This is a genomic window from Duganella vulcania, assembly GCF_009857655.1.
Classification (GTDB): Bacteria; Pseudomonadota; Gammaproteobacteria; order Burkholderiales; family Burkholderiaceae_D; genus Rugamonas; species Rugamonas vulcania.
In genome coordinates, this window is record NZ_WWCX01000010.1 from 54,818 (window position 1) to 111,791 (window position 56,974).

Sequence of the window (56,974 nt, forward strand, 5' to 3'; positions counted from 1 at the left end):
CGGCCGACCGGCGGCACCATACGCTTCGACCGCCATGACGTGCTCCGCACGCCCATCTACCGGCGCGCGCGGCTGGGCATAGGCCGCACCTTCCAGATACCGCAGCCCATGCACGAACTGACGGTGCGCGAAAACCTGGTCGTCGCCCAGCGCTTCGGCGCCGGCCACGTCGACGAAGGCAAGATCGACGAGATCCTGGACTTCACCAGCCTGGCCGACAAGGCGAACCGCAACGCCGCCACCGAACTCGCGCTGACCGAACTCAAAGCGCTGGAAGTGGCGAAGGCGCTGGCGACCACACCCAAGCTGCTGCTGCTGGACGAAGTGCTGGCCGGGCTGGAGACCAACGGCAAGCGGCGCTTCATGGGCATGCTGAAGGAGATGCACGCGCGCTTCGGCGTCGGCATCATCATCATCGAGCACGATATCGAAACCATCCACGCGCTGTGCCAGCGGGTGGTGGTGCTCAACTTCGGACAGTTGATCGCGGACGGCACGCCGGAGGCGGTGTTCAACGATCCCGAGGTAATCCGCAGCTACACAGGAGCGGCGCATGCTTGAACTGGACCAGGTACGCGCGGGCTATGGCGCGATCAACGTGTTGTGGGACGTGTCGATGCAGGTGGCGGCCGGTAAGCTCACCACCATCATCGGCCCCAATGGCGCCGGCAAGACCACGCTTCTGCGTGCGATCATGGGGTTGGTGCCGGTGGGCGGCGGCGAGATACGGCTGGACGGCGCGCGCCTGAACGGCACGCCGACGTGGGATATGGCGGACCGCAGCGTCGCCATGATCCCCGAAGGCCGCATGGTCTTCCGCGACATGAGCGTGGAGGAGAACCTGATCATGGGCGCCTTCCACAAATCGCATCGGGCGCATGTGAAGCAAAGGCTAGAAGAGGCTTACGAGATGTTCCCGCGCCTGCGCGAACGGCGCACGCAGATGGCCGGATCGATGTCCGGCGGCGAAGCGCAAATGCTGGCGATGGCGCGCGGCCTGATGTCCGATCCCAAGCTGCTGCTGATCGACGAACCCTCACTGGGCCTGGCGCCGCTGGTCGTCAACGAATTGTTCGAGATACTGGAACGGCTCAAGGCCGGCGGCCGCACCATCATACTGGTCGAGCAGAATACCGAGCGTGCGGTGGGCGTGGCCGATCACGTCTACCTGATGCAAAGCGGACGCGTGGCCCTGTCCCAGCCGGCATCCGAAGTCCAGCTGCAGCACCTGCACGACCTCTACTTCGCACGTTGAAGTGTAGTAAATCAGAAATTAGGTTACCATCTGATAGTAAGTCACCATTTACTTCCCAATATGAAATTCAAGACTTTCCTTATCGCCAGTGCATTATCTGTGGGGTTCTCCGCAAGTGCCGCGACAAAGGATGAGCAGTCCGGCATTAAACAAATCGAAGACATCCGACGTAGCTTCTTCATGCCGGTAGCGACAAATTCTCTTTGTCCAGAGGAATATCGTGTCAGCGCCGAGAAATTTGCGGCCTTTCGCAGTAACGCGCTGATGTATCTCGATTACCTGCAAGCTTCGGTCGACCTTTCAGCGAAACCGCAGTTCGAGAGTGCGCGGACAGAAATTACAGGCAATGATATCCCGGCTACCTTTTTAGCCAAAGCTACAAAAATCTACCGCAAATACCCGCCAGCAGAGGCTCAGAGCCTATTCTGTGCAAGCCTCAACCGTATGTTTGATGGGGAAATTATTGAGCTGCTGATGCGCGGGGAGCAAAAGCGTCGCGGTGAGTGAAGTCTGATTTTAATTACGGCCTATTCATAGAGCTCGGACCAAGCCATCCGTTCTTCCAGCCATTCATCTAGCTCGGATTCATCCAGCCCGGCAAGTGCGGCACCGAGTTTGAGCTCGCCCTTTGCGAGAGCGAGTACACCGAGAATTGCTGCCGTAGTTGGGCTGTCGTTTTTTGCTTTCATGTCGGCCAACGCTAAGGCGAAGACCCGCACCCAAGCGCTGTCGTAATCTGCTTTCAACCAAGCGGGTACTTCGGGATTACCTTTGCGATGGCGCGCCACCTCAATAGTTGCCAGCAGTCCGTAAAAATTCCAACCGCGTTCTGCCCCATTGCTCGCAGTGAGCACCAGTTGAGGAACGGCCGCATAAGAAGCCGTATCGACGTCACCTTGATGGTGGAGCTCTTCCCATAGCTCATCCCATACATCGATTCCGGCTTGCATCGACCGCAAGGCCACCGAAACATCATATGGAACTCTATAACCACCGCAGAGCTCCTTCCACTTTTCATCTTCAAGGCTCAGCATGCATCCATGTACTTTCGTTTTGGCTAGCTACTTCTGGCCGAGGTCAGCCCGTCCCGTGGTCATAAGGCGAATAATGATAACGCACTCAGCCAGCAGCTTAGAACGAAGGCGTTCTTCTACTGGGGCCAGCTTTAAATCCGTACGCAACACGGCCTCTGAATTCAGGCGACCGTCATTAATAGATCTCGCCTTCATCGCCAAGAACCTGAGCCCCGAACCGTGACGCGAGTTCCTTCATTTTCTTGATCGCGTTCTCACTTGGATTTCTAACGGAAATTTCACCACGACGGTAGGAGAAGTAATGTTTTTCATTCGTCTCTGGATCGGTCCAAGACGCCATCAATGGATTACTGACTTGGATAATCTCATGTGTTCGAGGATTAATCGCCGTGGCAGTTGTATCCATTTCCAGTAGTCCATCAGCAGCAACGGCATTCTTCCATTCCAGTTCAGAAATCGGTTTTTGCGAACCCCGCGACGACTCGGTAGCCTTTGTAATGTGTAGATCGTAACCCATAGCTGTAGATTCGATTCATCCTAAGTGTTTATGCAAAAACGGCAGCCTCCGGGCCTCCATCACCAGAACTTCCACCACGCTTTCGCGACTGGTGGCGCGGGCATTTTCGCGGCCGGTTGTCTGCTGTAGCAATTGAACCTGGTCCTGTAGTCCCACTCATCCCAAGGAACGACACCAAAGAAAGCATCCATCACCTGAACCAGCAGATGCGCCGTGACGTAAGGCTCAGATGTCACGTCGCCAGTTTCCAGATTCCGGTAAGCAGGGGGCTCGCCTTCTTCCTCGATGAACGGCTCCGCCGTCAGCCACGGCATCTCGAACGCATTGGGCGTTCCTTCATCCACCGTCTTTTCCTGGGTATGCATTCGTGATCGAACCGTGATGCCGTCTTTAATGATGGCATAGCCGAACGAGCCACCCGAATCATAATGGCAGAACACCACAACCAGTTCTGGTGCACCCAGTGCCGCAAATACCGCAGGCTCCAGCGATCGCCGTTCGAAGAGAATTTTTGCCGCAATCTCGCCGTTGTAAATGAAGGTTGCTCCGTTCCTTGATTCGATCGCCACATTCCCCGGTACGCGGATGTCATGCACCTGCTCCGCTGCTGCCGGATCGAGAGAACTTCCAACGGCCATCCGCACCAGCGCCTGTTCGTCCAGCGTTGACGCGTTAGGCCTAAATGCCAACCCTGCTGTAGACAATCCCAAATTCAATTCCTTCCATCTCAGTTATCGGCCGAGCTCATCCAAAGGCCCAGATAGTAGCACCTCAGCAAGTTAAAAAAGGCGCACATTATCACGCTAGCCAGGACCATATTTCCGGGATTATCTGGGAAGTCTGATGCGGTCGGAAAAATCCATCGCCTTGTCGGCCGCCCGCGCCTTGGCGGTGATGTGGGCTTGCTGCCGCAGCGAGTCGAAGCCGCCCTGCCCGGCCAGCGCGCCGATGTCGTACAGGTAGCGGTCCAGATAGCCCGACGCCAGCAGCCGCCAATCCACCGGCAGGCCGGTATCGATGCGACGCGCCATTTCAAAGATGATGGTGGTGCAATTGGCTGTCAGCGTGTTGTAGAAGCGCGGCTCACGCTTGAGCAAGGCCCCTTCATCCAGATAGGACAAGAACAGCGAGCGCATGACTTCCGGCGGCATCTTCAGCCGGTACAGATACATATCCTCATCGCGCACATTGGTGCGCACGCGCAGGATGTCGCGCTCGTCGGCGGCGATCAGCACCGTCTCGAAGCGCTTGAAAAAGCCGGCGATGGCGTCGAAACTCTCGCCGCGCTCCTTGCGGATCTCGATGGAGAACGTCAGGTAGCGGCCGTCCGCAAAGCCGAACGACACCAGCGTGTGCGCGATGGCAGGCCCCATCCAATACGACAACGCCACATCGACCGACCGCAACTGGTTCAGGTCATACTGCCGCTGCTCCCAGCGCTGCGTGTAATCGGCATCGCTGCGCCATTCAAAGTTGCGCACCTGGTCCAGCGTGACCACACTGCCCTGCACGCGGCCGGTGACCATGCGCGCCACGTCGTCGGCCCACACGCGGTCGTGGCTAGGTTTGATGGTGCTCCACCAACCCATCATCAGCGCCACCGCGATCAGCCAGGGCAGCAGCACGCGCGCACTGCCGCGCCACCACCACACCAGCGAGGCCGAACTGGCCACGCCCCAGGCCACCGCCAGGAAAGGCGCGGCCTGGAACCACAGCGCGCCGCCGCCCCACAGCGACACGCACAACATCAACAAGGAAGCGAACAGCTTGCCAGCGAGGAGCAGGTATTTTTTAATCATGCCCGATTATAGGGGCATTAATCCTCTTTATCGTCGACGCTGCTCGCGCAGCCGATCTGGACGCATATTACTTTTACTGCAATACTGACGACCACGCCGATAATTCCGATGAGTTCCAACATGGCGGTTCCCGTAATCAAAGAAAGACGCTTCACTTTAACGGCGCCGCGCTGAGCAATCCAATATCAAATTCGGCGGTCAACTATCTCGAAACGGCATAGCGGTGATTTCACTTAAACAGTTTAAATATTTTGTAGAGATCGTGGAGGCCGGCAGCTACTCGCGCGCGGCGGAGAAGCTGTACGTCGCGCAGTCTGCGCTGAGCCGGCAGGTCAAGGAGCTGGAGGACGAGCTGCAAACCCAGCTGCTCACGCGCGACTCGCGCCATATCCAGCTGACGCCGGCCGGCCAGCTGTTCTTCGAACGCAGCAAGCGCATCCTCGACGACATTGACCGCACGGTGGTGCAGGCGCGCCAGGTGGGCCAAGGCGCGCAGGGTCTGATCCGCCTGCAGCATTCCAGCTCGGTGATCCTGACGCCCGCGCTGACCGGCGCCCTGGGCCGCCTGCTGGAACAATTCCCCGGCGTGACGCTGGACATCTCGATGGCGCCATCGGAAGACCAGACGATGGACATCGAGGAAGGCCGCGCCGACATCGGCCTGATCCGCATGCCCACGCTGCGCAAGTTCCCGCACATCCAGGCGCGCGAGCTGATCACGGAGCGGCTGGTGGTGGCGGTGTCGCGGCACTCGCCGCTGGCGGCGCTGGACAATATCGAACTGTCCAGCCTGAGCCAGGAACCCTTCATCTCGATCCCGCACAAGGACCGTGGCGGCCTGAGCTACCTGGTGGCCAACCTGTGCCTGGACCAGGGCTTCTTTCCCAGGCCGGCGCGGGTACTGTCGCGCAAGTCGTCGCAGCTGAGCCTGATTGAGGCCAACCTCGGCATCGCCATCGTGCCTGAATGCATGCAGCTGATGGCGCCGGCCGGCGTACGCTTCATTCCGCTGTCGCGCGGCACCCTGTTCACCAAGGTCGGCCTGGCCAGCCGGCGCGAAGCCGAACCGCTGGTGACGGCCTTCGCCGACGCGCTGCTGCGCGAACTGACGCAGAGCCACTAGTCGGCGGCGCGGAAAAAAAATGGCGGCCCGAGGCCGCCATGATTGAAGCTTAAACCAGATTAACGGTCATTCTTGTGGCTTTGACGGCCAGCTTCAGCATGTTGCTCAGGCGTGCCACCGCGGGTGCCGCCAGAGGAACCAGAACTGCCCGAGCTGCCCGAGCTGCCTTGGTTGCCTTGGCCGCCGCTGCGCGAATTGGCGTTGGACGAACCGCTCTGCTGATTGCCATCGTTCTTGTGGCTCTGGCTACCAGCCTGGCGTGCCTCTTCGGACGTGAACTCATGCGCATTGCCCGATGCATGTGCTGCACGACCGCCTTCGGCCGCGATTTCGCGCTGCTTATCGGGATCCATCGAAGCGAAACCACGATTGCTGGTATCGCTCTGCTGGCTCTGTCCCTTGCTGCCCTGATTGCCTTGGCTGCCTTGATTGCCGTGGCTGCCTTGATTGCCTTGATTGCCTTGATTACCTTGGTTGCCTTGATTCGAGTTTGCCATGATATAGCCTCCGGTTGATGTAATAAAAAAACCCAGCTCATCAGTGCTGTCACCGCCGATGTGTCAAGGAGGATTCATCGTAAGGCCAGTTCAACAGGCAGCATATAAGCTATCCCGCTGTGCGCGTGTAGGACATCGCTGTCGAATTGGTACCTCAGGTTTTAACGCGAGATTGTCAATTGCTCGTTTCAGTTTTTTCAAGCGACGTAGCGGGCGACTGATGGCATCGGCATGTGGCACACTGGAATCCTGTAGATAGCGGACGAGGCAAGGCATGAGCGGGGAAGCGGACAACAAGGATCAGGCACAGCAACCGCAGCACCGGCGCAGCGGCGACCGCGACCGGCGCGCGCGGCCGGACACCGGCACGCCCAGCTATCTGGACCCCGGCGACACCGTCTTCAGCCTGTGGGGCCGCGTGATCATGGCGCGCTACCGGCGCTTCGCTGCGGCCGCCACGCGCCACATCATCCAGCGGCCGCTGCACATCGGCGTGTCGGCCCGCATCTTCCATCCCGAGCCCGGCGCCACCGGCCTGCGCAGCAAGAATCTGCAATATCTGGAGGAGTCCATCGCGCAATGGGTGATGTCGCGCGACGTGCTGGTGTTCATGATCCCGACCGTCAACACCGACGGCCTGCTGCACCCATCCAACATCCGCCTGCGCGACTACGCCAAGCATCTGGACGGCCTGGTGCTGCAGGGCGGCGCCGACGTCTCGCCGCAAAGTTATTCGGAAACGCCGACCCGGCCCGAATGGAGCGGCGACCGCGCGCGCGACATGTACGAGCTGGAACTGCTGCATGAATTCGTCGAAGCGGGCAAGCCGGTGCTGGGCATCTGCCGTGGCTGCCAGCTGATCAACGTGGCCTTCGGCGGCACGCTGTACCAGGACATCGCCTCCGACGTGCCCGATTCGCTGGCCCACGTCAACGACGAGTACGACCGCAACCGGCACGAGGTGAGCTTCCCGGCCGGCTCGTCGCTGGCCAAGCTATTCAAGGGCAAGGGTGTTGGGCTGGTGAACTCCATCCACCACCAGGCCGTCAAGACGCTGGGGCGCGATATGGCGGTGGAGGCGCTGTCGGTGCCGGACAAGATGGTCGAGGCGATCCGCTACCGCAAGGCGCCGTTCGTGATGGGCCTGCAATGGCACCCGGAATTCCACCAGGCCGGCGGCGTCGAACTGCTCGACTGCACCGCCATCCTGGACAACTTCCTGCGCGTGGCGCGCGAGACGCGGTTTTAGGACACGCCCGTCCACATCGAACACCAAGCCGCCATTGCCATCCCGGCTAGAGCGCGCTAAAGACTTTGACGATAAGGCCGATCGTACCGAAAGCCGTCGTCATGCAAATACCAAGCAGGATGCGGAAATCCGTCGTGCGCGCTTGTGTGATCTGTCCGTTCATACGAACCAGTTCGTCCTGAAGCCGATCAAATTGCTGGTCGATGCGGGCGAAGCCGCGTTGCATCGCTTCATGTATCAGCGACTGCGCCTTGTCCTGATAGTCAATCGCGGTCTCGACGCGTGCAATGCGCTCGACGACGCGATGTTGTTCTTGCTGGGGCTGGTTATCGCCATTCATGGTGAACTCCTCAATATCATCCACCACTTTACGCCGACATTCATGCGCGGCATAGCGTGCACGATTGAGATAGGTCCGCACGGCACGCCACTGGCGAGCCCCTGCGCGTTGACGTTGCCGACCACGATATAGTCGAAGGCGGCGATGATTACGCTGCTACGGGTGTGCAGAAAATTGATCCTGCTATTGACAACCTACTCGCGCCCCCGGAACCGCTGGATCGCCGCATCGACCATGCCTTCGGCGCTGCCGCTGCGCTCAAACTGCTGACGCAGGTAGTGGGCGTCGCTGCCCTCGTGCGTGACCTGCATCAGATGCTGCAGGCCCGCCGTGCCGCCCAGCGCGGCGCCGTGCGGTTCCATCTTGCGCAGCGTGGTCAGGATATCCTCGCGCAGCGACAGGCTCTCGTACGTCTTCGGATGCACCAGCGTGCCATCCAGCCCGAAGCGGCAAGCCTGGAAACGGTTATAGTTGTAGACCAGGTAATCGTCCTCCGCCGGCGGCGCCTCGCGCCGCTCCAGCAGATAGCGGCACAGCGCCTGCAGATAGCAGGCCAGCGCCGCCGCCCGCTCCACCGTCAGCGGCGTGTCGCACACGCGCAGCTCGATGGTGCCGTATTCCGGCTTGGGCCGGATATCCCAGTAGAAGTCCTTCATGCTCTTGATCACGCCGGTGTGCTCCATCTTGGCGAAATACTCGTGCTCGAAGGTGGACCAGTGCTGCATGAACGGCGCCCGGCCGCTCATCGGAAACGCGAACACGGAGTTCAGCCGCGCGGAATTGAACAGCGTGTCATTCCCCTGCACATACGGCGACGAGGACGACAGCGCGATGAAGTGCGGCACGTAGCGGCTCAGCGAATGCAGCAGGAACAGCGCGTCGTCGCCCGAGGCGCAGCCGATGTGCACGTGCTGGCCGAAAATCGTAAACTGTTTAGCCAGATAGCCGTACAGCTCCGACACTTCCTTGAAGCGCGGCTTGGCGAAGATGCGCCGGTCCGACCACTTCTGGAACGGATGCGTGCCCCCGCCGCAGATGCCGATGTTGAGCTGCTCGCCCGCCTGCACCAGCGTGTCGCGGATCACCTGCAGCTGCGACACCAGCTCGCTGTGATGCGTGTGCACGTCGCTGTTAATCTCGATCATGCTCTCGGTGATCTCCGGCGTGACGTTGCCGGGAAACGGCTTGCGGCTCAACAGGTGCAGCAGGTCCGGGCTGGACGCGGTCAGGTCGAAGTCCGACAGGCTGACCAGTTGCAGCTCCAGCTCCACGCCCATGGTGAGCGGCTGCGATGATTTGAAGGGTTCCAATGGCATGTCAATGCTCCTCTTTAGCCGGGGTTTCGTTGGCCCAGATCAGGGCGCGCTGCGTGACGACAGGGCCGACCACTTCCAGCAGCAGCGTCATCGCCGCCAGCGCGGCCAGCTCGTCGACCAGCACGATGCCCATGTATTTAGTCTGCTCCAGCAGCAGCGTAACGAACACCGACATCGGCGACAACGCGATACCGGTCAGCAAACCCTTGCGCCACGAGATGCCACCAACGTGCGCGAACGCCGCCACCGCCGCCGCCTTCACAATGAAGCGCGCCAGCAGCAGCACCACGCCCAGCCCCGCGCCTTCGACCACGCGCTCCCACTCCAGCGTGGACACGGCGAACACAAACAGCAGCACCGTCAGCAGCTCGCCGATGCCACCGAAGTTGCGCTCGGTGCGGCTGAAGGCCACGCGGCTGTGGCGCGCGGCCAGGCCGAAGGTCAACGTGGCCAGCACCGGCGAGACGTCGAACGCGTGCGCCATCGCCACCAGCAGGATTACGCCAAGCGCGAAGGCAATCGTGCCGTCCTGCGCCATCGCGCCCAGGCGGCGCAGCACGGCCGGCACCAGGAAGCCCATCACCGCGCCCATCACGGCCGATATCAGCAGTTCGATCAGGCTGTGCGAAATGGCCTGCGTCAGGCTGCCCGACGTCTGGAACACCCAGAAGCCGACCACCACCTTGAACACGAACACCGCCAGCACGCAGTTGATTGCGACCAGGTGCAGCACGCGCTCGGTCACCTGCCCCGAGCTGTCCTCCTCGTTGATCACGCGCAGCACGCCGGCGGGCGACGTGGACATGGCCAGCGACGCCAGCAGCAGCGAAGTCAGCGGCGGCATGCCGGTCAGGTGCGAGATCAGATAGACAATGCCGAACGTGGCGGCCGATTCCACCAGCCCGCTGACCGCGATCCACGGATTGATGCGCAGCCAATGCAGGTTGATGCGATAACCGAATTCAAACAGTATCAGTCCGAAAGCCAGATTGGCCAACAGGGTCACGGTACTGGAAGCGCCGCTGCTCAACGCGGCGGGAAAGATCTGCACCATCAGGAAGCCCACCACGCCGTAGACGCTGATGCGCGGCAGGCGTGTCCAGCGATGGATGAATTCTCCCGCCAGCCAAGCCAAGGCAATCGCCAGGGGCCAGCCTAGTTCGGTCATGACGACCTGAATATCCGGCATGTATTTCTCCTTCTTTAAGATACTTGTACAATTCTGGACGACAACGGGCGTGCTCACTGTGCGCTAAGGAACATAAAGGAACAACATGCTTGAACTAATCAGTGAACATGCCTGCTTCGGCGGCGTACAGCGCTTCTACCGGCACGCATCTCGCGAGATCGGCCTGCCGATGCGCTTCTCCGTTTTCGTTCCGCCCCAGGCTGCGCGAGGCCCAGTACCGGCGTTGTTCTACCTGGCGGGACTGACTTGTAATGAAGAGACTTTCATGATCAAGGCCGGCGCCCAGCGCGCCGCGGCGGCGGCCGGCCTGATGCTGATCGCGCCGGATACCAGCCCGCGCGGCGCCGGCATCGACGGCGAATCGGACAGCTGGGATTTCGGCGTCGGCGCCGGCTTCTATGTGGACGCGACGCAAGCGCCGTGGTCCACGCACTACCGCATGTACAGCTACATCCACGAGCTGCGCGAACTGCTGGTGCGCGAGCTGCCGGTGGACGGCGAACGCATCGGCATCTTCGGCCACTCGATGGGCGGCCATGGCGCGTTGACGATGGCCTTGAAGCGGCCGGACGTGTTCCGCTCCGTATCCGCGTTCGCGCCAATCGCGGCGCCGTCGATGTGCCCGTGGGGGAAGAAAGCCTTCAGCGGCTACCTGGGCGACGACACCGCGGCATGGGAGCAGCACGACGCCAGCCTGCTGATGGCGCGCCTGCAAACGCCCTTCCCGTCCGGCATCCTGATCGACCAGGGACTGGGCGACAAGTTCCTGAAAGAGCAGCTGTATCCGGAAGTATTCGAGGCGGCCTGCCGCACCGCCGCGCAGCCGCTGGAACTGCGGCGGCACGACGGATACGACCACGGCTACTACTTCATCGCCACCTTCATGGAAGACCACATCCGCTTCCACGCCCGCTGCCTGGGTGCGGCCCCAACTTGATCTAGAGCTTGATTTCCGTGCCCAGCCGCTGCAGGAACTGGCCCAGCCACGCCGGGTGCGCGGGCCAGGCCGGCGCGGTGACGAAGTTGCCATCGGTGACGGCCTGGTCGACCGGGATGTCGGCGTAGTTGCCGCCGGCCAGCTTGACCTCGGGCGAGCATGCCGGATAGGCCGAGATGGTCTTGCCGCGAATAACGTCGGCGGCCGCCAGCAGCTGCGCGCCATGGCACACGGCGGCGATCGGCTTGGACGCGGCCGCGAACTGCTGCACGATCTCGATCACGCGCGGGTTGAGCCGCAGGTATTCCGGCGCGCGGCCGCCGGCGATCATCAGCGCGTCATACTTGCCCACGTCGACGTCGTCGAAGTTGGCGTTCAGCGCGAACAGATGGCCCGGCTTTTCCGTGTAGGTCTGGTCGCCCTCGAAATCGTGGATGGCGGTCTTGACGGTCTCGCCCGCCCGCTTGTCGGGGCACACCGCGTGCACCGTGTGGCCCACCATCTGCAGCGCCTGGAACGGCACCATGGTCTCGTAATCCTCCGCAAAGTCGCCGGTCAGAAACAGAATTTTCTTAGCTGCCACGGTATTTCCTTTCGAGAAATGGAATGCAAAAAAGGGCCGCGACGTCGCCGTCACGGCCCTTCGATACTACCCTTGTTTGCAGCAGCGTGCTTACGTCGCCGCTTTGTTCAACACGGTGCGCAGCGTGTCCGCCAGGTCCTCGGCCGAGAACTTGGCCACGTAGGCATCCGCGCCCACGCCCTTGACGTGATCCTCGTTGGTCTTGCCCGACAACGAGGAGTGGATCACGACCGGAATCTTGGCGAAGCGGGCGTCCTGCTTGACCAGGCGGGTCAGCGTGAAGCCGTCCATCTCCGGCATTTCCAGGTCGGTCAGCACCAGCGCGACGCGGTCGCTGACCGGCACGCCTTCGGCCTTGGCGCCGTCGGCGATGTGCTGCAGGCGGTCCCAGGCTTCCTTGCCGGACTTGGTCATGATGAAGTGGGCGCCCATCGCTTCCAGGCCCTTCTCGATCAGGTTGCGCGCGACCACGGAGTCGTCCGCCGCCAGGATCACGGCGCCCGGCTTGAGCATGACTTTCGGGCCGATGGTTTCCGGATCGACGTCCTTGCCTTCCGGCGGCACCAGCTCGCGCAGGATGGTTTCCACGTCCAGCACCTGCGCCAGGCGGGTATTCTGCACATCGCCGTCGACGCGCGCGATACTGGTGACCTTGCCGCCGGCGGTGCCTTCGGCGGTCAGCACCTGGCTCCAGTCCAGGCGCACGATCTCATCGACCGACTCCACCGCGAACGCCTGCGTGGTGCGGGCGAACTCGGTGACCAACATGATGTTCAGACCGGTTTTTGGGGTCACACCGACGATGCCTGGCAAATCCAGCACCGTGATGATTTGTCCGCGCAGATTGACGACGCCCAGCATGTGTGGCGGGGATCCGGCCACGGCAGTCACTTCCGGCATCGCGACAATCTCGCGGATTTTGAAGACGTTAATACCGAACAACTCGGAATGTTCGCCGTTGGCGTCGGCGCCAAGGCGGAACAGCAGCAGTTCGAATTTATTGGAGTTGGTCAGGTTACTGCGCTCATCAACTTCCTGTTGAACTGATTTCATAGATTTCGTCTCCGTCGGTGGTAGCTCCGTAGCAAGTATAACGTCAGCCAATGCCCCCCGTCACACTTTGAAAGAAGAGATATTGTTTTACAGCACGAGATACAACGGTATGGACGTAAAAAAAGGAAGCTCGAGGCTTCCTTTTAATATGCTACCGAATTCTGGAGCGGGAGAAGAGTCTCGAACTCTCGACCTCAACCTTGGCAAGGTTGCGCTCTACCAACTGAGCTACTCCCGCAGAAGACAGAATTATGACAGAAAGATTTCCGTTTTACTAGTGCTCTGCCCCAACTTTTTGCGCCGCCTTGCATGGTGTAAGCTTGCTGACGTTTTGCAATATTGAAGGATCGAACATGGATTCAATCGAAGTGGTGCTGGTGATGCTGCTGGCCGTGGTGGCCAGCGCCTATCTCAGCCGTTTTCTGCCGCGCGCCGTGCCGCTGCCGCTGGTGCAGATCGCGCTCGGCGCGCTGATCGCCGCCAAGTCCACGCGCGGCGTCGACCTGGAGCCGGACCTGTTCTTCCTGGTGTTCCTGCCGCCGCTGCTGTTCCTGGACGGCTGGCGCATCCCCAAGAGCGGCCTGCTGCGCGACAAGGGCACCATCCTCGAACTGGCGCTGGGCCTGGTGGTGTTCACCGTCATCGGCGCCGGCTTCCTGATCCACTGGCTGATCCCCGCCATGCCGCTGCCGGTGGCGTTCGCGCTGGCCGCCATCATCTCCCCGACCGATCCGATCGCGGTCGGCTCGATCGCCGCCACCACGCCCATCCCCAAGCGGCTGATGCACATCCTTGAAGGCGAATCGCTGCTGAACGACGCCTCCGGCCTGGTGTGCTTCCGCTTCGCCGTGGCCGCCGCGCTGACCGGGGCCTTCTCGGTCAGCACCGCCGCCCTCACCTTCGTCTGGCTGGTGGCGGCCGGCATCGGCGCCGGCGTCGCGGTGACGCTGCTGGTGACGCGGCTGCAGTACTGGCTGAGCCGCCACTACGGCGAGCCGACCGGCTCGCCCATCCTGGTCAGCCTGCTGCTGCCGTTCGGCGCCTACCTGGTGGCGGAACGCCTGCACGCATCAGGCATCCTGGCGGCGGTGGCGGCCGGGGTCAGCATGAGCTATGTGGAGCTCAGCGGCCACACGCTGGCCAATACCCGCATCCAGCGCTCGGCCGTGTGGGACACGGTGCAGTTCGCGCTCAACGGCATCATGTTCGTGCTGCTCGGCGAGCAGTTGCCGGACATCTTCCGCGACGCCAGCGCCACCATCGCGGAGAGCGGCCATTTGAATCCGTGGTGGCTGGCGGTGTACGCGGTGGCCATCAACATCGGCCTGCTGGCGCTGCGCATGCTGTGGGTGTGGGCCTCGCTGCGGCTGACCATCTACAAGCAGAAGATCCGCAACCAGCCGCGCATGAAGATCAATCCGCGCCTGCTGCTGGCCACCACCCTGGCCGGCGCGCGCGGCGCCATCACGCTGGCCGGCGTGCTGACGCTGCCGCTGGCCATGCCCAATGGCGCGCCCTTCCCGGCGCGCGCGCTGACCATTTTCCTGGCCTGCTCGGTGATCCTGATCTCGCTGCTGACGGCCAGCCTTGGCCTGCCGCGCCTGTTGGCCGGCATGACCTTCCCGGCCTCGCCGGAAGAGCAGCAGGAGGAAGACCTGGCGCGGCGCACTGCGGCCAACGCCGCCATCGCCGCCACCGAGAAGACGCAGATCGCCTTGATGGAGGCCGAGTCCTGCGTCGACCCCGAAGTCTATCCGCAGGCGGCGGCGCGCATCATCGCGTTCTATGAGCACAAGCTGCGGGAGGTCGATCCGGACGCCGGCGCCGCCTGGCGCAAGACCGACCACGCCGAGAAGGAGCTGCGGCTGGCGGCGCTGGAGGCGGAACGCCAGGCCATCTACACGCTGGCGCGCAACGACCATATCTCCGACGAGATCTCGCGCAAGCTGGTGCGCGAGATCGACCTGATGGAGGCGCGCTACCGCTAGTCGCTAGTCTCATCGGCTCATTGACCTATTGATAAGAATCGGTAATCATCTGGGCCATGCTACCTAAGCGCACACAAACCACCATCGGCGCGGCCTGGATCCTTTTCTGGCTGCTGATGAACCTTACCGCCGTTCAGGAATACCTGCGCGACCACCAGACCGGCCTGTGGAAGCCGATTGTGTGGGAGACCTCGTCGGCGCTGACCGGCACCCTGCTGCTGCTGGCCCAGCGCCACTACACGCGCCGCTACGACCACCTGCTGGCGCAGCCGCTGAAGTGGTTCACGCGCCAGCTGGCGTGGCTGCCGGTGTACTGGGTGCTGTTCGTGCCCATCGCCTTCGGCATCCGCTATGGCGTGTACGCGCTGGCCGGCGACACCTACACCCACCTGCCCTGGCCACAGACCTTCCTGTACGAAGACGTGAAGATGACGGTCTTCTTCAGCATTTTCGCCACCATCATGTTCGGCGTGCTGTCGTACCACGCGATGCAGAACGAGAAGCTGCGCGTGGAGCGGGTCAACGCCTCGCTGCGCGAGGCGCAGCTGCTGCGGCTCACCCAGCAGATGCAGCCGCATTTCCTGTTCAACGCCCTCAACACCATCTCCTCGCTGATGCACAGCGACGTGGCGCGCGCCGACGCGATGCTGATCCAGCTGGCCGACGTGCTGCGCGCCACGCTCGACGTCAGCGAGCAGCACCAGGTCACGCTGGCGACGGAGCTGCGGCTGCTGCGCGGCTACGCGGCACTGATGTGCGAACGGTTTTCCGACCGCGTGCACATCGTCTGGGATATCGACGAGACGCTGCTGGACTGCCAGGTGCCGGTCATGAGCATGCAGCCGCTGTTGGAGAACATCTTCAAGCATACCGTTGAACGGCGCCGCCAGGCCACCACCATCACCATCTCGGCCAGCCGCGAACAAGACGCAATGGTGCTGCGGCTGGAGGATGACGGCGGCACGCTGCGCGCCGGCGATGGGGCGGCGGCCGGCGCGCGGTCCGGCGCCGGCATCGGCGTGCGCAACCTGCGCGAACGCCTGTCGGCCATGCACGGCGCCGGCGCCACCTTCGACCTGATCCAGCTCGCGCCGGCCGGCGTGCGGGCGGAAATGCGGCTGCCATGCGCGTCCTGATCGTCGACGACGAGCGCCCGGCGCGCGACAAGATGCGCCGCCTGCTGGAGCAGGAGTCCGACATCAGCGCGATCGAGGAAGCCCGCGACGGCGTCGAGGCGCTAGAACGCCTGCCGGCCTTCGCGCCCGACCTGCTGCTGCTCGACATCCAGATGCCCGAGATCACCGGCCTCGATGTCGCCGCCTCGCTGCCGGCGCCGGCGCCGCTGGTGGTGTTCGTCACCGCCTACGACGAATACGCGATCCGCGCCTTCGACGCCAACGCCATCGACTACCTGCTCAAGCCCTACGACCAGCAACGCCTGCAACGCGCCCTCCAGCGCGTGCGCGAACGCCTCGCGCAACAGCGCGCCGCCCAGACCATGCAACCCATGCCACCATTCCTGACCGAAGAAGCGCCCGCGCCGTTGCAGCATCCCCTGCCCGCCATCAGCCAGCTGCTGATCCCGGAGCGGGGAGGCACCCGCATCGTGCGGGTCGAGCATATCCAGTGGATCGAAACCGCCGACAACTACGTCGTGCTGCACACCGCCGACGGCCAGCCGCTGATGCGCCAGACGCTGGCCGGCCTGATCGACAAGCTCGGGCCACGCTTCCTGCGCTGCCACCGTCGCGCGGCCGTGCAGCTGGACTGGATCGTCAGCGTGCAGCACCTCGACAAGGGCGACGGCGAACTGATATTGCGCAGCGGCGCGCGCGTACCCTGCTCGCGCCAATACCGCGCCGAAGTCATGGAGCGGCTGAGCGGCCTGTAGGCCGGCTCGCCCCACCAGCATCCCGCTTCGCCCCCGCGCGCTGGACGCCGCCCGCGGGGCATCGCTAGACTGGCTTCATTCAACCAGGAGCCAGCAATGAACCAGACCGCAAACAACCGACTGTACTTCCTCGACTGGATACGCATCTTCGCGTTCTGCGTCCTGATCTTCTACCACACCGGCATGTATTACGTGACTTGGGGATGGCACGTCAAGAGCCCATACGCCAGCGACGCCATCGAGCCGCTGATGCTCTTGTCCTCGCCGTGGCGCCTTGGCCTGCTGTTCATGATCTCCGGCGTCGCCACCGCCTTCATGCTGCAAAAGGTCCGCGTCGGCGCCCTGCTCCGGCAGCGCAGCTGGCGCCTGCTGGTGCCGCTGGTGTTCGGCATGCTGGCGATCGTGCCGCCGCAATCGTATTTTGAAGTGGTCGAAAAGCTCAACTACACCGGCGGCTATGGAGAATTCATGCGCCTCTACGTCAGCGGCTACCACGGCTTCTGCAAGCAAGGCAGCTGCCTCGACCTGCCGACCTGGAACCACCTGTGGTTCGTGGCCTACCTGTGGGCCTACACGATGGTGATCGGCGGCGTGGCCGCGCTGGCCGGCGCCGCGCGCCTACGCTCCTGGTCCGACGCGCTGGGCCGCCAGCTAGCCGGCTGGAAGATCATCGTGTTGCCGGTGCTGGCGCTGTTCGTGGCCCGCTACGCGCTGGCCGAGGCCTTCCCCGAAACCCACGCGCTGGTCAACGACTGGTACAACCACGCCCACTACTTCTTCCTGTTCGTGATGGGCGTGATGCTGGCGCTGCAAAATGGCTTCTGGGCCAGGGTGGATGGACTGCGCTGGACCAGCCTGGGACTGTGGCTGTTCAGCTGGGCCGTGGTGGTGTGCCTGCATTCGATGCCGGAATCGGTGGGCGACCTGCCGATCATTGCGCAAATGAAGCCGCTGCTGCGCATGATCTTCTGCCTGGGCCAATGGGCGCCGATCCTGGCCATCTGCGGCTTCGGCCACCGCCACCTGGCCTTCGACAGCGCCAAGCGCCGCTACCTGACCGAAGCCGTTTTCCCGGTCTACATCCTGCACCAGACGCTGATCGTCAGCATGGCGCACTGGCTCAAGCCGGTGAAGCTGGCGCCCGGCACGGAGGGCGCGGTGCTGGTCGTGCTGACCTTCGCCATCAGCTTCGGCCTGTTCGAAGTGGTGCGCCGCGTCCCCGTGCTGCGCCCACTGTTCGGCCTTGGCCGCGCTACTTCACAAACGTCAGCGTATGCGCCGCAGGCCCCGGCAGCAGCGGCGTATCCCGTCCGCTGACCCAGTCGGCGCGGCCATCCAGGAAGTACGGCGACAAGGGATGGCCGCTCTGCCCACCCGGCATATTGAACACGCCCTGTTCCTCATGGCCCGGCGACACCGTCAGCCGCTCCGACTGGCCGAACGACGGTCCCGATACCCGCGGCATGTGCTGGTCGCCGGGCAGCATGTCCGGCGCCACCTTCAGGTACTTGCCCAGCACCGGCACCACCGCCGCGAAGGGATGGGCGCTGGCCGCCGTGTTGCGCTCCCCCCAGGTGGCGCTGGCCAGCGGCTTGCCATCCTTGGTCAGGTCGGCGATCACGCGGTCCAGCGCGGCCAGTTGCAAGGCCTGCCAGCTGGCGTACCGCGGCGGCAACCAGGCGGCCGGCTTCTCGTCCAGCACACGCGCCACCACCACCGGCCAGCGCGACGTCACCGCCGCCATGTTGGCCTTGGCGTCGACCTTCGCCATCTCCTCGTTGGCGCTTTCGAACAGGATGTCGTACAGCGCGTACATGTAGGCGCGCGTGATGCGGTAGCCCACCGAGTCCACGCTGGCCTTGCCGGTCCAGCTGTCCTTCAGCAGCTTGAGCGCTTCCGCGCGCAGCGGCTTGCCTTCGACGGCCTTGGCGTCCAGCGCGGCCATGGCGCGTTCGCGCCAGGCGGTCAGGAACACGGCGCGGTCGTCCAGCGTGATGGCGTAGACTTTTTTCACGTCGGTCTTGGGGCCGAGCGCGGTCAGGTCGTCGCGCACCTGGTGCGTGCGGGCGCCCAGATCGAAGCCGCCGTCGCCCAGCAGTTCGGCGCCGGCATTGGCCAGCTGGCGGCTGTTGGCGGTGGCCAGCTGTCCGCCGGCCGGGTTGACGACCCTGGGATATTCCTCGGGCTTGAGCCAGCCGGTCCAGACGCCCGCCTGGTCGTCCGCCGACAGCGGATAGGTGGCGGCCACGCCGGCCGGCGCACGGCGCGGCAGCGCGCCGGCGATGGTCCAGCCGATATTGCCCTTGTCGTCGCCGCCGACAAAATTCTGCGCCGGGATGCCCATCGTTGCCGCGATCCCCATCGCCTGCTCCAGCGTGTCGGCGAACTCCAGGTTCCTGGCGTTGAGATTGACCGCCGCCGGGGTGTGCGCAACCCAGTGGATGGCGTAGCTGCGGCCTGCGGCCTCGCGAATCGGACCGAGGCTGGTTTCGCGCACGGCCAGTTTGGCCGCCGGTTCGCCTTTGATTAGTATCGTTTCCTCGTGCGCCACCGGGGTCTCCCAGCCGGCCTGGGTGCGCACCTGGCCAGGCTTGGCCGGGTCGGTATCGAGCACGATCAGGTCGAGATAGTCGCCGTAGCTGTTGGTGAAGCCCCAGGCCACATGGCCGTTACTGCCGACCACCACCGCCGGCGTGCCGGGCAGCGTGACGCCGACCACGCGGCGCTGGCCGCCTTTCCCGTCGGGGAACTGCAAGGCGAGGCGGTACCAGATCGCCGGCAGCTGTATGCCGAGGTGCATATCGTCCGACACAATGGCCGCGCCGGTGTCGCTGCGGCCGCCCGCCACCGCCCAGTTGTTGCTGCCCACGGTGTTGAGGAATTCCGCCGCCGCCACTTTGGGATCGGTATGCGCCGCGCCGCCGTCGGCCTTGGGCTTGCCCCACCATGCGGGTGGCGCGGCGGGAATCGCGATGTCGGCAGCCGTCACCGATTGCGCGTCGAGCGGCGCATCCCACTGCGTCGATTCCGGCGCCAGGAAGGCGCGCTGCTCTTCGGTCGCATGGTCGCGGAACCAGCCGCGCGCCAGCTCACGCGGCTCCTGGCTGCCTTGCAGGTCGAAGTACATCGCCCAGATAGCCAGCAGCGAATCGGCCGCCGACCACGCGCGCGGCGGCATGCCGATCAGCGCATATTCGAACGGCCTGGCGCCCAGCTTCCGCAGGCCCGCGTTGACGCCTTCCACGTAACGCTCCAGCAGCGCGCGGTCGGCCGCCGGCATGGTTTTCAGCGCCAGCTCGGCGCGGGCGCGGAAGCGGTGCAGGCGATGGGATTTATCCAGCGGCAGTGCGCGCGCGCCGAATAGTTCGGACAATTCGCCGGCCGACACCCGGCGCAGCAGGTCCATCTGGAAGTAGCGCTCCTGCGCATGCACAAAGCCGGTGGCGTAGGCCACGTCCATCCGGCTGCCGCCGCTGATGAGCGGCACGCCGTGTTCATCGCGCGCCACGCTGGCGCCGGCCTCCAGTCCCGGCGCCTGCACCGTGCCCTCCAACTGCGCCAGGCTGCCGCGCAAATACAGCCACGCCCCGGCCACCGCCGCCAATATCAATACCACCAATCCGATTACGACACGCTTGGACCACACCCCCAGCCTGCTCTTTTGCATAGTATCCCCACGGTTGATTAAACTACCACGTTGAGGATAGTGCCAGAGAAGCGGCCGTGCAGGCAATCAGCTGGTGGGTATCAGAGCGTCAGTTCCCAGGTTTCGTTGACCATGTCCTGGCCGAAGGCGTGCACCGGCTCCTCGGCCACCAGCACGTATCCCTTGTTTTGGTAGATCCGGCGGGCTTCCTTCTGCTGGTCGGTGGTCCACAGGCGCATCTTGCGGTAGCCGGCGGCGCGCGCGTAGCGGTGGCATTCGTCGACCAGCCGCGAACCGAGGCCGTAGCCGCGGGCCTGCTCTTCCACCAGCAGCAACCGCAGTTTGCCCACACCCTCCTCGCCGTCACGCGCCAGCGCGATCGAGCCGACCGGCTGGCCCGCCATCTCGGCGATCCAGCAATGCTCCAGCGCCGGATCGAAGTTGCGTTCGAAGTCGGCGCATATCTCGCCAACCAGCTTCCCGAAGCTGTCGTCCCAGCCTTGCTGCTCGGTGTAGATGGCGCCGTGGCGGCGCGTGATCCATTCCATGTCGCCGGCGCGATGGGGGCGCAGCACGAACGGCTGGGCGTATTTGAAGCCGCTCTCCGCGTCCAGCATCTGCTGGATGGTACGCATCGCATCGAGCATGCGCAGCTGGTCGGCCTCGCCGAAGCGGGCCAACAGGTCGCCGACCTCCTCGCGCGAGCGGCGGTCCAGCGGCTCGTAGACGGCACGGCCTTGCGCCGTCAGGTGCAGCAGCTTGGAGCGGCCATCGGTGGCCGACGGCACCCTGGACACCAGCCCCGCGCTTTCGAACTTGGCCAGGATGCGGCTCAGGTAACCGCGATCCAGTCCCAAGTCGCGGCCCAGCACCGCCGCCGGCTGGTCGCCCTGATGGGCCAATTCGTACAGCACGCGCATCTCGGTCAGCGTGTATTCGCTATGCAGCAGGCCCTCGCGCAGCACGCCGATCTGGCGCGTGAAGAAGCGGTTGAAGGAACGTACCGCCGCGACGCGGTCATCGAAAACAGGAACTGACATGGAGCCTCCAGCTGAAACACGAAAGGATTTTGCAATATATCGTTGACTGAGTCAACATTAATCACGGTGCCGGAAAGAGCGGACGCGCACAGAAGGCGGCCATGCATGGGCCTAGCATGGATTTCCCATTGCAACATCATTGAAAGGAATCGTCATGGAAATCACATCAGCCATGCAGGACTGCATAGACGCCTGCGACAACTGCCATCAAGCGTGCCTGCAAACCGCCCTGACCCACTGTCTGGAAATGGGTGGCCGCCACGTGGAACCGAACCATTTCCGCCTGATGCTGGACTGCGCGGCGATCTGCGAAATGTCGGCCAACATGCAGCTGAGCGGATCGCGGTTCAGCCCCAAACTGTGCGCGCTGTGCGCCGACATCTGCCACGCGTGCGCGCTGAGCTGCCTGGAACTGGACGGCATGGAAGAATGCGTGCGCGCCTGCGAAGCCTGCGAACACAGCTGCCACCAGATGCAGGCATAGCACAGACGATTTCGCAACAGATTGGCGACCGGGCCAACATTCAGTCGCGCCGCTGCCGCCGCGATGCTAAAGTCGGCATACGTCCACTTCAAGCGCCCGATGCCCATGCTAGCCGCACCGATCCCCGACAACGATGCCGACCGCCTGGCGGCGCTGCGCGAACTGCTGATCCTTGACACGCCGCCGGAAGAACGCTTCGACAAGGTGGCGCGCTTCGCCGCCGAGGAATTCGACATGCCGATCGCGCTGCTGTCGCTGGTCGACGAGAACCGCCAGTGGTGCAAGGCCAACGTGGGCATGAACGTGTGCGAGACCTCTCGCGACATTTCCTTCTGCGCCCACGCGATCCTGCAGCCCGATATCTTCGTCATCCCGGATGCACGCGCCGATGCGCGCTTTGCCGACAATCCCATCGTCACCGGCGAGCCGCACGCGGTCTTCTACGCCGGCGCGCCGTTGACGATGCCGTCCGGATTCGCCATCGGCACCCTTTGCCTGATCGACCACAAGCCGCGCACGCTGGACGCGACCGAGCTGGCGATCCTGGCGACGCTGCGCGACCTGGTGCTGGAAGAACTCAGCCAACGCAAGGAGGCGGCGGATGCCTGAGAATCCGGTCAGGAACCTGAACATGCTGCTGGTGGAGGAGCAACCGCTGTTGCGCCGGACCGTCGCGCTGACGGCGCGCACACTGGGCTTGGGAACCATCCATGAAGCGGCCAGCATGGAGGCGGCCGAACGCCTGCTGCGCGAGCACAGCTTCCACGGCGCGGTGATTTCGATCGACTGCGGCTCGCTGCGCGGCTGCACCTACAATCTGGCCTTGCTGGACCGGATGCGCAACGGGATGTACGTCAGCGACAGCGACATTCCCATCGCGGTGATGGCGGAAAACGCGACCGCCGACCTGCTGAACGACCTGCGTGAGCGGCACGTGAGCCGCGTGATTCTCAAGCCCTTCCGGGCCAAGGTGCTGCTGGACGCCTTCGCCAGCTTCCAGCAGCCAGCTGCGCGCTAGTACATCTCTTTCGCCACTTCGCGCACCGCCTTCAGCAGCAGGCTCGCGCCCGGCGACATGATGTGGCCATCGACCGTGATGATGCCGTAGGCGTCCATGCGGCACGGCAGTTCGATCGGCAGGATGTTGAGCACATGCTGCGACTCGTAGTATTTGGCGACGGCGATCGGCATGACATTGAGCGCGTCCGTCTGCTGCAGCAGCGGTTTAATCAGCAGCACGGCGGTGGTGTCGACGACGTTGGACGGCACCTCCAGGCCGGCGCGGCGGAACATCAACTCGCAGCGCGCGCGCAGGATGCTGCCTTGCGGCGGCAGGATCCACGGCTGGCTGGCGATATCGCGCAGCGACAGGTTGCGCGCCTTCAGCAGCGGATGGCCGGGCCGCACCACCGCGCACGCCGGCTCGTCGCCCAGCTCCTCGTAGCTCAGACCCTCGGCGCTCTGGCGCTCGGGGATGCGGCCGATCATGAAGTCCAGCCGTCCGCGCTGCAACTGCTCGAGCAGGATGTTGGACTGCTCCATCTCCACACCGATGCGCAGCTTGGGCGCTTGCGCCTTGGTGCGCGTGATCGCCACCGGCAGCAGCGAGATCCCCGGCGTCATGATGGTGCCGATGTCCACCTGCCCGGACAGGCCGGCCTTGATGGCGACGATGTCCTCGTGCGCCAGCGAGAGGCTGGTCAGCGCCATGCGGGCGTGGCGTATCATCGTCTCGCCGTAGATGGTCGGCTCCATGCCGCGCGGCAGGCGGTCGAACAGCTGCACGCCCAGCATCTCCTCCAGGTCCTTCAACTGCTTGGAGGCGGCCGGCTGCGTCATGTGCAGCTCTTCCGAGGCGCGGTGGATATTGCGTTGTTCGTCGAGCGCGATCAGCAGCAGCAGCTGGCGCGTTTTGAGGCGCGCACGCAAGAACCAGTTCGGGTTAGTTTCCATAGAAAAATGATATCACAATCGGTATGGGCATTGATGACATACCGACTGTTGCGGTATCACTTGCACGCCGCAGAAGGATTGGCCGCCGGGCCTTCCCTGGTCTGCGGAATGAACGGGATGGTGCCGTCGGCGTTGTACTGGAACTCCTCCACCGCCACCGAACGGCGGTATTCGCCGCCGCCGGGCAGCTTGGCGTTGTGGTAAAAGATGTAGGACTTGCCGTTGAAATCGATGATGGCCTGGTGGATGGTCTTGACCTTGGCGTTCTTCGACATGATCACGCCGCGATAGTGCCATGGGCCGGTCGGGCTCGGGCCGGTCATGTAGGCCGTCTCCTCCGGGAAGTTGCGCGAATAGGATAAATAATATGTACCGTTATGCTTGTGCAGGTAGGACGCCTCGGTGAACATGTCCATGCCGACGGTCTGGATCGGACCGTCGAATTCGATCATGTTCGGTTTCAGCCTGGCGTACTTGAGCACCGTGTTGCCCCAGTAGAGATAGGCCTGGCCATCATCGTCCTGGAAGATAGCCGGGTCGATGTCGTCCCAGGCGATCGGCGATTGCAGCGTCATGTCGTTGGTGACCAGCGCCGAGCCGCGCGCGTCGACGAAGGGGCCGGTCGGGCTGTCGGAGACGGCGACGCCGATCGCGTGGCCGGGAATGGTCGCGTGGTCGACGGTCGAATAGAAGTAGTACTTGCCATCGCGCTTGGTGATGTCGGCCGCCCAGGCGTGGCCCTTGGCCCACTTGAAGGTAGAAGCTTGCACCGGCGAGCCGCGGTCGGTCCAGTTCCTCATGTCGCAACTGGTGTAGACGCGCCACTCGTTCATCACGTAGTCCGGGCTTTTGGGCGTGGCCTCGTCATGGCCGACGTACAGGTAGACGGTGCCGTTTTCCACATAGGCCGACGGATCGGCCGTGAACAGCTTGGGGAACAACGGGTTGGCCGCCTGCGCCGCGCCCATTGCCAGACCCGCAGCCGCGATGGCCGCGAATTTGATCAACTTGTTTTTCAATGCTCTCTCCAGTTATTTTTTTTGTCGTGCGCCCAGCGCCATCAAACGCTGGACCACGCAGAATACAAACAGCAAACCGCCAATGACAATCTTGGTCCACCACGAGCTGAGGGTGCCGTCGAAGGCGATCAGCGTCTGGATGGTACCCAGCACCAGCACGCCCGACAGCGAACCGGCCACGTAGCCGTAGCCGCCGCTGAGCAGCGTGCCGCCGATGACCACCGCCGCGATGGCGTCGAGCTCCGTGCCCTGCGCGTGCAGGCCGTAGCCGGACAACATGTAGAACGAGAACAGCACACCCGCCAGCGCGGCGCAGAAGCCACTGAAGGCGTAGATCAGCACCTTGGTGCGGCCTACCCTCAGGCCCATCATCAACGCCGATTGCTCGTTGCCGCCCACCGCGTAAATGGCGCGGCCAAACGGGGTGCAGTGCGCGACGTAGATCGCGGCGGCCAGCGTGAGCACGGCGATCAGCGCGCCGGGCGAGATAAAGCCGCCCAATATCGGCAACTGTGTCTGCGACATGGCGACGTACAGCGGATCGTCGATGGTGATCGAGTTAATGCTGATCAGGTAGCACAGGCCGCGCGCCAGGAACATGCCGGCCAGCGTGACGATGAACGGCTGCAGCTTGAAGTAATGGATCATCGCGCCCATCGCCGCGCCGAAGCCCGCGCCCAGCGTCAGCGCGATGGCGATCACCAGCAGCGGCGGCAGGTGCCAGCTTTGCAGCAGCCAGGCCGAGATCATCGTGGTCAGCGCCAGCACCGAGCCCACCGACAGGTCGATGCCGCCGGAGAGGATGACGAAGCTCATGCCGACCGCGATCACCAGCAGGAAGGCGTTGTCGATCAGGAGATTGAATAGAACCTGCAGCGACAGGAAGCCGGGATAGGCCACGCCGCCCACCGCCAGCAGGGCGATCAGCAGCACCACCGTGACCAGGGACGTGAAATACGGCGACGCCATCCAGGCGCGCCCGCGAAGGATCATGGTGCTCATGCCGCGCCACCTTTGTTCTTGGCGCGGAAGGCGCGCCACATGTTCTTGAATTCCGCCGACTGCGACAGGCAAACCAGGAATACCACCACCGACTTGACGACCATGTTGACCTCCGGCGGCAGGCCGAGGGAGTAGATGGTGTAGGTCAGCGTCTGGATGATCAGCGCGCCGATCACGCTGCCGGCCAGGCTGAATTTGCCGCCTGCCAGCGAGGTGCCGCCCAGCGTGACGGCGAGGATGGCGTCCAGCTCCAGCAGCAGGCCGGCGTTGTTGGCGTCCGCGCTCTTGATGTTCGCGCTGATCATCAAGCCGGCCAGGCCGGCGCAGGCGCTGCAGAATACGTAGACGAAGAAGATCAGCACCGCCGTCTTCAAACCAGCCAGCCGCGCGGCGACCGGATTGATGCCCACCGCCTGGATGAACAGGCCCAAAGCCGTCTTGCGCATCAACAGCGCGGTGACCAGGAATACGGCGCCGACGATGTAGAGCGAGAACGGCAGGCCAAACAGGTAGCCGCTGCCGAGGAAGAAGAACGGCTTGTAGTAGACGGTGACGATCTGCCCGTCGGTGAACAGCTGCGCCAGGCCGCGCCCCGCGACCATCAGGATCAGCGTGGCGACGATGGGTTGCAGGCCCAGGCCCGCCACCAGCAGGCCGTTCCACGCGCCGCACAACAGCGCCGCGCCCATGGCCGCGCACAGCGCCCACACCATCGGCGTGTTGGCGACGTATTCGGGCACGCCGTTCTGCATCACCATCGTGCCGCCGATGAGCATCGCGGCGACGGTGCCACTGATCGCGACCACGGCGCCGACCGAGATGTCGATGCCGCGCGTGGCGATCACCAGCGTCATGCCGAGGGCAGCCAGCACCAGCGGCGCCGCGCGGTTGGCGATGTCGATCAAGCTGCCGTAAAGGTGGCCGTCCTTGATCTCCAGGTGGAAGAAGCCGGGAACCAGCAACAGGTCCACCAGCAGCAACAGGAACAGCGCGGCCAGCGGACGGAATAAGGGATGACGCACAAACATGGATGCATTCGAAGATGTGTTGGAGCGGATGCCGGGCGCGCCGGCGGCTGCGCGGGGTGCGCCAGCCTGGTTCAGCGGGCTATTCATGGGCGTCTCCGGCGGCGATCACCTGCAGCACCGAGCTTTCGTCCAGCGCGCCGCGTGGATACTCGCCACCCGCCTTGCGGTCGCGCATGATGACGATGCGGTCGCTGACCCGCAGCACCTCCGGCAGCTCGGATGAGATGAACAGGATGGCCATGCCCTTGCGGCACAAGGCCGTCACGTAGTCCATGATCTCCTGCTTGGCGCGCACGTCGATGCCGCGCGTCGGTTCGTCCAGGATCAGCATCTTCGGATCGGTGGCCAGCCAGCGCGCCAGCAGCACCTTCTGCTGGTTGCCGCCGGATAGCGTGCCGATCGGCGTTTCGATGCTGGCCGTCTTGATGCCCAGCGCCTTGACGTATTCCTCGGCCAGCTGCTGCTGGCGTTTGAGCGGAATCGCGCGCAGGATGCCGGTGCGGGCCTGCAGCGCGAGGATCAGGTTCTCGCGCACGGACAGTTCGAGCACCGCGCCCTCGTGCTTGCGGTCCTCGGAGCAGAAGCCGATACCGGCGGCGATGGCGTCGCGCGGCGATGTGAAGCTGCGCTCCTTGCCGTCGATGACAATGCTGCCGCCATCGGCCTTGTCCGCGCCGAACAGCAGGCGTGCCGCCTCGGTGCGGCCGGAGCCCAACAAGCCTGCAAGGCCCAGCAGCTCGCCCTGGCGCAGTTCGATATCCATCGGCGACAGCGCGCCCTTGCGGCTAAGGCCCACGGCGCGCAGGAAGGTCTGGAACTTCGACGGCGCGGCCGCCGTGGCGGCGGCCGTGGCGCTGCCACCAGCATCGGCCGCAACCGACGCCGGGGCGCCGACCATTTTGTTCACCAGGTCAAACCGCGACAACTCGCTGCATGCGTACTCGCCTTCGCGCTCGCCGTTACGCATCACCGTGATGCGGTCCGAAATCGCGTAGGTCTGATCTAAGAAGTGGGTGACAAACAGGATCGCCATGCCCTGCTCGCGCAAGCCGCGCAGAACGCTGAAAAGCAGATCGACTTCCTTCTCATCGAGGCTGGAAGTCGGCTCATCGAGGATCAGCACCTTGGCCGAGACCAGCAAGGCCCGCGAGATCGCCACCATCTGCTGGATCGCCAACGGATAGTGCGCCAGCGGCAGCGACACGTCGATCCGTATCTGCATCCGCTCCAGCAGCTCCACCGCCTGCCGTTGCATGGCGGCCCAGTCGATGCCGCCGCGCTTGAGCGGATAACGGCCGATGAAGATATTCTCCGCCACCGACAAATTCGGGCAGAGATTCACTTCCTGATAAACGGTGCTGATGCCCAGGTTCTGCGCCTCCAGCGTGGACGAAGGCTGTATCGCCCGGCCATCCAGCAGGATCTGGCCCTGGTCCGGCGTGTACACGCCGGTCAACACCTTGATCAACGTCGATTTGCCGGCGCCGTTCTGGCCCATCAGCGTGTGCACCTCGCCCGGATACAGGTTCAACGCCACGCCGCTCAAGGCCTGCACGCCGGGGAATGCCTTGCTGATGCCGCGCAGCTCCAGCACCGGCGCAGGCGCGGAAGTTATGTTAGTCATCGGCTTAGTATTTACGGTTCGGGAATTCCTTGGCCGCGACTTCGGCCGGGAACACGCCTTCCTGGGTGACGACGCGCTTGGGCACCGGCTTGTTGGCGACGACATCGCGCGCCAGCTGCATCAGCTGAGGGCCCAGCAGCGGATTGCACTCCACGGTCACGTTCAGCTTCCCGGCGATCATCGCCTCGAAAGCGCCTTTGACGCCGTCGATGGAAATGACCACGATGTCTTTGCCCGGCTTCATGCCGGCTTCCTCGATGGCCTGGATAGCGCCGATCGCCATGTCGTCGTTATGCGCGTACAGCACATTGATCTTCTTGCCCTCGGCCTTGAGGAAAGCCTCCATCACTTCCTTGCCCTTGGCGCGGGTGAAGTCGCCGGTCTGCGAGCGGATCACCTTCAGCTTGGGATTGGCGGCGATGACTTCATCGAAGCCCTTCTTGCGGTCCAGCGCCGGCGCCGAACCGACGGTGCCTTGCAGCTCAACGATATTGATAGCGGCATCGGGCGTCTTCTTCGCCCGTTCCAACAGCCAGCGGCCGGCGCGGCGGCCTTCTTCCACGAAGTCCGAGCCGAGGAAGGTGGCGTACAACGTGGGATCGCTGACATTGACTGCGCGGTCGGTCAGGATGACAGGGATCTTGGCAGCCTTGGCTTCGCGCAGCACCGTGTCCCAGCCCGATTCCACGACCGGCGAAAACGCGATCAGGTCCACGCGCTGGGCGATGAAGGAGCGGATCGCCTTGACCTGGTTTTCCTGCTTCTGCTGGGCGTCTGCAAATTTAAGGGTGACGCCTTCCTTCTTGGCGGCTTCCTTGATCGAGACGGTGTTCGCGGTGCGCCATTCGCTTTCGGCGCCGACCTGCGAGAAGCCGATCACCAGCGGCTTGGCCGCGAAGGCCGGTACGTTGAGGGCGAAGGCGGCGAGGCATGCGGCGGCCAATACGGTTCTGCGATTGCTATTCATGGCAAAGTCTCCAGATGGATTTTGTGTTTTATGGATCAGATACTATGAGAATCCCAAATATCTATCCAATGATATTTTTCAGCAGTTTGATATCAATTTTAATATCAGCGCAGCAGCCGCAAACCGTACAAGCCGCCCGCCATCGAGCCTTGGCGCGCCACGAATTTGACGGTCAACTTGCCGCCAGCCGCCATGGCAGGCGGTATCGCGTAATCCCTGGTGTAGAGCTCCTGCGGCGCCGTGGCGTCCAGCGTCACCTCGGCCAGTGGCTGCCCGTTGATAAAGATATCGAAACGGCGGCCGGCATCCAAAGTCGAATATGTCAGCCGCAGCGTACGTGCCTCGGCCTTCTTGTCGGTCAGGTCATAGCTGAACCAGGCGCTCGCGTGCCGCCAGTGCCGGCCCTTGTTGACGCCAGCGTCGGCCCCCTCGCCCTTGAAGAAGTGATCGGACTCCGGCTGCTGTTCGCCCGGCGCCACCTGGTCGATGGTCTGCGCGTCCAACGCCAGGCGGTCCGCCTCGTCCTGCGCGGCCTTGGCTTGCATGGATGCGAGATTGGCTGGCGTCGAATACGGCCAATAGACGACGTAGCGCGAATCGTGCAGGCGGAAGAACGGGATGAAGGTGACGTTGTCGTCACCGTTCTTGCCCTGCACCAGACCAGGCGCCGTGAACGTCAGCGGCTTGCCGGGCACCGGCTTGAAGCGGTCCATGAAGGCCTTGGTGTCGCTGACCAGCATCGGCGCGGACTCCAGCGGACAGACCTGACCCTGCGCCACGTGGCCCATGCGCGAGTCGTCGGCGAAGAAGTTCAGCTTCTCGCCGGCGAAGGGGTTTGTGCGCGCCGCCAGCACGATAGGGCCGTGCAGCACCGCGTAGTAGTTGGACTTGTCCGGCATCTGCTCCAGATGGGTTTTCATCGGCAGATGGATCTCGACCTTGTCGCCGTCACGCCACTGGCGCCGCAGGCTGACGTAACGGTCCGCTCCCGCGCTGGCCGCCACCGGCTTGCCGTTGACCGTGATGCGCAAGGCGTCGCGCGCCACCCATTCGGGATAGCGGATCTTCATCGTGAAGGCCTTGTTGCCCTTTACTGTGACCGTGCTGCGGTCTTCGTCCGGGAAGTGGTTGGCCTGTATGATGGTCACGCCCTGCTCGCGCCAGTTCAACGTGGAAGGGATGAACAGGTTGACGTACAGCTGGTCGCCGCGATGCGCGTAAATGAACTCGCCGTACTTGGCGTGGCTTTCGATGCCCGAGCCCACACAGCACCACATGGCCTTGTCCACCTGTGAATAAACGCGGTAGTGGTTGGGCCGCATCGGCGTGAAGTAGACAAAGCCGCCGCTATCCGGCCGCTGCGAGGACAGGATATGGTTGTACAGCGCGCGCTCGTAGTAGTCGGTGTAGCTGCCCTTGGCGTCGCCGAGGAACAGCAGCTCCGTGAGCTTGAGCATATTGTAGGTGTTGCAGGTCTCGGGGCCTTCGACTTCCTCGACCATGGGCGAGTAGTCCTTATCGTCGTGGAAGTGCTCCTTGACGCTGTTGCCGCCGATGGCGACGGTGCGGTGATCGTGGACGGTCTGCCAGAAGAATTGTGCGGCCTGCTGCCAGTCGCGGCGGCCGGTGATGTCGCCGATGCGCTTGAAGCCGATCACCTTGGGGATCTGCGTGTTCGCGTGCAGGCCGGTAAGCTGGTCCTTGCCCTCTTCCAGCGGCCGCAGAATGGCCTGGTGCGAGAAGCGGATGGCCAGGTCCATGTATTTTTTCTGGCCCGTCATCTGGGCGACATCGGCCAGCACTTCGTTCATGCCTCCGTGTTCGCTGCGCAGCATGGACTGCATCTGCTCCTCACTCAGGTGCGAGGTCAGTTCCAGCGCCCAGTCGGACATGGCGATCAGCATGGCGCGGGCGTCCGCGTTGCCGGCGTAGGTGTAGGCGTCGCGCAGGCCGGCGTAGACCTTGTGCAGGTTGTACCACGGGACCCATTTGCCGTTGACCGAGAAGTTATCGGCATGGAGGTCGCCCTTGGCGATGGCCTGCCAGGCGGTGCTGCCGTCCGGGATGCCGCCAAGGTAGCCGTTGCCGTTGCGCTCCTGGCAGCGCTTGAGCTCCGCCACGAAGTAGTTCAGGCGGCGCAGGACTTCCTCGTCGCCGGTGGATGCGTACATCAGCGCCAGCGCGGATAGATAGTGGCCGCCGAGGTGTCCGTCCAGGCCGGAGGATTCCCAGTTGCCGTAGCTCGGCTGCTTCAGCGGCAGGCCGGCCTCGCGCAGGAAGGGCGCGAGCAGGCGGTCGGGCTCCATCTCCAGCAGGTAGTGCAGGTCCGTGCGCTGGGCGTCCAGGAAGGGGCTATCGCCAAGCCGCACGTCGGCGAGTGGGAACAGGTGCAGCGGCGCGGCTGCCGTGGCGGCGGAAGCGGAGGCGCAGAGCATCATAGCCGCAGCCAGCGCAACCGCTCCGCGCAGCGCGGCCTTCGCGACCGTCATGGCGAAGGCAGCTGGTTGCTGCGGTAGCGGTTCAGGTCTGCCGCGTCTACTGTCGGCCAGCCGGTGGCGTCCCACTTCATTTCCATGATCTTCAGTTTTTGCAGGTAGTTGTCGACCGTCTCGTAGGCATGCAGCACCATGTAGTCCTTGCCGTCGATGGTGTAGGCGCTGTTGTGGCCCAGGCCTTTCCAGTCCTTGTCGCCGGCGATGACGACAGAGCCGCCGCCCTTCATCATGTCGACACCGTTCCTGTCCACATAAGGACCGGTGACATCCCTCGAGCGGCCAACGACGACGTGGTAAGTGCTGTCGCCCTTGCGGCAGCAAAGCCCGAACGACGCGAACAGATAGTAGTAATCGCCCTTCTTGAAGATAAAAGGCGCCTCGATCTCGTCCGGCCCCGCCGACTTGTCCGCCACCGACGGCCCGCGCGAACGGCTGGCGATGGCGTGCCACTCCTGCGGCTCGGCCAGACCAGTCCAATCCGCGTTCAACTTGACCAGTTTCAGTCCGCTCCAGAAGGAACCGAACGCCATCCATGCCCCGCCCTTGCCGTCTTCAACGATGTTCGGGTCGATGGCGTTCCAGTCGTCGCGCACTGGCACGGATTGCAGCACCATGCCCTTGTCTTCCCAGCGGTAGTCCGACGAACGGGGATTGAGCGTCTTGTTGACGGTGACGCCTATCCCAGAAGTGTTCTTGCCGAAGCCCGAAACGGAATAATATAAATAGTATTTACCGTTATGGAAGTGGACATCCGGCGCCCAGACATGGCCGTCGAAAGTCGGCGCGGCTCGCTTGGCCCACGCCGGATCGCCCTTGAAGACGCGGCCTTCCGGCATCCAGTCCTTCATGTTTTTGGAGCTGTAGAAGGTGATACCCGGCCCGGTGCTGAATACGTACCAGGTATCGCCCTCCTTCGCCATGACAGGATCGTGAACGCTGACCTCCTTGGCGGCGCAAACCGACGCCGCCGCAAGGCACAATGCAAATACCGCAGACTTCATCTCAACTCCCCGTACGCGCGCCCCAGATCGACACACCGTCCACCGACTGCGCCGTCCACGTCACCACGAAAGCGCCGGCGTTGGTGTTCCACTGGCGCGACAGCACGCCATTGAACGTTCCGGTGGCGCCCAGCGATATCGTGATCTTGTTGGCGCCATTATGCTTCCAGGTGCCGCTGGCGGCGCCGGAAACCGTGCCGTCCGCCGCCAGCCTGACATTCTGCGACTGCTTGATCGCCGCCGTGATGTCCTTGCCATGGTTGATCATCTTGTACGTTCCAGCGGCATCGGCGGCGGTGACATCGGCCGACAACGGCGTCGCATTCTTGCTGAGCGGCGCGTAGCGGAACGGCGACACCACGATCCAGCCGTCTTCGTTGATGAACATCTCGTGCACACGGATCTGGTGGAACTCGCCGGTGCCCGGGAAGCGCGTGTGGAACACCAGGAAGTACTGGCCGGTGGCCGCCTCGTAGTAGGCCGAGTTGTGGCCCGGCGATACATAGCCCAACGGCGTTCCCGTCTCGCCATCCGCCAGCGCGAACTGGTGGTTCCCCATGATCTTCTGCCCGAACGGCGCGATGCTGGCGTCGTCGAACAGCGGCAACCTGGGATCCGCCTTGACGTTCGCCATGTCGTTGCCCTTGGCGTCCACGTATGGGCCGTCGGGGTTCAGCGAGCGCGCCACGCGCATATTGTAGGCGCCGTTCGCATCCAGTCCGCCGAAGGACGTGAACAGGTAGTAGTACTTCGACTGCGGGCTGTACATCACATACGCGCCCTCGATACGGCTGTGGTTCCCGCCCATCAGGTGCTTGCCATAGCCCTGGCCTGGCTTCTGCAGGCCGGTGGCCGGGTCCATCGCCAGGATGAAGATGCCGCCCGAGTAGGAGCCGTAAATCATCCACAGCTTGCCGTCCTTGTCGAAGAAGGTGTTCGGGTCCACCACGTTCGGCATCGTCAGCGCATCGTATTTGTTGACGCCGTCCTCGCTGATCTGATCCCACATGCCGGATTTGAGCATGATCTGCTTGTTGACGTACGGGCCCTCGACCTTGTCCGCCACGGCCACGCCCAGCGCGGAGCGGGGCGAATCGCCTTTGCAGGCGTTGTAGTAGAAGTAGAACTTGCCATCGCCGAGCTTCACCACGTCCGGCGCCCACAGGTCAGTCACCTGCGCCCAGGTGAAGGTGTCCGCCAGCGCCGTGACCACGTTGTTGAACAACGGGTTGGTGGCGTTGACGCCGTCCGCGATCTTGGTCCAGTTCATCAGGTCCGTCGACTTGGCGGCGGCCAGGTGCGAGCCGAAGACGTAGTAGGTGCCGTCCACCTTGATCAGTGCCGGATCGTGCACCGAAACGTCGCCGAAGGTGATCGCCGTCGGCGCCGGGGTTGGAGCCGGCGTTGGCGTAGGCGTCGGAGTTGGGGTCGGCGTCGGGGTAGGCGCCAGCGTTACCGGGCTAGCGCCACCACCACCGCCGCCACCGCAGCCCGCCAGCAGCAATGCTACGCCGCCGGCGATGGCCCTACGACGCGATACCGAGATATCGTGTTCGCTCATCGACTCACTCCACCGCGACGACGACGACGGCCTTGGCCGGGATCTTCACCGTCAGCTTGCCGTCCACCGCGTTGGCGCTGTACGGCGCTGGCTTGATCGCCTGCGGCGCCTGGAAGCTGTTATGGGCATCCATCGCGGCGGCGGTCAGAACGCGGCCCTTCACCGACTTGATCGTCTGGCCCGGTACGTTGATCGCTACGTCCGCATCCTGGCCAGGATTGGTGTTGACCAGCGCCAGATACAGCTTGCCGTCCGTACCGCGAGCGGCCGACGCGCTGATCTCCGGCACACTGGCGCCGTCCAGCGTGTACTGCGGGTTATTCGACAACGTCAGCGGCAGCGAGGTCGCGCCCTGGAACGGCACATACATCTCGAAGGCGTGATAGGTTGGCGTCAGCACCATCTTGTCCTTGTCGGTGATGATCATCGACTGCAGCACGTTGACCATCTGCGCGATATTCGTCATGCGCACGCGGTCCGCATGGGCGTGGAAGATGTTGAAGTTAAGTGCTGCAACAACCGCATCGCGCAGGGTGTTCTGCTGAAACAGGAAGCCGGCGTTGGTGCCCTTCTCCACGTCGTACCAGGTGCCCCATTCGTCGACGAACAGGCCGAGTTTCTTCTCAGGGTCGTTCTTGTCCATCGCGGCGGCGTTCTTGCGGATGTGGTCTTCCATGCGCAGCGTGTTGGTCAGCGTGGACATCCACTCCTTTTCAGGGAATCCGGTGGCGGCGCCCTTCACTTCCCACTTCCCGGTCGGGATGGTGTAGTAGTGGAAGCTGATACCGTCGGCCTGGGACTTCAGGCGTTTGCTCAGCACTTCGGACCAGGTCAGGTCGTTGTCGTTGCCGCCGCTGGCGATCATCTTGGGACGGTATTGTTGCGGCGCGCGCAGGAAGGTCTCGACGTTCCGGTACAGGTCCGAGTAATGATCCGGCGACATATTGCCGCCGCAGCCCCAGGCCTCGTTACCGATCGCGAAATAGGCGACCTTGAACGGCTTTTCATGGCCGTTCTTGCGGCGCAGGTTGGCCAGCGTGGATTGGCTGTCGGAGGTCATGTACTCAATCCATTCCGACATCTCCTGTGCGCTGCCGGTGCCGAGGTTACCGTTGACGTAGGCGTCCGCGCCCAGCAGGTCGACCAGGTCGAAGAACTCGTGGGTGCCGACGGCGTTCGATTCCGCCACGCCGCCCCAGTTGGTGTTGACCTTGACCGGACGCTTCTCGCGTGGGCCGATGCCATCCTTCCAGTGGTATTCGTCGGCGAAGCAGCCGCCCGGCCAGCGCACCAGCGGCACATGCATCGCCTTCAGCGCGCCGACGACGTCATTGCGCCAGCCTTTGGTATTCGGGATCTTCGACTTCGGGCCGACCCACATGCCTTCGTAGATGCCGGTACCCAGATGCTCGGCGAACTGGCCGTAGATATCCTTGTTGATGACGGCGCCGGGCTTGGCGGCGTCGATGGTCAGGCCGACCGCGTCGGCCGCGAAGGCGCCGCCGGAAGCCAACAGGCAAAGGGAAAGTACGCCTTGTTTAATGTAGTTCATTGTTATCTCCTAGTTATAATTTATTGACTGCATTTTGGGGTCAAGTCTGGCATTCGGACACGAGCTGAACCGTAGAGGGGTGCTACGGTTCAGCTCGTGTCCGAATGCCAGACTTGACCCCAATTTCTTGACTCCAATTTTTAGACCCAGCCGGCGTCGACGATAAATTCCTGGGCGGTGCACATGGCGCCGTCTTCGGCGGCGAGGAACAGCACCATCGAGGCGACGTGCTGCGGCATCAGCTTGGTCGGCAGGCATTGGTTGCGCTGGATGTCCTGCTCGCCCGCTTCGTCCAGCCACAGGTCGATCTGGCGCTGCGTCATCACCCAGCCCGGGGTGACCGTGTTGACGCGGATGCCGTGTGCGCCGAATTCACGCGCCAGGCCGCGCGTCAGGCCGTGCACCGCCGCCTTGGATGTGGCGTAGACCGGATAGCCGGCGTTCTTGACGTGCCATGAGATCGAACCGACGTTGATGATCGAGCCGGTCCCCTTCTTCTTCATGCCCTCCAGGACCGCCTGGCAGGTGAAGAACATCGGGCGCTGGTTGATGGCGATCCGCTCGTTCCAGTAGTCGACCGTCACTTCGGCCGTCTCGTGGCGCTGGTCGTTGGCGGCATTGTTGACGAGGATGTCGAAGTCGCCGACGGCGGCCGACAGTTCGGACATGGTCTTTTGCAGCGCGGGGATGTCGGTGATGTCGCAGTGACGGAACCGCGGCTCGGGATAGCCGGCTTCCTTCACGCGCCGGACCAGCGCCAGGCTGGCGTCGCGGGCGATGTCGACGAAGGCCACCTGCGCACCCTGCTCGGCGAAGGAAATCACCATCGCTTCGCCGATGCCGGTGCCGCCGCCTGTGATGAATACGCGCTTGCCGCGCAGGCTGCCAAATTTGGCTAGTTGGGTCATGCTGTCTCCTGCTTTTTTTATGTGTTTTTATTACTCAGCATGGTTTCCCGCGTTCGCGGGAATGACGAGGGGGCGCCGTCGTTCCCGCAAAGGCGGGAACCCATGCCGTGGTGGATCAGCCCCGCGTCAATTCGCCTTCGCGGCGGCGCCATGCCACCGGGCCGTTGTCGCGCAGGACTTCGGGCAACAGCGCTTGCGACAGGTTCTGGTACGACACCGGACGCAGGAAACGTACAATCGCGCCCGTGCCGACGGACGTGCTGCGGCCGTCGGAGGTCGACGGGAACGGGCCACCGTGCACCATCGCGCTGCAGACTTCCACACCGGTCGGGAAGCCGTTGGCCAGGATGCGGCCGGCCTTGCGCTCCAATACAGGCAGCAGCTTGTGCGCTTCATCCAGGTCGCCATCGTCCAGTTGCAGCGTGGCGGTCAACTGGCCTTCAAGGCTCTCGGCTATCTGGCGCAGTTCCGCCATGTCCTTGCAGGCGACCACCAGCGAAGCCGGCCCGAATACTTCCTCCGACAATGCGTGCTGCGACAGGAACGCCGCGCCGCTGGTGACGAACAGCGCCGGAGCGCCCTTGCCTTCGGCCTGCGGCGCCAGCGCCAGCGTCTTGACATCCGCATGCTCGGCCAGCTGGGCGACGCCGCGCTGGAAGCTGCCGGCGATCCCCGGCGACAGCATGGCGCACGCGGCGCCGCCGGCCAGCGCTTGCGCGGCGGCCTTGGCGAAGCGGTCCAGCTCAGGACCGGCGACGCCGATCACCAGGCCGGGATTGGTGCACATCTGCCCCACGCCCAGCACCAGCGAACCGGCGAAGGCGCCTGCGATGTCCTCGGCGCGCGCAGCCAGTGCGCGCGGCATCAGGAACACCGGATTGATCGAGCTCATTTCCGCATACACGGGAATCGGCACCGGACGCGCGGCCGCAACAGCCATCAGCGCCGTGCCACCGCTGCGCGAACCGGTGAAGCCGACCGCCTTGATGGCCGGATGGCGCACCAGCTCCTGGCCGATGCCGTTGCCGCTGCCGGTCAGCAGCGCGAACACGCCGGCCGGCAGGCCGCACAGCTCCACGGCCTTGACCACGGCGCGGCCCACCAGCTCCGACGTGCCGGGATGCGCGGAGTGCGCCTTCAGCACCACCGGGCAGCCGGCAGCCAATGCCGACGCGGTGTCGCCGCCAGCTACAGAAAAAGCCAACGGGAAGTTACTGGCCGCGAAAACCGCGACGGGGCCGAGTCCGATCATGCGCATGCGCAGGTCCGGACGCGGCGGCGCCCGATCCGGCAACGTCTTGTCGATGCGGACGTCGTTCCACGAGCCTTCGCGCAGCAGGTTGGCAAACAGTTTCAGCTGGCCGACGGTGCGGCCACGCTCACCCTCGATGCGGGCGCGCGGCAGGCCGGTTTCGGCCATCACGCGCTCCACCAGCACATCGCCCAGCGCCATGATTTGCTCGCCGATGGTCTCGAGGAAGACCGCGCGCTTCTCGTCGCTCAGCGCGCGGAAGGTGTCGAACGCGGCGTCAGCCAGGCGGCAGGCCTGGTCGATCTGGTCGAAATCGACCGCAGGGAATTCAGGTTCCATCGGCTGCTGCAGCGATGGATTGTAGGCGCGGACAGCGCTGCCCGTGCCTTTGACGGCGACGCCGCCGATCAGTGCTTCACCAGTGATGATCATAGTGCTTTCACTTTCGCGACTTCGGTTTTGTAGACGGCCAGCTTGTTGCGCAAGGCTGGGCCGAACTGCGGCGCTTCGATTTCAAACGTCTCGCCGGGCTTGACGACGATGTTGTCGGCCACGCTCAGCGTCGCCGTGCCGAAGAAGTGGATGTGCACATCGCCGGGACGCTTGAACAGCGGGTACTTGAAGTGGTGGTGCTCCAGGTTGGCGATGGTGTGCGACATATTCTGCTCGCCGCTGAAGAACGCCTTCTCCCAACGGACCTTGCCTTCCACGTCGTAGATGCGCGAGGTGCCTTCGATGTGCGCCGGCGCTTCGCCGACCAGCAGCGCCGGGCCAAGGCCGCAGGCGCGCAGCTTGGAGTGCGCGAGGTACAGGTAGTTCTGGCGCTCGGTCACGTGGTCCGAGAACTCGTTGCCGATGGCGTAGCCGACGCGGTATGGCTGGCCGTCGTCGCCAATCACGTACAGGCCCGCCACTTCAGGCTCTTCGCCGCCGTCCAGCGCGAAGTCCGGCATGCTCAGGGCATGGCCGCTGGCGGCGACCACCGAGCCGTCGCCCTTGTAGAACCATTCCGGCTGCACGCCGGCCTGGCCTGCGGCAGGTTTGCCGCCTTCCACGCCCATGCGGAACATCTTCATGGAGTCGCTCAGGGATTCGACGTCGCCACCGATTTTCTTGTGCATGGCGTCGCGCGTGTCGGCGCTGCCCAGGTGGGTCAGGCCGGTGCCGGTGACGTAGCAGTGCGCGTCGTCGCTGTGGTCCAGCGGCGGCAGCAGGCGGCCGGCCGCGGCGACGGCGTCGAACGCCAGCACGGCGGAGCCGGTGGCTTGCGCCGCCAGGTCGGCCAGGCCGGTCGACTTGCGGATCGCCGCTTGCGCCAGCGCGTAGGTGGTGTCGTAGCCTTCGATGACGCGGATGGTGTTCTGTTCCAGCACGCCGATCTGGCGCGCGCCTTGTTCGTTCTTGAATTGTACGAGTAGCATGGTGTCTCCGGATTTTGATTAGTGCGAGTGGCGCGGCACGGCCGAGCCGCGGCTCCCGACCAGGAAGTCGAAGTCGCAGCCTTCGTCGGCTTGCAGCACGTGTTCGATGTACAGCTGCTGGTAACCGGTCTTCGGACCTGGCGCAGAACCGGGCACGCGCGCGGCCTGGCGTGCCGCCATCTCCTCATCGGTGATCTCCAGGTTCAGCAATCCACCGGCGCAATCGAGCGTGATCCAGTCGCCGTCCTTGACGATGCCCAGCGGGCCGCCGGCCATCGCTTCCGGCGCCACGTGCAGCACCACGGTGCCGTAGGCGGTGCCGCTCATGCGCGCGTCCGAGATGCGGACCATGTCCTTGACGCCGGCCGCCAGCAGTTTCGGCGGCAGGCCCATGTTCCCCACCTCGGCCATGCCGGGATATCCTTTAGGGCCACAGTTCTTCATCACCAGCACCGAGTTGGCATCGACTTCCAGTTCAGGATCGACGATGCGGCTCTTGTAGTGTTCAAAGTCCTCGAACACCACGGCGCGGCCGCGATGCTGCATCAGCTCCGGCGTGGCGGCCGATGGTTTCAGCACGGCGCCGCGTGGTGCCAGGTTGCCGCGCAGGATGCAGATGCCGCCATCCTTGAGCAGCGGCTTGTCCAGTGGACGGATCACCTCATCGTCGTAGATCGGCGCTTCCTTGCAGTTTTCCCACAACGATTTGCCGTTGACGGTCAGCGCGTTCGGATGCGGCACCAGGTCGCCCTCGCCCATGCGGCGGATCGCGCCCGGCAGGCCGCCGGCATAGTAGAACTCCTCCATCAGGAAGCGGCCCGACGGCAGCAGGTCGACGATGGTCGGCGTGCCACGGCCCACGCGGGTCCAGTCCTCCAGCTCCAGGTCGACGCCGATGCGGCCGGCGATGGCCTTCAGGTGGATCACGGCGTTGGTGGAACCGCCGATGGCGGCGTTGACGCGGATCGCGTTTTCGAAGTTCTCGCGCTTGAGGATCTTCGACAGCTTCAGGTCTTCCTTCACCATCTCGACGGCGCGGATGCCCGACATGTGCGCCAGGATGTAGCGGCGCGAATCGACGGCGGGGATGGCGGCGTTGTGCGGCAGCGTGGTGCCCAGCGCCTCGGCCATGCAGGCCATCGTCGACGCGGTGCCCATGGTGTTGCAGGTGCCTGCGGAACGGGAGTGGCCCGATTCCGCCGACATGAATTCGTGCATGGAGATTTCGCCGGCCTTGACCTGCTCGTGCAACTGCCATACAGCGGTGCCGGAGCCGATGTTCTTGCCGTTCAGTTTACCGTTCAGCATAGGGCCGCCGCTGACGACGATGGTCGGGATATCGACCGAGGCGGCGCCCATCAGCAGCGCCGGCGTGGTCTTGTCGCAGCCGACCAGCAGCACCACGCCGTCCATCGGATTGCCGCGGATCGATTCCTCGACGTCCATGCTGGCCAGGTTACGGGTCAGCATGGCGGTTGGGCGCAGGTTCGATTCGCCGTTGGAGAACACCGGGAACTCGACCGGGAAGCCGCCCGCCTCCAGGATGCCGCGCTTGACGTGTTCCGCCAGCTTGCGGAAGTGGGCATTGCAAGGGGTCAGCTCGGACCACGTGTTGCAGATGCCGATGATAGGCTTGCCCTGGAATTCATGATCGGGGATGCCCTGGTTCTTCATCCAGCTGCGATACATGAAACCGTTCTTGTCTTGCGTACCAAACCACTCGGCGGAGCGCAGCTTCACCTTTTTGTCATTCTCGGACATGCATATCTCCTCAGTATGTTCCTGTACGGGAGCCTGATGTCATGCCCCCGCATCGATGAAGCCATACTAAGTTGTACTGAGATATCTTTCCAATAAATTATTATTCGACTTTGATACCCGATTTGGTATCAGTCCTCGACGCTGAAGCGGTAAGCCATGACGGTGGTGTATTCCTCGCCGGGACGCAGTATCGTCGACGGGAATTCGGGACGGTTGGGCGAGTCGGGATAATGCTGCGGTTCGAGGCAGAAGCCGCTGCGATGGCCGTAGATGCGCCCTTTCCCGCCCATGCCGTCGTGGAGGAAGTTCCCGCTGTAGAACTGCACGCCCGGCTCCTGGGTCAGTACCTCCAGCACACGGCCGGACGACGGATCGCGCACGCGAGCCGCCAGTTCCAGCGCGCGCGGCGCGGATTTATTCAGCACGAAGTTGTGGTCGTAGCCGGCGCCGTGGCGCAGCTGCTCGTCGTCCGCGTCAATGCGCGCGCCGATCGCGTGCGGCGTGCGGAAGTCGAACGGCGTACCCGCCACCGCGGGCAGCTCGCCGGTCGGTATCAGGCCGCTGTCGACCGGCGTGTAGGCGTCGGCGGCGATGGTCAGCTCGTGGGACAGGATGTCGCCCTTGCCGGCCAGGTTGAAGTAGGCGTGGTTGGTCAGGTTGACCGGTGTCGCCTTATCGGTGATGGCGTGGAAAGCGATACGCAATTCGTTATTGTCGCGCAGTTCGTAGATGACCGTCACTTCCAGGTTGCCTGGGTAGCCTTGTTCGCCGTCGGCGCTCAGGTAGCTCAGGATCAGGCCCGCCGACTTGGGCGTGGCGAAGGTTTCGGCGTCCCACATGCGGCGGTGGAAGCCGTCCGCACCTCCGTGTAAATGATTTACACCGTTGTTCACGTCCAGCTGGAACGTCTCGCCGTCCAGCGTGAAGCGGCCGTTGGCGATGCGGTTGCCGTAACGGCCGATCAGCGCGCCGAAGTAGTGGGATTCGCCCAGGTAGGCGGCGGCATCGTCGAAGCCCAGGCAGACGTCGGCCAGCTGGCCGTCGCGGTCCGGCGTGTGGATTTCGGTGATCACGCCGCCAAGGTTGCTGATCTTGACGATCATGCCGTTGGTGTTGGTCAGGGTGTACAGGGTGGCTTCGGGGCCGAAGGGTGCTGCGGTGACATTGGGCTGCATGGAGGCTTTCTACGGCAACGGCGGCCGACGGAATTTGTTCCGTGGCCGCCGCGAGTGTTCTATGGTTCCCCGCTTTCGCGGGGATGACGTTTGTTCAGTTTACTCAGGCTATCGAGGGCTTTCCAAATACCGGCATGCCCTGCTCGTCCCACTTGAGTGGTTTGACATAGGTGTGCCGGTCCGGGTTCCACAGCGGATCGCCAATAATCTCGGTATAAGTGCGTGCATGATAAACCAACATGACGGTCTCGCCATCGTCGCCGATGGTGAAGCTGTTGTGTCCTGGTCCGTACACGCCGTGTTCGAAGCAGGTCTGCAGCACCGGCTGGCGCGACTTGGCCCACGAGGTCGGGTCCAGCAGGTTGGCGCGGTCGTCCGCCCACAACAGGCCCATGGCGTAGTTCTCGTCGGTGGCGCTGGCCGAGTAGCTGATGAAGATCTTGCCGTTCTTCTTCAGCACCGACGGTCCTTCGTTGACCCAGAAGCCGCGGATCTCCCAGTCGAATTCCGGCTTGCTCAGCATGACCGGCGGGCCGCCCAGCTGCCACGGCGTCTTCATCGGCGCGATGTACAGGTTGGAATTGCCCTCGATGGCCACGTCCTTCTGCGCCCACAGGTAGTACAGCTGGCCCTTGTGGGTGAAGGTGGTCGCGTCCAGGCAGAAGGTGTCGATGCCGGTGTCGATCTGGCCCATGAACTCCCACTCGCCTTCCAGCGGATTGGGATTGGCGTTGCGGATCGCGTACATGCGGTGCTGGAACAGCTTGTGTTTGATCTCGCGGCTCGGCGCGGCGGCGAAGTAGACGTACCAGGCGCCATCATTGAAGTGCAGCTCCGGCGCCCAAACCAGTTCGCTGTACGGACCCGTATCGGGCTTGTGCCACACATCGACCTTCTCCGCATCCGCCAGGCCGGCGATGGTCTTGGCGCGGCGCAGCTCGATGCGGTCGTACTGCGGCACCGAGGCGGTGAAGTAGTAATAGCCGTCGCTGTGACGAATGATAAAAGGATCGGCGCGCTGCTCGATCAACGGGGTGAGGACTTCTTCCATTGCTTCCATTTCCTGAAAATTAGACTGCCACATAAGCTTTGACTCCCATCGCCGCCTTGACTTCGCTGTAGTACTTGTCGTTGATACGGTACTTGAACATCAACAGCCCCATGATGGTGTGGAAGAAGCCCGGTATCAGCGTCATCATCAAGACGATGCCGTGCAGCGCGTAAGCGGTCTGCTCGACATTGGGTACATAAGCGAAGTGCGTCAGCAGCTTGCCGACCAGGATGCCGGCGATGCCCATGCCCGCCTTCTGGCAGACCGAGATGCCGCCGAACGCGAAGCCCGACACGCGCTTGCCGGTCTTGACCACGCCGTAGTCGATGGTCTCGGCGATGGCCGACCAGAACACCGGCGCATGCAGGTCCACCACGAACGACAGCAGGAAGTAAAGCACAAACGCCAGCACGGTGTCGCCCGGCCCGACGAAGAAGTACATCGCGGCGCTGATCAGGCCCACGCCGATCTGCGTCCAGCGGAACAGGTTGACCTTGCAATAGACCTTGGTGATCCAGGTGGAGGCGATCATCGACACGATGGCGGCCACCACGCCGGTGGACAGAAAGGCCGAGATGGTCGGGCCGTCGGCGCCGAGATAGTATTTGGCGTAGTAGATGGCCACCGAGCCGCGCACCACATAGCCGATGGTGCCGGTCACGCAGACGCCGCACAGAATCAGCCACTGGTCGTTCCGGACCAGCACCTTCACCTGCTCCCACAGCGACTGGCGCTGCACCACGTGCTGCACGCGCTCCCTGGTGGTAAAGAAGCAGAACAGGAACAGCAGCACGCCCATGCCGGCCATCACGGCCATGGCGAACTGGTAGCCGGCGGCCGCGTTGCCGCCTCCCCAGCGCTCCGACAGCAGCGGCACGATCACCGTCACCATGAAGGCGCCGATCTTGGCGAAGAACAGGCGGTAGCCGTTGGCGGACAAGGTCTCCTGCGGCTCCTTGGACAAGGCGCTGGGTAGGGAGATGTACGGAATGCCCACGCCCGCCGTCATGATGGTCATGATGATGTAGGTCGAGTAGGCCCAAACCAGCTTGGCGCTGTAGCCCCAGTCGGGCGTAGTGAAGACGAAGAACACGCTGAGGCCATACGGCACCGCCAACAGCAGCAGCCACGGACGGTAACGCCCCCAGCGGCTGGTGAAACGGTCGGTGATCTGGCCCATGGTCAGGTCGGCCATCGCGCCGACGAACTTCACCACGCCGAACATCAGCGCCAGGTCCATCGTCTTCAGGCCGTAGATGTCGGTGTAGAAGAAGGTGATGATCAACATCATCGACGAGATCACCACGTTCAGCGCCATGTCTCCAGCGCCGAAGCCTATTTTTTCCACCAACGACAATTTTTGATTCGACATCGGATACCTCTCAATGCCGCATCCCCGCGACGGCGGGGATGGGCGGTGTTGACGGACTGCTTAGTTCTTCCAGCTCAGCGACAGGCCGACGGTGCGGTCATAGCGGCGGGTGTCGCGCGGGTAGATCGTCGGGTCCTGCCAGTAGTCCTGATACTTGAAGTTCAACAGGTTGGTCCCGGTCAGGTTCACCGACAGCTGCGGCGTGATCTTGTAGCTCAGCGAGCCGTCCAGCGTCGACATCGCGCCGGCGATCAGGTCCTTGCCAGGCAGGTGCGCCGGATCCGGCGTATCGCCATACAGCTGGGTGAACTTGGAGCGCCAGTTGTAGGCCAGGCGCGCCGACCAGCCCTGCTTCTCATACAGGCCGACGATATTGTAGGACAGCTTGGACATGCCGGCGAACGGCTTGTCTTCCAGGCCAGGCACCGCCGACGACGTCGCGCCACCCTGCGAGAAGGTGACGTTGGCCTGCAGGCCGAAGCCGCTCAGCCAACCCGGCAGGCCGTCGTAGAACTGCTGGTAGGCCAGCTCCAGGCCTTGCAGGTGGCCCTTGTCGGTGTTGAACGGACGGGTGGTCAGGTAGTTCACGCCCTGGAAGGTCTCCTGCACGCCCTTGCCCATGATGTAGCCATCGAAGTTGTGGCGGAACAGGGTGCCGCTGACATAGCCGGTCGAGGCGAAATACCATTCCAGCGTGCCGTCGAAGTTCTGCGCGGTGACCGGCTTCAGGTCCGGATTGCCGCCCGACGCCGTCGCCAGCGTGGTGGTGCCGTTCGAGTTGACGTAGGCCGTGGCGGGATTGAGCGCCGAGAAGTCGGGACGGGTCAGCGTCTTGGCATAGGCCAGGCGGGCCAGCAGGTCGCGGCGCAGCGTCAGCTTGATGTTCGCGCTTGGCAGCACGTCGGTGTTGGAGGTGGATTTGCTGACCGGGACATACACCAGGCCATTGGAGGTCACGATGTTATTGTTGGCCAGCAGATCCTCGTCGGTCTTGGTGACCCGCACGCCGAACACGCCGTCGACCGGGATGCCGGCCATGTCGAAGCCGATCTTGGCCTTGCCGTAGAAGGCGAGGTTCTTCTCCTTGTCCTGGAAGAAGGAGGCCGGATCAAGGGCCTTGGCGGCCGCGTTGCCGGTGACGGCCTTGCGCACCACGCCGGTCTGGTCGATCATGAAGTTGGCGCACGGGGTGCTCCACTTCGGCGTGCCGTAGTTGACGGAGAACGGCTGGGTGGTGCACGACAGGCCCGGGACGCTGCCCATGGTAACGCCGGGAATGGCGCTGACGCTGCCTTCCAGCGACTTGATCGACTCGGCGCGGCGCTCGTTGCCACGCACGCCGAAGTTGAACTCCTTGAACAGGCCATCCGATTCCGGGGTGTAGGTGCCGTCGGCGCGCCAGTCGGTCGATCTGCCACGGTCATGGCCATAGCGGTCGAAGAACTGGAACAGGAAGATCTTGCCTGGATCGTTCAGGGCCGCGCCCTGGTACTGGGCAAACGCGCCGTCGTCCACGTTGGTCTTGATATGGACCTTGTCGACATTCAGGTTGGTGTCCAGGATGGGATTGACCCAGTCGAACGAGCTGGTGGTGCGCGACACTTCGGCGCTGGTGCGCAGGCCGGGGGCAACCCGCCATTTGCCGCCGATGGCGTACTGCGAAGCGATGCTTTCCGCGGCGCGCGCCTGGGTCGACAGGATGGTGAAGGCGTTGGTCGAATCGATGGTGTCGGTCTGGTTGGTGCCCGGGATCTTGGTCACCTTGATCTGGTCCGGCGACGTGGCCCATGGCAGGCCGACGAAGAAGTCCGTCTCGTCGCGGCTCTTCAGCGACGAGTGCAGGCCTTCGGCGTACAGTTCGACGTCGGCGCTCGGCTTCCACTGCAGGGCGAAGTTTTCCGCGATGCGCTTGCGCTGGCCGTAGATGTCCTGGATGCCCACCAGGTCCGGGCCGGTCAGGTTGGGCGCGGCGAAGCTTTTATCGATCGGGAAGGTCTCGAAGCCACGCTCTTCGTGGAAGTGGTTCTTCACGTAGGAGACGCCGAACAGCGCGCCAAATTCGCCGGCGCCGGTCTTCCAGCGGTTCGAAATCATGCCCGATGCTTCAGGATCGGTGGCGTTGGCCTTGTCGGTATTCTTGGCGCCGCCCTGGGCGCTGACCTGGAAACCCTTGAAGTCGAACGGACGGTTGGTGCGCACGTCGATGGCGCCGGCGATGCCGCCCTCGATCATCTCCGCGCTTTGCGACTTGTAGACGTCGGCGCGCTGCAGCATGGTCGACGGAATGTCGGCCAGCTGGATGTAGCGGCCGGTGGTGGTGAACATTTCGCGGCCGTTGATGAAGGTCGAGATGAACGGCAGGCCGCGGATCAGCACCGTGTTGGCTTCGCCGGCGTCGCGCCGCACCTGGATGCCGGCGACGCGGGCCAGGGTCTCGGCGACGTTGGTGTCCGGGAATTTGCCGATATCGTCGGCGACGATGGAGTCGATCACATTATCGGCATCCATCTTGATCTTCTGGGCGCTTTCGGCGGCCTTGCGGACGCCGGTCACGGTGACCACGGTGGCGGCCGGGGCGGCGTCCTGCGCCACAGCCGGGAAGGCGCTCATCAGGCCGGCGGCGGCCAGCATGGCGACGCCGGTTTTCAGGGCAAAGCGATGCTTCGCCTGGGACTCGACAGTCCCGGTCATGTGCTTGTTCATATGTCTCCAGTGTTATCTTTTTTATGGTTTTGCGGCTACGTCGGAATTCATCTTATGGGCTGGCAAAAAAACAAACCAATCAATTTTTTCCGGTTTTTGATATCAAAAAAGGTATCGCCAAAGGCGGAGGAAACGAAAAAAAAGCCCGCACGCGGCGGGCCTCATGCATTTTTTGCATGAGTTACTGGAACGCGACCTCCGTAAAGCTGCGTAACTTGCGGCTGTGAAGCTTGTCCACGCCCAGCGCGCGCAGCAGTTCCAGCGCGCGGATGCCGATCCGTAAATGCTGGTCAACACGCTCGCGGTAAAACTGGTTGGCCATGCCGGGCAATTTGATCTCGCCGTGCATGGGCTTGTCGCTCACGCACAACAAAGTCCCGTACGGCACGCGGAAACGGAAGCCGTTGGCGGCGATGGTGGCGCTTTCCATGTCCAGCGCGATCGCCCTGCTCTGGCTGAAACGGCGCTCCGGCGTGCGCTGCGGCAGCAGCTCCCAGTTGCGGTTGTCGGTGCTGGCGACGGTGCCGGTGCGCATCACGCGTTTCAAATCATGGCCGGTGAGCTGCGTGACCTCGGCCACGGCGGCCTCGATCGCCACCTGCACCTCGGCCAGCGGCGGGATCGGCACCCACAGCGGCAAGTCCTCGTCGAGCACGTGGTCCTCGCGCACATAGCCGTGCGCCAGCACGTAGTCGCCCAGCTGCTGCGTGTTGCGCAGGCCGGCGCAGTGGCCCAGCATCAGCCACGCATGCGGGCGCAGCACGGCGATGTGGTCGGTGATGGTCTTGGCATTGGCCGGACCGACGCCGATGTTGACCATCGAAATGCCGGTGCCGTCGGCGCGGACCAGGTGGTAGCCCGGCATCTGCGGCAGGCGCGGCAGCGGCGCGCCGTGCGCGTCGGCCGCCTGCACCGCCTGGCCGACGCGGCGCGTGACCATATTGCCCGGCTCGATGAAGGCGATGTAATCGTCACCCGGCGCGCCGGACGCCTGGCCCATCAGCTCGTGGCCCAGCTTGACGAACTCGTCGATATAAAACTGGTAGTTGGTGAACAGCACAAACTTCTGGAAGTGTTCGCACGAGGTGCCGGTGTAGTGGCGCAGGCGCTGCAGCGAGTAGTCCACGCGCGGCGCCGTGAACAGCGACAGCGGCTGCGCCTCGCCCGGCGGCGGCTCGTGGGTGCCGTTGGCGATGCCGTCGTCCATCGCGGCAAGGTTGGGTAGGTCAAAAACGTCACGCATCAGCAGGCGCCGTTCCGCGCTCATATTGCCTTCGATATGCTCGTGCTCGGCAAACGAGAAGTGGATCGGGATCGGCTGCGAGCTGGTGCCCACCTCGATGCGCAGGTGGTGGCTGCCATGGTTCTTCAGCAGCAGCTTGAACTGTTGCTGGTAGTAGCGCGCGAACAGGTCGGGCCGGGTCAGCGTGGTTTCGTAGGTGCCGGGGCCGGCCACGAAGCCGAACGCCAGCGTCGAATCGGCGCGCGCCACGGTGTCGGTATGGACCCGCACGAAGGGATAGCAGCCGCGCACGTGCTCGCCGACATCCTCGCCGGCCACAAAGCGTTTCATGGCGTCGCGCAGGTGGGCGACGTTGGCCTCGTAAATGGCTAAAACCTGTTCATAAGCGGCAATCGGATCGTCAAATTGCATGGGGGCGATAAACGGACGGTTCATTGACATGCGGCTCCTCGGTGACACAGGAAAATCTCCCTATATTTCCCATTGTAAAGGCTGGCAGCGGAACTTGCATTCTTCCTCTATTGGAACGCACATCCGTACCGTACAATGACACCCGCCAACACAAAATAAAGTACCAGCATGAACGACCCAGTATCGCCGCACATTCCGCAATCGCATCCGGACATCCTTTACGGGAAACCGCAAGGGGAGCTGCTGCGCGAGGAAATCCTGGCGGACCTGCTGGAAGCAAGCGCCGCCCGCACTCCCGACCACACCGCGCTGATCTTCGGCGCACGCAGCCTCAGCTATCGCGAACTGAACGCCCAGGCCGACCTGGTGGCAGCCCGCCTGATCGACGCCGGCGTGCAGCCGGGCCAGATCGTCGGCCTGTGGCTGCCGCGTGGCATCGAGCTGCTGGTGCTGCAGGCCGGTATCGCCAAGGCCGGCGCGGCCTGGCTGCCGGTCGACGAGGACATCCCGGTCGACCGCCTGCAAGTGTGCCTGGACGACGCCGACGGCGCCGGGGTGCTGACCTGCGCCGCCTTCGCGCCGCGCCTCGCGGACATCGGCCGTCCCGTGTGGACCGCCGAGGCGCTGCTGGCCGCACCGCCGGCCGGCGCCACGCTGTCGCGCCGCGGCGCCGTCTCGCCCGACGTGCCGGCCTACGTCATCTACACCTCCGGCTCGACCGGCAAGCCGAAAGGCATCCTGATCACCCAGCGCAGCATCTGCCACTTCCTGCGCAGCGAGAACGCGGTGCTCGGCGTGAGCGCGCAGGACAAGGTCTACCAGGGCTTCTCGGTGGCCTTCGACATGTCGTTCGAAGAGATCTGGATCGCCTACCTGGTTGGCGCCACGCTGTGGATCGGCCCCAAGGAAATCAGCGGCGATCCCGAAACGCTGCCCCGCATGCTGGACGAGAACCAGGTCACGGTGCTGCACGCGGTCCCTACCCTGCTGGCGCTGTTCAATCAGGAAGTGCCCAGCCTGCGCCTGATCAACCTGGGCGGCGAGATGTGCCCGGAATCGCTGGTGGAACGCTGGTCGCGCCCCGGCCGGCAGATGTTCAACACCTATGGTCCGACCGAGGCGACGGTGTCGGCCAGCCTGGCGCGTTTGCAGCCCGGCCATCCGGTCACCATCGGCACGCCGCTGCCCAACTACGGCCTGCTGGTGATCGACACCAGCACCGAACCGGCCATCGCGGCGGCAGCCGTCGCGCAGGGCCCCGACGCGCCGGCCGGCATCGACGCCGACAACCCGCTGGCGCAAGCGGCCGTGGCGCCGCACGAGCCGGCGCTGCGCCTGCTGCCGCGCGGCGAGATCGGTGAGCTGTGCATCACCGGCCCAGGCCTGGCGGCCGGCTACCTTGGCCGCCCCGACCTGACGGCGGAAAAATTCCTGGTCAATCCATGGTCCAGCGGCCAGCATGACGCACGCCTGTACCGCACCGGCGACCTGGCCCGCATCGACGCCGACGGCGAGGTCCTGTGCCTTGGCCGGGCCGACGACCAGGTGAAGATACGCGGCTTCCGCGTGGAGCTGGGCGAGATCGAAGCGGTGCTGGCGCAGCAGGAAGGCGTGGGCACGGTGGCTGTTTTGCTGCGCAAGGACGACGGCATCGACCAGCTGGTGGCCTACATCGTGCCCGAAGCCGGTGCCGTGCTGGATGCCAAGACGCTGCGCGCCAGCCTGGCCGCCACGCTGCCGCCGTACATGGTCCCCGGCCGCTACGAAATGCAGGAAGCCATGCCGCGACTGACCTCCGGCAAAATCGACCGCAAGGCGCTCAAGGCCATGCCGCTGAGCGCTCCGCCGGCCGGCAGCAACGAGGAATCCGACCTGCCCGAAACCCCGGCCGAGGAAGCGCTGTTCGCCGCGCTGGCCGCGCTGTTCCCTGGCCAGCCGGTGCTGCGCCAGGCCGACTTCTTCACCGACCTGGGCGGCCACTCGTTCTTCGCGGCGCGCCTGGCCTCGGCCCTGCGCGCCGATCCGCGCTTCGCCCACATCACCGTGCGCGACATCTACCAGCAGCGCCAGGTCGGCAAGATCGCCCTGGTGCTGGCCGACGCGCCCAAGGCCGCCGAGGCGGAAGCCGACTGGACGCCGCCCTCCTCGCTCAAGCGGTGGACCTGCGGCGCGGCGCAAGTGGCCGCGATGCCGGCGCTGGTGGCGCTGCGCATGGCGCAGTGGCTGGCGCCGTTCTTCACCTACCACTTCTTCACCGGCGATCCCGGCGACTCCGTGGCGCGCGCGATCGCCGCCTCGGTCGGCGTGTTCCTGCTGGCGACGATCGGCGAATTCGGCATCGCCATCGCCGGCAAATGGCTGATCGCCGGCCGCCTGAAGGCCGGGGACTATCCGCTGTGGGGCATCACCTATTACCGCTGGTGGCTAGCCGACCGGCTGGTGGAAGCGGCGCCGGCCTACCTGCTGAGCGGCTCCTCCCTCAACGCCTGGTGGCTGCGCGCGCTGGGCGCCAAGGTGGGCAAGGACGTCATCATCGGCTCGATGACCTTGCGCTCGCCCGACCTGCTCAGCATTGGCGACAACGTCAGCATCGGCAACGCCGTCAACTTCGAAAACGCCCGCGTGCAGCGCGGCCGCCTGCTGCTGGGCCAGATCACGCTGGAAGACGACACCTGCGTCAGCTCCTTCGCCGTCATGGAGGGCAATACGCATATCGAAGCGCTGGGCCACCTGGAAGGCCAGTCGGCGCTGGGCGACGGCGCGCGCGTGCCGGCCGGCCGCGTGTGGGCCGGTTCGCCGGCGCGCGACATTGGCGCCTTCGACACCACCCGTCTGCCGCCGCGTCCACAAGCCAGCGCCGCGCGCAGCCTGGGCGAAGGCTTGTTCTTCATCTTCGGCATCCTGCTGATCGTCACACTGTTCTTCATGCCGGTGTTCCCGAGCTTCGTGCTGATCGACTGGTTCGACGAACAGGGCTGGCTGCCGTGGATACAGGGCGACGACGTGCGCATCCAGCTGCTGCGCTACTTCCTGCTGGCCTTCCCCGCCAGCACGGTGCTGATCGTGCTGACGGCGCTGCTGTCAGCCGGCATCCGCTGGAGCGTGATGCCACGCCTGCAGCCGGGCCGCTCGGCCATCCACAGCAACACCTACTGCGCCAAGTGGCTGGTGAGCCAGATACAGGAATCGAGCCTCAACGTCCTGCACGGCATTTACGCCACCGTGTTCGCGCCGTACTGGTATCGCCTGCTGGGCGCCAAGGTCGGCAATGACGCCGAGATCTCCACCGCGCTGGGCGTGGTGCCGGACATGCTGACCCTGGGCGACGAAACCTTCATCGCCGACGCGGTCATGCTGGGCGACGAGGAGATCGACGGCGGCTGGATGATCATGAAGCCGACCGTGATTTCGCACCGCAGCTTCGTCGGCAACGGCGCCTACATCCCGGACGGCACGGTGCTGCCCGAGCATGTGCTGATCGGCGTGCATTCGCGCGCGCCGGACAACGAACAGATGAAAAGCGGCGACACCTGGCTGGGTTCTCCACCGATCAACCTGCCCGCGCGCGAGCAGACCAGCGGCTATCCCGAAAACCTGACCTTCCATCCTTCGCCCTTGCGCCGCCTGGGCCGCGGCCTGATCGAAGCGTTCCGCATCGTCGCGCCGCACGCGCTGGTGATCGCGGTCGGCTACACGCTGGTGCTGGCAGTGATGCCGGCCGCCGGCGCCGGCCGCTGGGCCGAGGTGACGTGGGACCTGACCCTGGCGGGCCTGGGCTACGGCATCGGCAACTACATCTTCGTGGTGCTGCTCAAATGGCTGCTGATCGGCCGTTACCGCAAACAGTCGGAGCCGATGTGGACGCCGTTCGTGTGGCTGTCCGAAGGCGTGACCAATCTGTACGAAGGCATCGCCGTGCCGAACTTCATGCGCTACCTGCGCGGCACGCCGTGGCTGCCGCTGGCGTTCAACATGCTGGGTTCCCGCATCGGCAAGGGCGTCTACCTGGACACCACCGACATCACGGAATTCGACTGCGTCCACATCGGCGACCACAGCGAACTCAATGCGCTGACCTGCCCGCAGACCCACCTGTTCGAGGACCGCGTGATGAAGATCGACCGCGTCACCATCGGCAAGAACGTCTACATGGGGCCGCGCAGCGCGGTGCTGTACAGCGCCGTCGTCGGCGACAACGCCCGCCTCGGCGCGCTGACGCTGGTGATGAAGGGCGAGCAGATTCCCGCCAATGGCTACTGGGCCGGCTGTCCCGCCGCGCCGGCGCGATGATGGAGCTGATCGTTCATCCCTGGCCAGGGCCCGTGCCGGCGCCGCGGGACGGCGTCGTGGCGATATCCATAGCGGTCGCGCACGACATGCCGCGAGCGCACCAGCGGGCTGCAATCCGGCACGCGATAGCTGACGTGCTGGCCGCGCTGACCGGCAAGCCAGCCGCAAGCTTCGGCATCCACTCGCTCCCGGGCCACCCGCTGAAAGTCGTGGTGGACGGACATGACAGCGATATCGGCTGCTCCTTCAGCCACGAGGATGGGTGCTCGATCGCCGCGATCAACCTGCACGGCGCGGTGGGCGTCGACTTGATGCGCATTTATGAGGTCTTCAACTGGCAGGCCGTGGCGCGTGACTATCTCGGCCCAGAGGCCTGCGCCGCGCTGGCCGCCACGCCCGCCGCCGACAGCACGCTGGCATTCGTGCTGGCGTGGACCCGCCACGAGGCCACGCTCAAATGCCACGGCATCCAGCTGGTCGAATGGTCGGAGGATCTCGCGGTGCCGGCGACGGCCACGGCGTCCACCATGCTGCCGAATAATCTGGTAGCCTCGCTGGCACTCCCACTTCAGGATCAAGCACAATGAGAATTGCGATAGCAGGCTTGCTGGTCACGCTGACCGGCTTGGCCCATGCCGCCGACTGCGGCCCCGACAAGCTGGGCACCGCCCGCACCATCACGCTGAAGCGCGAGGCCGCGCTGTACGGCGCGACGCAGCACGCGCCGCTGCCGCTGCAAAAGAACGAAATCGTCCTGACCTTCGACGATGGCCCGATGCCGGAAACCACGCCGCTGGTGCTCAAGGCGCTGGCGGACCAATGCGCGCGAGCCACCTTCTTCATGGTCGGCGCCAATCTGGAGAAATCGCCCGAACTGGCGCGGCGCGTGGTGGCGGAAGGCCACTCGGCCGGAGTGCACAGCCAGACGCACACAAACCTGACCACCATGGACGAACCGGCGCAGCTGGCCGACCTCCGTCAAGTGCAGGCGGCCTACGAGAAGGTCTTCGGCAAGGCCACGCCGGCCTACCGCTTCCCTTACCTGGCCGAGACGCCAACCATGCTGGCCGCGCTCAAGGACGCCGGCGTCACCGTGATGTCGATAGACCTCGGCATCAACGACTGGCTGCCTGAGGACACCACCGAGATCCTGATCGAGCGCCTGGTCAAGAGCCTGGACGCCACCGGCGGCGGCATCCTCCTCATGCACGATGTGAACGTGCCGACCGCAAAGGCGCTGCCATCGCTGCTCAGGCTACTCAAGCAGCGCGGCTACAGCGTGGTCCACCTGGAGTGGAATTAAGCGGCGGCGTCGAGGAAGAAGATGGCGGTCAGCTTGGCCGGCGTCTTCTCGGTGGGTTTGTCGATCTGGATCTGGGCGCAGTCCTCGGCCACCAGGCTGCGCCAGTTGCCGACGCCGGCGGCGGAAAATATCGTATGCGCCTTGGAGCTCGTGCTCATGTCGATCGCCAGGCGCGCATTGCGCTCGCCGGTCTTGGCGTAGTTCACGCCGCGCAGCTCGATGCCGTAGGCCGCCAACCAAGGCTCCCACAGGCCCGACTCCACACCCTGCACGATGCGGTCCAACATGACCTCCAGCGCCAGGCCCTTTTTGACCGTGGCGCGTAGCAGCTGCAGCGACGGCGCATGGCGCGCATCGGTGCCCTGCTTGCCGGCGCCGCTCTCGCCGATCGCCTTCGCTTCCTTGGAAAAGGCCGCGTCGCGCTCCGTGTAATCGCGCATGCGCGCGTAGAAGTCGGCGTTCAGGAAAGGATTCGCTACCCGGCCCGCAGGCGCTTGTTTTTGGTTCGTCATGGTCAGGCCTTAAAGTGTAAGGCCGTAGTTTAACCGACTCGGAAGGCCTCGACGACTATCTTGGTCGCTTCGGCGATAATCTCGCTGCGCGCCTTGTCGTCCTTGCCCGGCTGGGTGAAGTAGACCACCAGCGCCACCGGCGCTTTGCCCGGCTGCCAGATGACGCCGATATCGTTGGTGGTGCCGTAGTCGCCGGTGCCGGTTTTATCGGCCACCTGGCTGCCCGGTGGCACGCCGGCGCGGATGCGGGTGTCGCCGGTGGTGTTCCCCAGCATCCAGTCCTTGAGCTGCTTGCGCTGCGCCGTGCCCAGGCCATCGCCCAGCACCAGCTTGTGCAGCGACTCCACCATCGACGCCGGCGTCGTGGTATCGCGCGGATCGCCGGGCAGCGCGGTGTTGAGCTCCGTCTCCATGCGGTCCAGGCGGAATTCCATGTCGCCGATCGAGCGCGCGAACGCCGTCACCGCGGCCGGCCCGCCGATCTGCTTCATCAGCAGGTTGGCCGCCGTGTTGTCGCTGGTCTGGATGGTCGCCTCGCACAGCGCAGCGACGGTCATGCCTTGGCCGATATGCTTTTCGGTGACCGGCGAATAAGTCACCATGTCCGCCTTCGAATACCGCACCCGCTTCTTCAGCAGCGCCGGGCCCTTGGCCAGCACCGCCGCCGACAGCATCATCTTGAACGTGCTGCAGAATGGGAAGCGCTCATCGGCGCGATGCAGCAGGCGGCGGCCGTCGGTCGTGTTCATCGCGGCCACGCCCAGCCGGCCTCCCGAATCGGCCTCCAGCTTGGCCAACAGCGCCGCCGCCGACAACGGCATGGATGACGGCGCGTTATCGAGCAGGTCGGCGGCGTTGGCGAAAGGAGCGACGGCAAGCGCCAGCAACAGGGTACGGCGAGTGGCGGAAACGGTCATGGCGAATAGGTGCAAGTTAAACAAGATTTCGCATCTTACCAGCCGTTTCTTAAGCCCGTATTCAATCGAACGCACCCCGTCCTGCGGCGGATGTAGACTCATTACATGGCTCCTCAAGTCCTCATCGTCGGCGCCGGTCCCACCGGCTTGGTGCTCGCCATCTGCCTGGCGCGGCATGGCGTCGCCCTGCGCATCATCGACAAGAACAGCGGCCCAGGCCAGGCTTCGCGCGCCATGGCGGTGCATGCGCGCACGCTGGAGTTCTACCGGCAGCTGGGCTTTGGCGATGTCGTCGTCAACCTCGGCATCAAGGTCGAAGCCATCCACCTGCGCGAAGGCGGCGAGGATGTGATCGAGCTGCCGTTCAAGGACATCGGCGCAGGGCTCAGCCCCTACCCCTTCGTGCTCGCCTTCCCGCAGGACGACCACGAACGCTTCCTGGTCGAGCAGTTGAAGGCGCTCGGCGTCGAGGTCGAATGGAACACCGCGCTGGCATCGTTCACGCAGGACGA

50 protein-coding genes and 1 tRNA gene (2 of these 51 cut by a window edge) are annotated in these 56,974 nt (G+C 64.0%); 17 read left to right on the forward strand and 34 right to left on the reverse strand.

Going from position 1 to position 56,974, the window contains the following annotated elements:
* The 3 genes in view from GTP90_RS09315 to GTP90_RS09325 are tightly spaced (at most 60 nt apart) and all read left to right on the forward strand, a layout consistent with a single transcriptional unit that may run on beyond the window.
* On the forward strand, positions 1 to 561 hold the 3' portion of the coding sequence (locus GTP90_RS09315) for an ABC transporter ATP-binding protein (RefSeq protein WP_161083239.1). 153 nt of this gene lie to the left of the window's left edge; the window shows 561 of its 714 coding nt (coding positions 154–714); its start codon lies off the left edge, out of view; the stop codon is at positions 559 to 561.
* Entirely contained in the window at positions 554 to 1,255 is a 702-nt protein-coding gene (locus GTP90_RS09320) for an ABC transporter ATP-binding protein (RefSeq protein ID WP_161083240.1), read from the forward strand. The genes GTP90_RS09315 and GTP90_RS09320 overlap by 8 nt, the downstream gene beginning before the upstream one ends.
* A gap of 60 nt (positions 1,256 to 1,315) precedes the next feature.
* Positions 1,316 to 1,762 (forward strand): hypothetical protein, encoded by a 447-nt coding sequence (locus GTP90_RS09325; protein ID WP_161083241.1) that lies wholly within the window; start codon positions 1,316 to 1,318, stop codon positions 1,760 to 1,762.
* A 20-nt stretch (positions 1,763 to 1,782) separates the two neighbouring features.
* On the opposite strand, the gene GTP90_RS09330 is transcribed toward GTP90_RS09325, so the two are convergent.
* From GTP90_RS09330 to GTP90_RS09345, 4 genes are all read right to left on the reverse strand, one after another.
* Entirely contained in the window at positions 1,783 to 2,289 is a 507-nt protein-coding gene (locus tag GTP90_RS09330) for a hypothetical protein (RefSeq protein ID WP_161083242.1), read from the reverse strand.
* 175 nt (positions 2,290 to 2,464) lie between these two features.
* Entirely contained in the window at positions 2,465 to 2,806 is a 342-nt protein-coding gene (locus GTP90_RS09335) for a hypothetical protein (RefSeq protein ID WP_161083243.1), read from the reverse strand.
* Between the two features lie 59 nt (positions 2,807 to 2,865).
* Positions 2,866 to 3,516, reverse strand: a complete 651-nt coding sequence (locus tag GTP90_RS09340) for a hypothetical protein (protein WP_161083244.1) — start codon at positions 3,514 to 3,516, stop codon at positions 2,866 to 2,868.
* A gap of 117 nt (positions 3,517 to 3,633) precedes the next feature.
* Positions 3,634 to 4,605, reverse strand: coding sequence for an Lnb N-terminal periplasmic domain-containing protein (locus tag GTP90_RS09345; RefSeq protein ID WP_161083245.1), 972 nt, complete (start codon positions 4,603 to 4,605; stop codon positions 3,634 to 3,636).
* 223 nt (positions 4,606 to 4,828) lie between these two features.
* On the opposite strand from GTP90_RS09345, the gene GTP90_RS36865 reads away from it, so the two are divergent.
* Positions 4,829 to 5,728 carry a LysR family transcriptional regulator gene (locus GTP90_RS36865; RefSeq protein WP_161083246.1) on the forward strand — a complete coding sequence of 300 codons (900 nt, stop codon included), beginning with the start codon at positions 4,829 to 4,831 and terminating at the stop codon, positions 5,726 to 5,728.
* 59 nt (positions 5,729 to 5,787) lie between these two features.
* Here GTP90_RS36865 and GTP90_RS09355 read toward each other — a convergent pair whose 3' ends face one another.
* Positions 5,788 to 6,225, reverse strand: coding sequence for a KGG domain-containing protein (locus tag GTP90_RS09355; RefSeq protein WP_161083247.1), 438 nt, complete (start codon positions 6,223 to 6,225; stop codon positions 5,788 to 5,790).
* A gap of 274 nt (positions 6,226 to 6,499) precedes the next feature.
* On the opposite strand from GTP90_RS09355, the gene GTP90_RS09360 reads away from it, so the two are divergent.
* Positions 6,500 to 7,474: a gamma-glutamyl-gamma-aminobutyrate hydrolase family protein gene (locus GTP90_RS09360; protein ID WP_161083248.1), complete on the forward strand. Its 975-nt coding sequence runs from the start codon at positions 6,500 to 6,502 to the stop codon at positions 7,472 to 7,474.
* A 46-nt stretch (positions 7,475 to 7,520) separates the two neighbouring features.
* Here GTP90_RS09360 and GTP90_RS09365 read toward each other — a convergent pair whose 3' ends face one another.
* From GTP90_RS09365 to GTP90_RS09375, 3 genes are all read right to left on the reverse strand, one after another.
* Positions 7,521 to 7,895 carry a hypothetical protein gene (locus tag GTP90_RS09365; protein ID WP_161083249.1) on the reverse strand — a complete coding sequence of 125 codons (375 nt, stop codon included), beginning with the start codon at positions 7,893 to 7,895 and terminating at the stop codon, positions 7,521 to 7,523.
* Positions 7,896 to 8,008: 113 nt separating this feature from the next.
* On the reverse strand, positions 8,009 to 9,130 hold the full coding sequence (locus GTP90_RS09370) for a YbdK family carboxylate-amine ligase (RefSeq protein ID WP_161083250.1): 1,122 nt from the start codon (positions 9,128 to 9,130) through the stop codon (positions 8,009 to 8,011).
* A 1-nt stretch (position 9,131) separates the two neighbouring features.
* Positions 9,132 to 10,319: a cation:proton antiporter gene (locus tag GTP90_RS09375; RefSeq protein WP_161083251.1), complete on the reverse strand. Its 1,188-nt coding sequence runs from the start codon at positions 10,317 to 10,319 to the stop codon at positions 9,132 to 9,134.
* Positions 10,320 to 10,404: 85 nt separating this feature from the next.
* Between GTP90_RS09375 and fghA the strand changes: the two genes are divergently transcribed.
* Positions 10,405 to 11,256, forward strand: a complete 852-nt coding sequence (fghA, locus tag GTP90_RS09380; RefSeq protein ID WP_161083252.1) for an S-formylglutathione hydrolase — start codon at positions 10,405 to 10,407, stop codon at positions 11,254 to 11,256.
* A 1-nt stretch (position 11,257) separates the two neighbouring features.
* Here the strand turns inward: fghA and GTP90_RS09385 are convergent, their stop codons facing one another.
* From GTP90_RS09385 to GTP90_RS09395, 3 genes are all read right to left on the reverse strand, one after another.
* Positions 11,258 to 11,839, reverse strand: coding sequence for a DJ-1/PfpI family protein (locus tag GTP90_RS09385; RefSeq protein ID WP_161083253.1), 582 nt, complete (start codon positions 11,837 to 11,839; stop codon positions 11,258 to 11,260).
* A gap of 90 nt (positions 11,840 to 11,929) precedes the next feature.
* A complete protein-coding gene (locus GTP90_RS09390; RefSeq protein WP_161083254.1) occupies positions 11,930 to 12,892 on the reverse strand; it encodes a chemotaxis protein in 963 nt (320 codons plus the stop codon).
* A 162-nt stretch (positions 12,893 to 13,054) separates the two neighbouring features.
* Positions 13,055 to 13,130, reverse strand: a tRNA-Gly gene (locus GTP90_RS09395).
* A 115-nt stretch (positions 13,131 to 13,245) separates the two neighbouring features.
* On the opposite strand from GTP90_RS09395, the gene GTP90_RS09400 reads away from it, so the two are divergent.
* The 4 genes from GTP90_RS09400 (at position 13,246) to GTP90_RS09415 (ending at position 18,088) form a co-directional block, all read left to right on the forward strand.
* The gene (locus tag GTP90_RS09400) at positions 13,246 to 14,880 is read left to right on the forward strand and encodes a Na+/H+ antiporter (RefSeq protein ID WP_161083255.1); all 1,635 of its coding nucleotides are present in this window, start codon (positions 13,246 to 13,248) and stop codon (positions 14,878 to 14,880) included.
* Positions 14,881 to 14,996: 116 nt separating this feature from the next.
* On the forward strand, positions 14,997 to 16,016 hold the full coding sequence (locus tag GTP90_RS09405) for a sensor histidine kinase (RefSeq protein WP_254451791.1): 1,020 nt from the start codon (positions 14,997 to 14,999) through the stop codon (positions 16,014 to 16,016).
* Positions 16,004 to 16,771, forward strand: a complete 768-nt coding sequence (locus GTP90_RS09410; RefSeq protein WP_161083257.1) for a LytR/AlgR family response regulator transcription factor — start codon at positions 16,004 to 16,006, stop codon at positions 16,769 to 16,771. Before GTP90_RS09405 ends, GTP90_RS09410 begins: the two co-directional genes overlap by 13 nt.
* Before the next feature lie 96 nt (positions 16,772 to 16,867).
* Complete coding sequence (locus GTP90_RS09415) at positions 16,868 to 18,088, forward strand: acyltransferase family protein (protein ID WP_161083258.1); 1,221 nt, start codon at positions 16,868 to 16,870, stop codon at positions 18,086 to 18,088.
* Here the strand turns inward: GTP90_RS09415 and GTP90_RS09420 are convergent.
* Complete coding sequence (locus GTP90_RS09420; protein WP_161083259.1) at positions 18,024 to 20,438, reverse strand: penicillin acylase family protein; 2,415 nt, start codon at positions 20,436 to 20,438, stop codon at positions 18,024 to 18,026. The genes GTP90_RS09415 and GTP90_RS09420 overlap by 65 nt on opposite strands.
* Positions 20,439 to 20,518: 80 nt before the next feature.
* Entirely contained in the window at positions 20,519 to 21,457 is a 939-nt protein-coding gene (locus GTP90_RS09425) for a bifunctional helix-turn-helix transcriptional regulator/GNAT family N-acetyltransferase (protein ID WP_161083260.1), read from the reverse strand.
* Between the two features lie 154 nt (positions 21,458 to 21,611).
* On the opposite strand from GTP90_RS09425, the gene GTP90_RS09430 reads away from it, so the two are divergent.
* The 3 genes from GTP90_RS09430 (at position 21,612) to GTP90_RS09440 (ending at position 22,959) form a co-directional block, all read left to right on the forward strand.
* Positions 21,612 to 21,941 carry a four-helix bundle copper-binding protein gene (locus GTP90_RS09430; RefSeq protein ID WP_161083261.1) on the forward strand — a complete coding sequence of 110 codons (330 nt, stop codon included), beginning with the start codon at positions 21,612 to 21,614 and terminating at the stop codon, positions 21,939 to 21,941.
* A gap of 105 nt (positions 21,942 to 22,046) precedes the next feature.
* Complete coding sequence (locus tag GTP90_RS09435) at positions 22,047 to 22,550, forward strand: GAF domain-containing protein (RefSeq protein ID WP_161083301.1); 504 nt, start codon at positions 22,047 to 22,049, stop codon at positions 22,548 to 22,550.
* Entirely contained in the window at positions 22,543 to 22,959 is a 417-nt protein-coding gene (locus tag GTP90_RS09440; protein ID WP_161083262.1) for a response regulator, read from the forward strand. The genes GTP90_RS09435 and GTP90_RS09440 overlap by 8 nt, the downstream gene beginning before the upstream one ends.
* Here the strand turns inward: GTP90_RS09440 and GTP90_RS09445 are convergent.
* From GTP90_RS09445 to GTP90_RS09535, 19 genes are all read right to left on the reverse strand, one after another.
* Positions 22,956 to 23,894 carry a LysR family transcriptional regulator gene (locus GTP90_RS09445; RefSeq protein ID WP_161083263.1) on the reverse strand — a complete coding sequence of 313 codons (939 nt, stop codon included), beginning with the start codon at positions 23,892 to 23,894 and terminating at the stop codon, positions 22,956 to 22,958. The genes GTP90_RS09440 and GTP90_RS09445 overlap by 4 nt on opposite strands.
* A 56-nt stretch (positions 23,895 to 23,950) precedes the next feature.
* The gene (locus GTP90_RS09450; RefSeq protein ID WP_161083264.1) at positions 23,951 to 24,913 is read right to left on the reverse strand and encodes a glycoside hydrolase family 43 protein; all 963 of its coding nucleotides are present in this window, start codon (positions 24,911 to 24,913) and stop codon (positions 23,951 to 23,953) included.
* Positions 24,914 to 24,925: 12 nt separating this feature from the next.
* Positions 24,926 to 25,915, reverse strand: coding sequence for a galactofuranose ABC transporter, permease protein YjfF (gene yjfF, locus GTP90_RS09455; protein ID WP_254451792.1), 990 nt, complete (start codon positions 25,913 to 25,915; stop codon positions 24,926 to 24,928).
* Complete coding sequence (locus GTP90_RS09460; protein WP_161083303.1) at positions 25,912 to 26,943, reverse strand: ABC transporter permease; 1,032 nt, start codon at positions 26,941 to 26,943, stop codon at positions 25,912 to 25,914. Before GTP90_RS09460 ends, yjfF begins: the two co-directional genes overlap by 4 nt.
* A 79-nt stretch (positions 26,944 to 27,022) precedes the next feature.
* Complete coding sequence (locus GTP90_RS09465; protein WP_161083265.1) at positions 27,023 to 28,567, reverse strand: sugar ABC transporter ATP-binding protein; 1,545 nt, start codon at positions 28,565 to 28,567, stop codon at positions 27,023 to 27,025.
* A 4-nt stretch (positions 28,568 to 28,571) separates the two neighbouring features.
* A complete protein-coding gene (locus GTP90_RS09470; protein WP_161083266.1) occupies positions 28,572 to 29,534 on the reverse strand; it encodes an ABC transporter substrate-binding protein in 963 nt (320 codons plus the stop codon).
* 104 nt (positions 29,535 to 29,638) lie between these two features.
* Positions 29,639 to 32,023, reverse strand: a complete 2,385-nt coding sequence (locus GTP90_RS09475) for a glycoside hydrolase family 127 protein (RefSeq protein WP_161083267.1) — start codon at positions 32,021 to 32,023, stop codon at positions 29,639 to 29,641.
* Positions 32,020 to 33,030, reverse strand: a complete 1,011-nt coding sequence (locus GTP90_RS09480; RefSeq protein ID WP_161083268.1) for an arabinan endo-1,5-alpha-L-arabinosidase — start codon at positions 33,028 to 33,030, stop codon at positions 32,020 to 32,022. Before GTP90_RS09480 ends, GTP90_RS09475 begins: the two co-directional genes overlap by 4 nt.
* 1 nt (position 33,031) lies before the next feature.
* Positions 33,032 to 34,591, reverse strand: coding sequence for a glycoside hydrolase family 43 protein (locus GTP90_RS09485; RefSeq protein ID WP_161083269.1), 1,560 nt, complete (start codon positions 34,589 to 34,591; stop codon positions 33,032 to 33,034).
* A gap of 4 nt (positions 34,592 to 34,595) precedes the next feature.
* Positions 34,596 to 36,143 carry an alpha-N-arabinofuranosidase gene (locus GTP90_RS09490; RefSeq protein WP_161083270.1) on the reverse strand — a complete coding sequence of 516 codons (1,548 nt, stop codon included), beginning with the start codon at positions 36,141 to 36,143 and terminating at the stop codon, positions 34,596 to 34,598.
* 140 nt (positions 36,144 to 36,283) lie between these two features.
* Positions 36,284 to 37,051 (reverse strand): SDR family NAD(P)-dependent oxidoreductase, encoded by a 768-nt coding sequence (locus tag GTP90_RS09495; protein ID WP_161083271.1) that lies wholly within the window; start codon positions 37,049 to 37,051, stop codon positions 36,284 to 36,286.
* A gap of 115 nt (positions 37,052 to 37,166) precedes the next feature.
* A complete protein-coding gene (locus GTP90_RS09500) occupies positions 37,167 to 38,735 on the reverse strand; it encodes an aldehyde dehydrogenase (NADP(+)) (protein WP_161083272.1) in 1,569 nt (522 codons plus the stop codon).
* Positions 38,732 to 39,724: an AraD1 family protein gene (gene araD1 / locus GTP90_RS09505; RefSeq protein ID WP_161083273.1), complete on the reverse strand. Its 993-nt coding sequence runs from the start codon at positions 39,722 to 39,724 to the stop codon at positions 38,732 to 38,734. Before araD1 ends, GTP90_RS09500 begins: the two co-directional genes overlap by 4 nt.
* 18 nt (positions 39,725 to 39,742) lie before the next feature.
* Complete coding sequence (locus tag GTP90_RS09510) at positions 39,743 to 41,485, reverse strand: IlvD/Edd family dehydratase (protein ID WP_161083274.1); 1,743 nt, start codon at positions 41,483 to 41,485, stop codon at positions 39,743 to 39,745.
* Between the two features lie 128 nt (positions 41,486 to 41,613).
* Entirely contained in the window at positions 41,614 to 42,660 is a 1,047-nt protein-coding gene (locus GTP90_RS09515; RefSeq protein ID WP_161083275.1) for an aldose epimerase family protein, read from the reverse strand.
* A 103-nt stretch (positions 42,661 to 42,763) separates the two neighbouring features.
* The gene (locus GTP90_RS09520) at positions 42,764 to 43,711 is read right to left on the reverse strand and encodes a glycoside hydrolase family 43 protein (protein WP_161083276.1); all 948 of its coding nucleotides are present in this window, start codon (positions 43,709 to 43,711) and stop codon (positions 42,764 to 42,766) included.
* Between the two features lie 19 nt (positions 43,712 to 43,730).
* The gene (locus GTP90_RS09525) at positions 43,731 to 45,083 is read right to left on the reverse strand and encodes an MFS transporter (RefSeq protein WP_161083277.1); all 1,353 of its coding nucleotides are present in this window, start codon (positions 45,081 to 45,083) and stop codon (positions 43,731 to 43,733) included.
* Positions 45,084 to 45,143: 60 nt separating this feature from the next.
* The gene (locus GTP90_RS09530) at positions 45,144 to 47,786 is read right to left on the reverse strand and encodes a TonB-dependent receptor (protein ID WP_161083278.1); all 2,643 of its coding nucleotides are present in this window, start codon (positions 47,784 to 47,786) and stop codon (positions 45,144 to 45,146) included.
* A gap of 181 nt (positions 47,787 to 47,967) precedes the next feature.
* On the reverse strand, positions 47,968 to 49,464 hold the full coding sequence (locus tag GTP90_RS09535; protein ID WP_161083279.1) for an AMP nucleosidase: 1,497 nt from the start codon (positions 49,462 to 49,464) through the stop codon (positions 47,968 to 47,970).
* Between the two features lie 144 nt (positions 49,465 to 49,608).
* Here GTP90_RS09535 and GTP90_RS09540 point away from each other — a divergent pair, with 144 nt between their 5' ends.
* Genes GTP90_RS09540 through GTP90_RS09550 form a run of 3 tightly spaced genes read left to right on the forward strand, consistent with a single transcriptional unit; the run spans position 49,609 to position 55,033 of the window.
* Complete coding sequence (locus GTP90_RS09540; RefSeq protein WP_161083280.1) at positions 49,609 to 53,730, forward strand: Pls/PosA family non-ribosomal peptide synthetase; 4,122 nt, start codon at positions 49,609 to 49,611, stop codon at positions 53,728 to 53,730.
* 56 nt (positions 53,731 to 53,786) lie between these two features.
* Positions 53,787 to 54,317, forward strand: coding sequence for a 4'-phosphopantetheinyl transferase family protein (locus GTP90_RS09545; RefSeq protein WP_371875040.1), 531 nt, complete (start codon positions 53,787 to 53,789; stop codon positions 54,315 to 54,317).
* Positions 54,314 to 55,033, forward strand: a complete 720-nt coding sequence (locus GTP90_RS09550) for a polysaccharide deacetylase family protein (protein ID WP_161083282.1) — start codon at positions 54,314 to 54,316, stop codon at positions 55,031 to 55,033. Before GTP90_RS09545 ends, GTP90_RS09550 begins: the two co-directional genes overlap by 4 nt.
* Here the strand turns inward: GTP90_RS09550 and GTP90_RS09555 are convergent.
* Positions 55,030 to 55,545, reverse strand: coding sequence for a hypothetical protein (locus GTP90_RS09555; protein WP_161083283.1), 516 nt, complete (start codon positions 55,543 to 55,545; stop codon positions 55,030 to 55,032). The genes GTP90_RS09550 and GTP90_RS09555 overlap by 4 nt on opposite strands.
* A 29-nt stretch (positions 55,546 to 55,574) precedes the next feature.
* The gene (bla, locus tag GTP90_RS09560; protein ID WP_161083284.1) at positions 55,575 to 56,462 is read right to left on the reverse strand and encodes a class A beta-lactamase; all 888 of its coding nucleotides are present in this window, start codon (positions 56,460 to 56,462) and stop codon (positions 55,575 to 55,577) included.
* A 105-nt stretch (positions 56,463 to 56,567) separates the two neighbouring features.
* On the opposite strand from bla, the gene GTP90_RS09565 reads away from it, so the two are divergent.
* On the forward strand, positions 56,568 to 56,974 hold the start of the coding sequence (locus GTP90_RS09565) for an FAD-dependent monooxygenase (RefSeq protein WP_161083285.1). 1,123 nt of this gene lie beyond the right edge of the window; only the first 407 of its 1,530 coding nucleotides appear in the window; its start codon is at positions 56,568 to 56,570; the stop codon falls past the right edge of the window.

What these genes read in the sequence shown, in the direction of transcription:
- GTP90_RS09320 (WP_161083240.1), top strand. Translation starts at nt 554, where the DNA reads ATGCTTGAACTGGACCAGGTACGCGCGGGCTATGGCGCGATCAACGTG.
- GTP90_RS09325 (WP_161083241.1), top strand. Translation starts at nt 1,316, where the DNA reads ATGAAATTCAAGACTTTCCTTATCGCCAGTGCATTATCTGTGGGGTTC.
- GTP90_RS09330 (WP_161083242.1), bottom strand. Translation starts at nt 2,289, where the DNA reads ATGCTGAGCCTTGAAGATGAAAAGTGGAAGGAGCTCTGCGGTGGTTAT.
- GTP90_RS09335 (WP_161083243.1), bottom strand. Translation starts at nt 2,806, where the DNA reads ATGGGTTACGATCTACACATTACAAAGGCTACCGAGTCGTCGCGGGGT.
- GTP90_RS09345 (WP_161083245.1), bottom strand. Translation starts at nt 4,605, where the DNA reads ATGATTAAAAAATACCTGCTCCTCGCTGGCAAGCTGTTCGCTTCCTTG.
- GTP90_RS09355 (WP_161083247.1), bottom strand. Translation starts at nt 6,225, where the DNA reads ATGGCAAACTCGAATCAAGGCAACCAAGGTAATCAAGGCAATCAAGGC.
- GTP90_RS09360 (WP_161083248.1), top strand. Translation starts at nt 6,500, where the DNA reads ATGAGCGGGGAAGCGGACAACAAGGATCAGGCACAGCAACCGCAGCAC.
- GTP90_RS09370 (WP_161083250.1), bottom strand. Translation starts at nt 9,130, where the DNA reads ATGCCATTGGAACCCTTCAAATCATCGCAGCCGCTCACCATGGGCGTG.
- GTP90_RS09375 (WP_161083251.1), bottom strand. Translation starts at nt 10,319, where the DNA reads ATGCCGGATATTCAGGTCGTCATGACCGAACTAGGCTGGCCCCTGGCG.
- fghA (WP_161083252.1), top strand. Translation starts at nt 10,405, where the DNA reads ATGCTTGAACTAATCAGTGAACATGCCTGCTTCGGCGGCGTACAGCGC.
- GTP90_RS09390 (WP_161083254.1), bottom strand. Translation starts at nt 12,892, where the DNA reads ATGAAATCAGTTCAACAGGAAGTTGATGAGCGCAGTAACCTGACCAAC.
- GTP90_RS09400 (WP_161083255.1), top strand. Translation starts at nt 13,246, where the DNA reads ATGGATTCAATCGAAGTGGTGCTGGTGATGCTGCTGGCCGTGGTGGCC.
- GTP90_RS09405 (WP_254451791.1), top strand. Translation starts at nt 14,997, where the DNA reads ATGAACCTTACCGCCGTTCAGGAATACCTGCGCGACCACCAGACCGGC.
- GTP90_RS09410 (WP_161083257.1), top strand. Translation starts at nt 16,004, where the DNA reads ATGCGCGTCCTGATCGTCGACGACGAGCGCCCGGCGCGCGACAAGATG.
- GTP90_RS09415 (WP_161083258.1), top strand. Translation starts at nt 16,868, where the DNA reads ATGAACCAGACCGCAAACAACCGACTGTACTTCCTCGACTGGATACGC.
- GTP90_RS09420 (WP_161083259.1), bottom strand. Translation starts at nt 20,438, where the DNA reads ATGCAAAAGAGCAGGCTGGGGGTGTGGTCCAAGCGTGTCGTAATCGGA.
- GTP90_RS09425 (WP_161083260.1), bottom strand. Translation starts at nt 21,457, where the DNA reads ATGTCAGTTCCTGTTTTCGATGACCGCGTCGCGGCGGTACGTTCCTTC.
- GTP90_RS09430 (WP_161083261.1), top strand. Translation starts at nt 21,612, where the DNA reads ATGGAAATCACATCAGCCATGCAGGACTGCATAGACGCCTGCGACAAC.
- GTP90_RS09435 (WP_161083301.1), top strand. Translation starts at nt 22,047, where the DNA reads ATGCTAGCCGCACCGATCCCCGACAACGATGCCGACCGCCTGGCGGCG.
- GTP90_RS09440 (WP_161083262.1), top strand. Translation starts at nt 22,543, where the DNA reads ATGCCTGAGAATCCGGTCAGGAACCTGAACATGCTGCTGGTGGAGGAG.
- GTP90_RS09445 (WP_161083263.1), bottom strand. Translation starts at nt 23,894, where the DNA reads ATGGAAACTAACCCGAACTGGTTCTTGCGTGCGCGCCTCAAAACGCGC.
- yjfF (WP_254451792.1), bottom strand. Translation starts at nt 25,915, where the DNA reads ATGAGCACCATGATCCTTCGCGGGCGCGCCTGGATGGCGTCGCCGTAT.
- GTP90_RS09460 (WP_161083303.1), bottom strand. Translation starts at nt 26,943, where the DNA reads ATGTTTGTGCGTCATCCCTTATTCCGTCCGCTGGCCGCGCTGTTCCTG.
- GTP90_RS09465 (WP_161083265.1), bottom strand. Translation starts at nt 28,567, where the DNA reads ATGACTAACATAACTTCCGCGCCTGCGCCGGTGCTGGAGCTGCGCGGC.
- GTP90_RS09470 (WP_161083266.1), bottom strand. Translation starts at nt 29,534, where the DNA reads ATGAATAGCAATCGCAGAACCGTATTGGCCGCCGCATGCCTCGCCGCC.
- GTP90_RS09475 (WP_161083267.1), bottom strand. Translation starts at nt 32,023, where the DNA reads ATGACGGTCGCGAAGGCCGCGCTGCGCGGAGCGGTTGCGCTGGCTGCG.
- GTP90_RS09480 (WP_161083268.1), bottom strand. Translation starts at nt 33,030, where the DNA reads ATGAAGTCTGCGGTATTTGCATTGTGCCTTGCGGCGGCGTCGGTTTGC.
- GTP90_RS09485 (WP_161083269.1), bottom strand. Translation starts at nt 34,591, where the DNA reads ATGAGCGAACACGATATCTCGGTATCGCGTCGTAGGGCCATCGCCGGC.
- GTP90_RS09490 (WP_161083270.1), bottom strand. Translation starts at nt 36,143, where the DNA reads ATGAACTACATTAAACAAGGCGTACTTTCCCTTTGCCTGTTGGCTTCC.
- GTP90_RS09495 (WP_161083271.1), bottom strand. Translation starts at nt 37,051, where the DNA reads ATGACCCAACTAGCCAAATTTGGCAGCCTGCGCGGCAAGCGCGTATTC.
- GTP90_RS09500 (WP_161083272.1), bottom strand. Translation starts at nt 38,735, where the DNA reads ATGATCATCACTGGTGAAGCACTGATCGGCGGCGTCGCCGTCAAAGGC.
- araD1 (WP_161083273.1), bottom strand. Translation starts at nt 39,724, where the DNA reads ATGCTACTCGTACAATTCAAGAACGAACAAGGCGCGCGCCAGATCGGC.
- GTP90_RS09510 (WP_161083274.1), bottom strand. Translation starts at nt 41,485, where the DNA reads ATGTCCGAGAATGACAAAAAGGTGAAGCTGCGCTCCGCCGAGTGGTTT.
- GTP90_RS09515 (WP_161083275.1), bottom strand. Translation starts at nt 42,660, where the DNA reads ATGCAGCCCAATGTCACCGCAGCACCCTTCGGCCCCGAAGCCACCCTG.
- GTP90_RS09520 (WP_161083276.1), bottom strand. Translation starts at nt 43,711, where the DNA reads ATGGAAGAAGTCCTCACCCCGTTGATCGAGCAGCGCGCCGATCCTTTT.
- GTP90_RS09525 (WP_161083277.1), bottom strand. Translation starts at nt 45,083, where the DNA reads ATGTCGAATCAAAAATTGTCGTTGGTGGAAAAAATAGGCTTCGGCGCT.
- GTP90_RS09530 (WP_161083278.1), bottom strand. Translation starts at nt 47,786, where the DNA reads ATGAACAAGCACATGACCGGGACTGTCGAGTCCCAGGCGAAGCATCGC.
- GTP90_RS09535 (WP_161083279.1), bottom strand. Translation starts at nt 49,464, where the DNA reads ATGAACCGTCCGTTTATCGCCCCCATGCAATTTGACGATCCGATTGCC.
- GTP90_RS09540 (WP_161083280.1), top strand. Translation starts at nt 49,609, where the DNA reads ATGAACGACCCAGTATCGCCGCACATTCCGCAATCGCATCCGGACATC.
- GTP90_RS09550 (WP_161083282.1), top strand. Translation starts at nt 54,314, where the DNA reads ATGAGAATTGCGATAGCAGGCTTGCTGGTCACGCTGACCGGCTTGGCC.
- GTP90_RS09555 (WP_161083283.1), bottom strand. Translation starts at nt 55,545, where the DNA reads ATGACGAACCAAAAACAAGCGCCTGCGGGCCGGGTAGCGAATCCTTTC.
- bla (WP_161083284.1), bottom strand. Translation starts at nt 56,462, where the DNA reads ATGACCGTTTCCGCCACTCGCCGTACCCTGTTGCTGGCGCTTGCCGTC.